Source organism: Streptomyces sp. NPDC048462, assembly GCF_043200175.1.
Taxonomy (GTDB): Bacteria; Actinomycetota; Actinomycetes; order Streptomycetales; family Streptomycetaceae; genus Streptomyces.
In genome coordinates this window covers 55,382-112,802 of the sequence record NZ_JBICXG010000023.1, presented here as the reverse complement: position 1 = coordinate 112,802, position 57,421 = coordinate 55,382, and the positions used below count along the sequence as shown (strand labels likewise).

The 57,421-nt window shown below is 71.0% G+C and carries 48 protein-coding genes and 1 pseudogene (1 of these 49 only partly in view); 21 read left to right on the top strand and 28 right to left on the bottom strand.

Annotated features, from left to right (window positions below):
* The 5 genes from ACGFU6_RS30290 to ACGFU6_RS30270 all read right to left on the bottom strand — a co-directional run.
* Positions 1–1,205 carry the 5' portion of an aldehyde dehydrogenase family protein gene (locus tag ACGFU6_RS30290; RefSeq protein ID WP_393615496.1) on the bottom strand. The gene continues 319 nt to the left of window position 1, outside the view, so only the first 1,205 of its 1,524 coding nucleotides appear in the window; it begins with the start codon at positions 1,203–1,205; its stop codon lies off the left edge, out of view.
* Between the two features lie 106 nt (positions 1,206–1,311).
* A complete protein-coding gene (locus ACGFU6_RS30285; RefSeq protein WP_393615495.1) occupies positions 1,312–2,562 on the bottom strand; it encodes a GAF domain-containing protein in 1,251 nt (416 codons plus the stop codon).
* A 141-nt stretch (positions 2,563–2,703) separates the two neighbouring features.
* Complete coding sequence (locus ACGFU6_RS30280; RefSeq protein WP_393615494.1) at positions 2,704–3,294, bottom strand: N-acetylmuramoyl-L-alanine amidase; 591 nt, start codon at positions 3,292–3,294, stop codon at positions 2,704–2,706.
* 369 nt (positions 3,295–3,663) lie between these two features.
* On the bottom strand, positions 3,664–5,169 hold the full coding sequence (locus ACGFU6_RS30275) for an SWF or SNF family helicase (RefSeq protein WP_393615492.1): 1,506 nt from the start codon (positions 5,167–5,169) through the stop codon (positions 3,664–3,666).
* Positions 5,166–8,078, bottom strand: coding sequence for a DEAD/DEAH box helicase (locus tag ACGFU6_RS30270; RefSeq protein ID WP_393615491.1), 2,913 nt, complete (start codon positions 8,076–8,078; stop codon positions 5,166–5,168). The genes ACGFU6_RS30275 and ACGFU6_RS30270 overlap by 4 nt, the downstream gene beginning before the upstream one ends.
* Positions 8,079–8,334: 256 nt before the next feature.
* Between ACGFU6_RS30270 and ACGFU6_RS30265 the strand changes: the two genes are divergently transcribed.
* Complete coding sequence (locus ACGFU6_RS30265) at positions 8,335–9,396, top strand: fatty acid desaturase family protein (protein WP_393615490.1); 1,062 nt, start codon at positions 8,335–8,337, stop codon at positions 9,394–9,396.
* Between the two features lie 96 nt (positions 9,397–9,492).
* The gene (locus tag ACGFU6_RS30260) at positions 9,493–9,675 is read left to right on the top strand and encodes a hypothetical protein (RefSeq protein WP_073733881.1); all 183 of its coding nucleotides are present in this window, start codon (positions 9,493–9,495) and stop codon (positions 9,673–9,675) included.
* Between the two features lie 75 nt (positions 9,676–9,750).
* On the opposite strand, the gene ACGFU6_RS30255 is transcribed toward ACGFU6_RS30260, so the two are convergent.
* Both ACGFU6_RS30255 and ACGFU6_RS30250 read right to left on the bottom strand, forming a co-directional pair.
* Entirely contained in the window at positions 9,751–10,803 is a 1,053-nt protein-coding gene (locus ACGFU6_RS30255) for a hypothetical protein (protein WP_393615488.1), read from the bottom strand.
* 101 nt (positions 10,804–10,904) lie between these two features.
* Positions 10,905–11,204: a hypothetical protein gene (locus ACGFU6_RS30250; protein WP_393615517.1), complete on the bottom strand. Its 300-nt coding sequence runs from the start codon at positions 11,202–11,204 to the stop codon at positions 10,905–10,907.
* Positions 11,205–11,375: 171 nt separating this feature from the next.
* Between ACGFU6_RS30250 and ACGFU6_RS30245 the strand changes: the two genes are divergently transcribed.
* Positions 11,376–12,278, top strand: coding sequence for an oxygenase MpaB family protein (locus tag ACGFU6_RS30245; protein ID WP_393615486.1), 903 nt, complete (start codon positions 11,376–11,378; stop codon positions 12,276–12,278).
* A 49-nt stretch (positions 12,279–12,327) separates the two neighbouring features.
* On the opposite strand, the gene ACGFU6_RS30240 is transcribed toward ACGFU6_RS30245, so the two are convergent.
* Positions 12,328–12,927, bottom strand: a complete 600-nt coding sequence (locus ACGFU6_RS30240) for a class I SAM-dependent methyltransferase (RefSeq protein WP_393615484.1) — start codon at positions 12,925–12,927, stop codon at positions 12,328–12,330.
* Between the two features lie 130 nt (positions 12,928–13,057).
* A complete protein-coding gene (locus ACGFU6_RS30235; protein WP_393615483.1) occupies positions 13,058–13,567 on the bottom strand; it encodes a MarR family winged helix-turn-helix transcriptional regulator in 510 nt (169 codons plus the stop codon).
* A gap of 81 nt (positions 13,568–13,648) precedes the next feature.
* Between ACGFU6_RS30235 and ACGFU6_RS30230 the strand changes: the two genes are divergently transcribed.
* On the top strand, positions 13,649–15,763 hold the full coding sequence (locus ACGFU6_RS30230; protein ID WP_393615482.1) for an MMPL family transporter: 2,115 nt from the start codon (positions 13,649–13,651) through the stop codon (positions 15,761–15,763).
* Between the two features lie 82 nt (positions 15,764–15,845).
* Here ACGFU6_RS30230 and ACGFU6_RS30225 read toward each other — a convergent pair whose 3' ends face one another.
* Together ACGFU6_RS30225 and tatA are read right to left on the bottom strand one after the other, a co-directional pair.
* The gene (locus ACGFU6_RS30225) at positions 15,846–16,421 is read right to left on the bottom strand and encodes a TerD family protein (protein ID WP_393615481.1); all 576 of its coding nucleotides are present in this window, start codon (positions 16,419–16,421) and stop codon (positions 15,846–15,848) included.
* A gap of 149 nt (positions 16,422–16,570) precedes the next feature.
* Complete coding sequence (gene tatA / locus ACGFU6_RS30220) at positions 16,571–16,735, bottom strand: Sec-independent protein translocase subunit TatA (protein WP_393615515.1); 165 nt, start codon at positions 16,733–16,735, stop codon at positions 16,571–16,573.
* A gap of 259 nt (positions 16,736–16,994) precedes the next feature.
* On the opposite strand from tatA, the gene ACGFU6_RS30215 reads away from it, so the two are divergent.
* The gene (locus ACGFU6_RS30215) at positions 16,995–18,419 is read left to right on the top strand and encodes an LCP family protein (RefSeq protein ID WP_393615514.1); all 1,425 of its coding nucleotides are present in this window, start codon (positions 16,995–16,997) and stop codon (positions 18,417–18,419) included.
* 16 nt (positions 18,420–18,435) lie between these two features.
* Here the strand turns inward: ACGFU6_RS30215 and ACGFU6_RS30210 are convergent, their stop codons facing one another.
* From ACGFU6_RS30210 to ACGFU6_RS30200, 3 genes are all read right to left on the bottom strand, one after another.
* On the bottom strand, positions 18,436–18,900 hold the full coding sequence (locus ACGFU6_RS30210; protein ID WP_393615480.1) for a GNAT family N-acetyltransferase: 465 nt from the start codon (positions 18,898–18,900) through the stop codon (positions 18,436–18,438).
* Between the two features lie 140 nt (positions 18,901–19,040).
* Positions 19,041–21,770 carry a magnesium-translocating P-type ATPase gene (gene mgtA / locus ACGFU6_RS30205; RefSeq protein ID WP_393615478.1) on the bottom strand — a complete coding sequence of 910 codons (2,730 nt, stop codon included), beginning with the start codon at positions 21,768–21,770 and terminating at the stop codon, positions 19,041–19,043.
* Entirely contained in the window at positions 21,754–22,119 is a 366-nt protein-coding gene (locus ACGFU6_RS30200) for an ArsR/SmtB family transcription factor (protein WP_393615477.1), read from the bottom strand. Before ACGFU6_RS30200 ends, mgtA begins: the two co-directional genes overlap by 17 nt.
* Before the next feature lie 228 nt (positions 22,120–22,347).
* Here ACGFU6_RS30200 and ACGFU6_RS30195 point away from each other — a divergent pair, with 228 nt between their 5' ends.
* From ACGFU6_RS30195 to ACGFU6_RS30180, 4 genes and pseudogenes are all read left to right on the top strand, one after another.
* Entirely contained in the window at positions 22,348–22,761 is a 414-nt protein-coding gene (locus ACGFU6_RS30195; RefSeq protein ID WP_393615475.1) for a roadblock/LC7 domain-containing protein, read from the top strand.
* Between the two features lie 163 nt (positions 22,762–22,924).
* Positions 22,925–23,675: pseudogene (locus ACGFU6_RS30190) on the top strand (DUF6397 family protein); the annotation flags it as partial.
* A 564-nt stretch (positions 23,676–24,239) separates the two neighbouring features.
* A complete protein-coding gene (locus ACGFU6_RS30185) occupies positions 24,240–24,728 on the top strand; it encodes a GNAT family N-acetyltransferase (RefSeq protein WP_393615473.1) in 489 nt (162 codons plus the stop codon).
* Between the two features lie 221 nt (positions 24,729–24,949).
* On the top strand, positions 24,950–25,594 hold the full coding sequence (locus ACGFU6_RS30180) for an LAETG motif-containing sortase-dependent surface protein (protein ID WP_393615471.1): 645 nt from the start codon (positions 24,950–24,952) through the stop codon (positions 25,592–25,594).
* An 83-nt stretch (positions 25,595–25,677) separates the two neighbouring features.
* Here ACGFU6_RS30180 and ACGFU6_RS30175 read toward each other — a convergent pair whose 3' ends face one another.
* Positions 25,678–27,906 carry a SpoIIE family protein phosphatase gene (locus tag ACGFU6_RS30175; RefSeq protein ID WP_393615470.1) on the bottom strand — a complete coding sequence of 743 codons (2,229 nt, stop codon included), beginning with the start codon at positions 27,904–27,906 and terminating at the stop codon, positions 25,678–25,680.
* A 229-nt stretch (positions 27,907–28,135) separates the two neighbouring features.
* Here ACGFU6_RS30175 and ACGFU6_RS30170 point away from each other — a divergent pair, with 229 nt between their 5' ends.
* The gene (locus ACGFU6_RS30170) at positions 28,136–29,203 is read left to right on the top strand and encodes an enoyl-CoA hydratase/isomerase family protein (RefSeq protein ID WP_393615468.1); all 1,068 of its coding nucleotides are present in this window, start codon (positions 28,136–28,138) and stop codon (positions 29,201–29,203) included.
* 9 nt (positions 29,204–29,212) lie between these two features.
* Here the strand turns inward: ACGFU6_RS30170 and ACGFU6_RS30165 are convergent, their stop codons facing one another.
* From ACGFU6_RS30165 to ACGFU6_RS30135, 7 genes are all read right to left on the bottom strand, one after another.
* A complete protein-coding gene (locus tag ACGFU6_RS30165; RefSeq protein ID WP_393615466.1) occupies positions 29,213–30,676 on the bottom strand; it encodes an arabinose isomerase in 1,464 nt (487 codons plus the stop codon).
* Positions 30,676–32,190: a rhamnulokinase family protein gene (locus ACGFU6_RS30160; protein WP_393615465.1), complete on the bottom strand. Its 1,515-nt coding sequence runs from the start codon at positions 32,188–32,190 to the stop codon at positions 30,676–30,678. Before ACGFU6_RS30160 ends, ACGFU6_RS30165 begins: the two co-directional genes overlap by 1 nt.
* Before the next feature lie 16 nt (positions 32,191–32,206).
* A complete protein-coding gene (locus tag ACGFU6_RS30155; RefSeq protein ID WP_393615463.1) occupies positions 32,207–34,252 on the bottom strand; it encodes a bifunctional aldolase/short-chain dehydrogenase in 2,046 nt (681 codons plus the stop codon).
* A gap of 72 nt (positions 34,253–34,324) precedes the next feature.
* Positions 34,325–35,491, bottom strand: coding sequence for an L-rhamnose isomerase (gene rhaI / locus ACGFU6_RS30150; protein ID WP_393615461.1), 1,167 nt, complete (start codon positions 35,489–35,491; stop codon positions 34,325–34,327).
* A gap of 1,056 nt (positions 35,492–36,547) precedes the next feature.
* Positions 36,548–36,775, bottom strand: coding sequence for a hypothetical protein (locus tag ACGFU6_RS30145; protein ID WP_123529669.1), 228 nt, complete (start codon positions 36,773–36,775; stop codon positions 36,548–36,550).
* Between the two features lie 85 nt (positions 36,776–36,860).
* Positions 36,861–37,352, bottom strand: coding sequence for a hypothetical protein (locus ACGFU6_RS30140; protein ID WP_393615459.1), 492 nt, complete (start codon positions 37,350–37,352; stop codon positions 36,861–36,863).
* Positions 37,353–37,436: 84 nt separating this feature from the next.
* Entirely contained in the window at positions 37,437–38,810 is a 1,374-nt protein-coding gene (locus ACGFU6_RS30135; protein ID WP_393615458.1) for an FAD-binding oxidoreductase, read from the bottom strand.
* Between the two features lie 174 nt (positions 38,811–38,984).
* On the opposite strand from ACGFU6_RS30135, the gene ACGFU6_RS30130 reads away from it, so the two are divergent.
* Positions 38,985–39,839 (top strand): pentapeptide repeat-containing protein, encoded by an 855-nt coding sequence (locus ACGFU6_RS30130; protein ID WP_393615456.1) that lies wholly within the window; start codon positions 38,985–38,987, stop codon positions 39,837–39,839.
* A gap of 14 nt (positions 39,840–39,853) precedes the next feature.
* On the opposite strand, the gene ACGFU6_RS30125 is transcribed toward ACGFU6_RS30130, so the two are convergent.
* On the bottom strand, positions 39,854–40,378 hold the full coding sequence (locus ACGFU6_RS30125; protein WP_393615455.1) for an SRPBCC family protein: 525 nt from the start codon (positions 40,376–40,378) through the stop codon (positions 39,854–39,856).
* Positions 40,379–40,627: 249 nt separating this feature from the next.
* Here ACGFU6_RS30125 and ACGFU6_RS30120 point away from each other — a divergent pair, with 249 nt between their 5' ends.
* Complete coding sequence (locus tag ACGFU6_RS30120) at positions 40,628–41,995, top strand: radical SAM protein (RefSeq protein ID WP_393615454.1); 1,368 nt, start codon at positions 40,628–40,630, stop codon at positions 41,993–41,995.
* Between the two features lie 7 nt (positions 41,996–42,002).
* Here the strand turns inward: ACGFU6_RS30120 and ACGFU6_RS30115 are convergent, their stop codons facing one another.
* A complete protein-coding gene (locus ACGFU6_RS30115; RefSeq protein ID WP_393615453.1) occupies positions 42,003–42,902 on the bottom strand; it encodes a LysR family transcriptional regulator in 900 nt (299 codons plus the stop codon).
* Positions 42,903–43,017: 115 nt separating this feature from the next.
* Here ACGFU6_RS30115 and ACGFU6_RS30110 point away from each other — a divergent pair, with 115 nt between their 5' ends.
* A complete protein-coding gene (locus ACGFU6_RS30110; protein ID WP_393615451.1) occupies positions 43,018–43,908 on the top strand; it encodes an oxidoreductase in 891 nt (296 codons plus the stop codon).
* 64 nt (positions 43,909–43,972) lie between these two features.
* Here the strand turns inward: ACGFU6_RS30110 and ACGFU6_RS30105 are convergent, their stop codons facing one another.
* Entirely contained in the window at positions 43,973–44,704 is a 732-nt protein-coding gene (locus ACGFU6_RS30105; protein ID WP_393615449.1) for an NADPH-dependent F420 reductase, read from the bottom strand.
* 137 nt (positions 44,705–44,841) lie between these two features.
* Between ACGFU6_RS30105 and ACGFU6_RS30100 the strand changes: the two genes are divergently transcribed.
* The 3 genes from ACGFU6_RS30100 (at position 44,842) to ACGFU6_RS30090 (ending at position 46,921) form a co-directional block, all read left to right on the top strand.
* A complete protein-coding gene (locus ACGFU6_RS30100; RefSeq protein ID WP_393615447.1) occupies positions 44,842–45,393 on the top strand; it encodes a glycoside hydrolase family 25 protein in 552 nt (183 codons plus the stop codon).
* Positions 45,394–45,520: 127 nt separating this feature from the next.
* On the top strand, positions 45,521–46,546 hold the full coding sequence (gene adhP, locus ACGFU6_RS30095; protein WP_393615445.1) for an alcohol dehydrogenase AdhP: 1,026 nt from the start codon (positions 45,521–45,523) through the stop codon (positions 46,544–46,546).
* A 105-nt stretch (positions 46,547–46,651) separates the two neighbouring features.
* Entirely contained in the window at positions 46,652–46,921 is a 270-nt protein-coding gene (locus ACGFU6_RS30090; protein ID WP_393615443.1) for a hypothetical protein, read from the top strand.
* Here the strand turns inward: ACGFU6_RS30090 and ACGFU6_RS30085 are convergent.
* Together ACGFU6_RS30085 and ACGFU6_RS30080 are read right to left on the bottom strand one after the other, a co-directional pair.
* Positions 46,905–47,423: an HD domain-containing protein gene (locus ACGFU6_RS30085; protein ID WP_393615442.1), complete on the bottom strand. Its 519-nt coding sequence runs from the start codon at positions 47,421–47,423 to the stop codon at positions 46,905–46,907. The genes ACGFU6_RS30090 and ACGFU6_RS30085 overlap by 17 nt on opposite strands.
* A gap of 5 nt (positions 47,424–47,428) precedes the next feature.
* Positions 47,429–48,046 (bottom strand): hypothetical protein, encoded by a 618-nt coding sequence (locus tag ACGFU6_RS30080; protein WP_393615440.1) that lies wholly within the window; start codon positions 48,044–48,046, stop codon positions 47,429–47,431.
* 569 nt (positions 48,047–48,615) lie between these two features.
* On the opposite strand from ACGFU6_RS30080, the gene chvE reads away from it, so the two are divergent.
* From chvE to ACGFU6_RS30060, 4 genes are all read left to right on the top strand, one after another.
* Positions 48,616–49,749 (top strand): multiple monosaccharide ABC transporter substrate-binding protein, encoded by a 1,134-nt coding sequence (gene chvE / locus ACGFU6_RS30075; RefSeq protein ID WP_393615438.1) that lies wholly within the window; start codon positions 48,616–48,618, stop codon positions 49,747–49,749.
* A 95-nt stretch (positions 49,750–49,844) separates the two neighbouring features.
* Positions 49,845–51,365 (top strand): multiple monosaccharide ABC transporter ATP-binding protein, encoded by a 1,521-nt coding sequence (gene mmsA / locus ACGFU6_RS30070; RefSeq protein ID WP_393615512.1) that lies wholly within the window; start codon positions 49,845–49,847, stop codon positions 51,363–51,365.
* Between the two features lie 6 nt (positions 51,366–51,371).
* Positions 51,372–52,607 (top strand): multiple monosaccharide ABC transporter permease, encoded by a 1,236-nt coding sequence (gene mmsB / locus ACGFU6_RS30065; protein ID WP_393615436.1) that lies wholly within the window; start codon positions 51,372–51,374, stop codon positions 52,605–52,607.
* 152 nt (positions 52,608–52,759) lie between these two features.
* Positions 52,760–54,295 (top strand): carboxylesterase/lipase family protein, encoded by a 1,536-nt coding sequence (locus ACGFU6_RS30060; protein ID WP_393615435.1) that lies wholly within the window; start codon positions 52,760–52,762, stop codon positions 54,293–54,295.
* A gap of 53 nt (positions 54,296–54,348) precedes the next feature.
* Here the strand turns inward: ACGFU6_RS30060 and ACGFU6_RS30055 are convergent, their stop codons facing one another.
* Positions 54,349–55,380, bottom strand: a complete 1,032-nt coding sequence (locus ACGFU6_RS30055; RefSeq protein ID WP_393615433.1) for an SCO7460 family lipoprotein — start codon at positions 55,378–55,380, stop codon at positions 54,349–54,351.
* A 270-nt stretch (positions 55,381–55,650) separates the two neighbouring features.
* Here ACGFU6_RS30055 and ACGFU6_RS30050 point away from each other — a divergent pair, with 270 nt between their 5' ends.
* Positions 55,651–56,817 (top strand): S1 family peptidase, encoded by a 1,167-nt coding sequence (locus ACGFU6_RS30050; protein ID WP_393615432.1) that lies wholly within the window; start codon positions 55,651–55,653, stop codon positions 56,815–56,817.
* Positions 56,818–57,421: the final 604 nt, after the last annotated feature.

Here is a 57,421-nt window from a genome sequence, read left to right as displayed (position 1 = left end):
TCCTGGAAGACCCGCATCCGGTTGTCGCCCTCGAAGATCGTCGGCTGTACGTAGTAGCCGCCCGCCAGCTCACCGTCGTACTCGATCCGCTCGCCGCCCGTAAGGACCTTGGCGCCCTCCTGCCGGCCGATGTCCAGGTAGGAAAGGATCTTCTGGAGCTGGTCGTTGGAGGCCTGGGCGCCGACCATCGTGTCCGTGTCCAGCGGATGGCCCGGCACGATCTGTTCGGTGCGGGCGATGCCCGCCTCCAGGAACTCGCTGTAGTGGCCGCGCTGGATCAGGGCCCGCGAGGGGCAGGTGCAGACCTCGCCCTGGTTGAGGGCGAACATGGTGAAGCCCTCGAGCGCCTTGTCACGGAAGTCGTCGTCGGCCGACCAGACGTCGTCGAAGAAGATGTTCGGGGACTTGCCGCCCAGCTCCAGGGTCACCGGCTTGATGTTCTCGGAGGCGTACTGCATGATCAGCCGCCCCGTCGTGGTCTCCCCGGTGAACGCGATCTTCGCGACGCGCGGGCTGGACGCCAGCGGCTTCCCGGCCTCCGCGCCGAAGCCGTTGACGATGTTCACGACACCCGGCGGCAGCAGGTCCGCCACCAGGCTCAGCCACACATGGATGGACGCCGGGGTCTGCTCGGCCGGCTTGAGGACCACCGCGTTGCCCGCCGCGAGGGCCGGGGCCAGTTTCCAGGTGGCCATCAGGATGGGGAAGTTCCACGGAATGATCTGCGCGACGACGCCGAGCGGCTCGTGGAAGTGGTACGCGACGGTGTCCTCGTCGAGCTGGCTGAGCGAACCCTCCTGGGCCCGCAGCGCGCCCGCGAAGTAGCGGAAGTGGTCGATGGCCAGCGGGATGTCGGCCGCCAGTGTCTCGCGCACCGGCTTGCCGTTCTCCCAGCTCTCCGCCACCGCGAGCTCCTCCAGATGAGCCTCCATCCGGTCGGCGATCCGGTTCAGGACCGAGGCGCGGTCACCCGCCGAGGTGGCACCCCAGGCCGGAGCCGCGGCGTGTGCCGCGTCCAGGGCGTGCTCGACGTCCTCGGCGGTGCCCCGGGCGATCTCGGTGAACGGAAGGCCGTTGACGGGGCTCGGGTTCTCGAAGTACTGGCCACGGGCGGGCGGTACGTACCCGCCACCGATCCAGTGGTCGTAGCGCGACTCGTACGAGACGATCGCGCCCTCGGTGCCCGGCGCAGCGTAACGGGTCATCTCTGTGGCCTCCCGGATCCGGTGCCGCCCGCCGTTGGGCGGCCCTCGGCGCGAGGCTAGACAGCCCCACGTTGCAACCCCGTTGCGTGCCGCGGCGGGCAGGCGGCTATCGCAGCTCCGCCTCCAGTGTCCGGGCCCGGGCCAGCAGCGCCGGACGCTGAGCAGCCGGCGCGGCCTCGGCCAGCGCCCGCCACGCGGGGAGGTCGTCCTCGCCCCACGGGCTCGAAGCCCAGTCCGCCAGCAGCCCCGGATCACCGCGAGCGATCAAGGCGGCCCGCAGTGAATCGTCGAGCCGGCGCCGCAGCCGCACGACCGACGGTGCCTGCGAACCGGGCAGCAGGGGCCCCGCGTAAGCGCTCAGGGCCGAGGCGACCGCGCCCGAGGCCAGTCGGCGCGCGACCGTGTCGAAGTCCGCGTCGACCGGGGAGGCGAGACGGTAGGGGCGGGAGAGCAGCAGATCGGGGCCGAGCAGTCGGCGCAGCCGGGACAGTTCGGCCCGCAGCGTCACCGGGGTGACCGACTCGTCCTCGTACAGCTCGATCAGGAGCTCGTCACCGCCGATGCCTTCGGGCCGCCTGGCCAGGGCGACCAGGATCTCGCTGTGCCGGCGGCTGAGGCGGAGCGCCCGGCCGGCCACGGTCAGCAGCGCCTCGTTCCTGCCGAGAGCGCTCAGCCGTACGGTCCCGGCGGACGGGGGCGGGGCGAGGAGGGCGAGCTGGGACTCGGCGGCGCGGGCGACGGCCTGCACGAACGCCAGGCTGTGCGGATGGGCGAGCCCGTTCCCGCCGGTGATGTCGACCGCTCCCAGCACCCGTCCGGTGTGCGGGTCGTGCAGTGGCGCGGCCGCGCACGTCCACTGCTGCACCGGACGCAGGAAGTGCTCGGCCGCGAACACCTGGACCGGGCGGTCCACGGCGATGGCCGTCCCCGGCGCGTTGGTACCGGCGACGGACTCCGCCCAGCGGGCCCCCTCCACGAAGTTCATCCGCCCGGCACGCCGTCTGGTCACCGGATGCCCCTCGACCCACAGCAGCCTGCCGTGCGCGTCGCACACCGCCAGGAGGTGCTCCCCGTCCGTGGCGTAGGCGCTCATCAGTTCCCGGATCACCGGCATGGCGCGGGCGAGCGGATGGGACTCCCGGTACGGCCCGACCTCGTCGGCGTCCAGGTCGACCAGTGCGGCGCCGTCCGGGCAGACGCGGGCCCGCGCCGAGCGGCGCCATGATTCACCCACCACCGGGCGGACCGGCCGCTCCAGGCGGCCGGCCGCGGTGAACACCTCGTGCGCGTGGCGCAGTTCGCCGAGCCGTTCACCGGGGTCGGCGTCGGCTGCCAGGGCCAACCAGGGGTCCGTCAACTCACCCTCCCGTCCAGGGGCGCCGTACACCCCCATCGTCGTCGCAGCGGACGCCCGCGACAACCGTGGTGCGGAGAGCAATCGGTAATCGGAAGCGCCGGGCCGGGGGGCCTGCCCCGGGACCGGCCCCCCGGCCCTCGGTCAGGCCGTGCCGAGCAGGTTGACGAGGCGGATGTAGCGGACCCAGTCCCAGTTCGGACCCGGATCGGTGTGGTCGGTGCCCGGGACCTGCACATGGCCCAGAATGTGCGCGCGGTCCTTGGGGATGCCGTAGCGGTCGCACACCGAGGCGGTCAGCAGCGCCGACTTCTCGTACATGGCGTCGGTGAAGTATTCGGGCTGGTCCACATAGCCCTCGTGCTCGATGCCGATGCTACGGGTGTTGTAGTCCCAGTTGCCCGCGTGCCAGGCGATGTTCCGCTCCCGGACGCACTGGTCGATGTAGCCGTCCGCCGAGCGGACCACGTAGTGCGCGGAGACCTGCTTCGCCGGGTTCTGGAAGATCGCGACCGCGTCCGAGAACGTCTCCTGGGTGACATGGATGATCACATACTGCACGGGGTACGCCGAAGGCCGCGTGGAGACCGTGTAGTTGGACGTGGACGCGGGCGCCCAGTGGGCCGACGGATAGTCCGTGTCGCCCGCTGCCGCCGCAGTGGCCCGTGCGGAGGCGGGGAGCAGCGTGGCCGCGGCAGTGGCGGCCGCGCCCTGAAGGATCCTTCTCCGGTGCATGTGTACTCCAGCTGTGTGTGGGGGAGTGCGTGTAGCCGAGGTGGGAGGAGGGCCGGTCGGGGGATTCCGGGGAGGGATCCGGCTGTCCGAGGTGGCAGAACAGCGTGTGTCCGAGGTGGCGGTTCACCGTGGGAGGCCGCCGTCCGCCGATGCCTCAGGCAGCTGGTCACTCCCTCTTGTCCGGTGACCGGAATGCGTTGTCCGATGTACGGCCGAGTATCTCGCGGGCCCCACCGTACGGGGGTCGCGCGGGCGGCGGAAGACGGCAGGAGCCCGGAATCGCTCCCGGCCCGGGGGTGGATCGCGCAGTCCTCTTCGCACCGGCGGCCGGGAGTGAAACGCCCGCCCCCGGCCGCCGGTTATGCTCCGTCAGGCCCCCGCCCGGCCGGTGTCCGTCCGGTCTGCGTCCGTCCGGCCCGCGTCCGTCCGGCCGACTTCCGACTGGTCCGTGTCCGTCTGGCCCGCGTCGGCCAGGGCTGCCGCCGGATCGTCGTCGCAGGGACCGGCCTGCGTCCACCGCCCGCTCTCCTTGCGGTACGGATACCAGCGCCCGTCCCGTCCGTAGCGCAGCTGGAGCGTGCCGTCCGCCGACGTCCAGCGGTTGTGCTCGGCCCGCAGTCGAGGAGCCTCGTCCTCCTCCCAGGCGGTGGACAGCTGTGTTCGGGCGTGGGCCAGTGATGCCGAGTCCGGTGTCCACTGTTCGTCCAGGACCAGGAGCGCCGCGGCGCCGCCGTACCGCCAGGCACCTACCGCGACCCGCAGACCGGCCGGGCCACGCCCCGACCCGGTTGCCAGCCGGGTCGCGATCCACGGCTCGGGGCGTGCGTCGGCGGCCAGCCGTACCGCGTCCTGTTCCGGCGTCAGCGCGACCGGTACGGGCTGCAGTTCATGGCCGGGTGCCAGCGCGTCCGCGAGCATCCGGTGAGCCCGTGCAGCGCTGTCCGTCGCCAGCATCTCCAGCGCCGTCGGGTCCACACCGGGTTCCGGATCGGTCTCCGTGTCCAACGATGGGGAGACACCGGCCTGGGCGGGAAGCGGCGGGGGAGGGGGCAGCGGTGGGAGGGCGCCGGCCGCCGCGTGGGCCTCCGCCGCCGGGACCCCGCGTGCGCCCCGGCCGGTGGGTTCCGCCGCCGGCGCGTCGGCGGGCCCGGACGGTTCGTGTCCCGTGGCGCGGGCGGTGATGCGCACCTGGAGCTCGTCGAGCAGCCGGCGCTCGCCACGTCCGCGCATCAGCAGCAGCACGAACGGGTCCTGGTCCAGCAGCCGCGCGACCTGGTAGCAGAGTGCGGCGGTGTGCGGGCAGTGGTCCCAGGCCTCGCAGGTGCACTCCGGATCGAGGTCGCCGATGGCCGGGAGCAGTTCCACGCCCGCCGCTGCCGCGTCCTCGACCAGGTGCGGCGGCATCTCGCGGTCGAGCAGGGCCGCGATGTGCCCGGCCCGGTCGACCGCCATGTCCAGGAACCGGTCCCACTCCTCCTCGCTCAACTCCTGGAGCAGCACATCGCTGCGGTACGCGCTCGCGTCCCGGTCCTGCACCACGGCGGTGATCCGGCCGGGCCGCACGGACACCACACCGACCCCGCCCTCGCGGGCGAGCCGGCGTCCCTTCTTGAGCTGCTGGCCGTCCAGCGCGGTGTCCTCCAGCGCCTTCAGCCAGGCCAGGCCCCACCAGGACTCCGCGAAACCGCGGCCGTGCGCGGGCGGCAGCGCGGCGAAGGTGCGTTCCTGCGCGGACACGGAGGGAGCCGCTTCGTCCCGCTCGTCGATGTCGGTGTCGGTGTCGGTGTCGTCGTCATAGGTGTCGTAGGTGTCGGAGTATTCGCCGGCGGCGTACCCGTCCGGCTCGTATGCGCCGGGCTCGTATCCCTTGCTCATCGTGCGCCCCCTCGCAGCTCGACCAGGTCGGCCAGTTCCGCATCGCTGAGTTCGGTCAGGGCGCTCTCGCCGGAACCGAGGACCGCGTCGGCGAGCCCCTGCTTCCGGGCCAGCATCCCGGCGATCCGGTCCTCGATGGTGCCCTCGGCGATCAGCCGGTGGACCTGCACCGGCTGGGTCTGGCCGATGCGGTACGCGCGGTCGGTCGCCTGGGCCTCGACCGCCGGGTTCCACCAGCGGTCGAAGTGCACCACATGGCCCGCCCGGGTGAGGTTGAGGCCGGTCCCGGCGGCCTTGAGCGACAGCAGGAAGACGGGGGCCTCGCCCGCCTGGAAACGGTTCACCATCGCCTCGCGGGCGGCGACCGGAGTGCCGCCGTGCAGGAACTGTGTGCGCACCCCGCGCGCCGCCAGGTGCAGTTCGAGGAGCCGGGCCATCTGCACGTACTGGGTGAACACCAGGACGGCCGCGCCCTCCGCGAGAATGGTGTCCAGGAGCTCGTCGAGCAGCTCCAGCTTTCCCGAACGGCCGGCGATCTGCGGCTCCTCCTCCTTGAGGTACTGCGCCGGATGGTTGCAGATCTGTTTGAGCGCGGTCAGCAGCTTCACCACCAGGCCCCGCCGCGCCATGCCGTCGGCGGCGGAGATCGCCGCCAGGGTCTCGCGCACCACCGCCTCGTACAGGCCCGCCTGCTCGGCCGTCAGGGAGACCGCGCGGTCCGTCTCGGTCTTCGGCGGCAGTTCGGGAGCGATGCCCGGGTCGGACTTTCGCCGGCGCAGCAGGAACGGACGCACCAGCGCGCCGAGGCGCTCGGCCGCCGCCGGGTCGCTGCCCTCCTCGGCCGCTCGCGCGTAGCGGCTACGGAAGGCGCCGAGCCGGCCGAGCAGGCCGGGGGTCGTCCAGTCGAGGATCGCCCACAGTTCGGAGAGGTTGTTCTCCACCGGGGTGCCGGTGAGGGCCACCCGCGCCCGCGCGCCGATCGTGCGCAGCTGTTTGGCCGTCGCCGAATAAGGGTTCTTCACGTGCTGCGCCTCGTCGGCGACGACCATGCCCCACCGGGTGGCCGCGAGCTTCGGAGTGTCCAGCCGCATCGTCCCGTACGTGGTGAGGACGAACTCGCCGTCCGCCAGGTCCTCCAGACTCCGTGAGCCGCCGTGGAAGCGGCGGACCGGGGTGCCGGGCGCGAACTTCTCGATCTCGCGCTGCCAGTTGCCCATCAGCGACGTCGGGCAGACCACCAGGGTGGGCCCCGCGGCCGATTCGATGGTCTGCCGGTGCAGATGCAGCGCGATCAGGGTGATGGTCTTGCCGAGCCCCATGTCGTCCGCGAGACAGCCGCCTAGGCCGAGCGAGGTCATCGTGTGCAGCCAGTTCAGGCCACGGAGCTGGTAGTCGCGCAAGGTCGCGGTGAGGGCGGCGGGCTGGGCGAGCGCCGGCTGCCCCTCCTGCGCCTGCCGGGATTCCGGATCGGTGAGCCGCTGACGCAGCGCTTCCAGCCAGCCGGTCGCCCGGACCTCGATCCGTCGGCCGTCGATCTCCGTGGAGCCGGTCAGTACCACCCCGAGAGCGTCGATCGGGGTGACTTTGCGGTCCTGGGTCTCCCGGGCGCGACGCGCTTCGTCGGGATCGATCAGCACCCACTGGTCGCGCAGCCGCACCAGCGGCCGGCCCGCCTCGGCCAGCCGGTCGAGCTCGGCGCGGCTGAGGTCCAGGCCCCCGAGCGCGAACCGCCAGTCGAACGCGAGCAGGGCGTCCGCCGACAGGAGCGGTGCGGTGTCGGAACCGGTACGGGCGGCTGGCTGGAAACCGTCTGTTCCGGCCCCGCCGTGCTCGTCGTCGGACGGACCGATCACCGCACGCGCCGTGAGCTTGCGGGCCAGCTCCCTCGGCCAGTGCACCTGTACGCCCGTCGCGGCGAGCGCGCGTGAGGCGGGGCCGAGCAGTTCCGCGATCTCCTCGTCCGCCGGTTCCACGGCGTCCGGCACGGCAGCCGACAGCAGCGGGGTCAGGGGCGGCCAGGCGCGGGCGGCCCGGCGCAGCATCAGCAGGGCGTCCATCCGGGCCTTCGGCCCGAGGGCCGCGGCGGCCGGTCCGTTGCCGGTCCAGATCCGGGCGGCATCGGTGACCAGCGTGGGGTCGCTGACGCTGTGGATCTGCGGGACCACCCGGAAGGAGGGGCCGGACAACTGCCCCTCGGGCCCGTCGCCGGCCCTCTCGAGCCCGGACACCTCCACGCGCAGCGAGAGCCGGACACCCGCGTCGTGCCCGGCCGCGACATCGGCGGCCCAGGCCCGCTGGTCCGCCAGCCGCTGCGGAGCGTCCGCGGTGAACGCCGGACCACCGTTGGCGAGGGCCGCGGCGGGTGTGCGCGGCAGGCCGTCGGCCACCGCGTCGAGGAACGCCCGCACCAGCCACTCCGGTTCGGGCAGCAACAGCGGCTCCGCCGACGCATCGAGCGGTACCGCATGGGCACTTGGCGGCATGGAGGCGGCCAGGCCGCGGATGCGGTCCTGATCATCGGCCGTGAGCGGTCCGGCCCGCCACGCGTCCTGGTCCGTGGCGCTCATCCCCGGCAACAGCAGCCCGCGCGCGGTGAACTGAAGGGCCAGCAGTCCGGCGGCACCCCAGAAGGAGGCCGACGCCGAGGCGTCGGCCGAGGCCCGTGCGCGGGTCAGTACGGGCAGCGCGTCCCGCACGGGGAGCAGCCGCGCCGCCACTTCGTACAACTCGGCGTCGGCGCCGGTCACGGTCAGGCCCTCGACGGTCCCCGGGGCATCGGGCGGGCTGCTACCGTCTGGGCACCAGAAGGCGACGCGTCCGGTCCGGGAGGGATCCGCGGGCAGGAACACCACAGAACAGCCGATGAGTGCGGAGATCTCGGAGAGCGTTGCTGCGGGGAGGCTGTGCACAGCGATGTCAGATTCCTCAAATTTGACTAGTGGGCCGAGGTCGCCGAGGGTACTCCATCGCATCCGGCGGCGGGGCTAGTCGTCACATGTTTTAGATCACACGCCTGTGTCCGGTATGTCGGCCAGGTGTAGCCGGCCCCCCACCGGAATGAGGGGGTTGGCACCAGGAAACCTCGGGTGGTGGCTCCATGGCTGCCGTATATCTGCGACCCGTACGTTTCATCAGGTCAGCGCACCCCTTAAGACCGGAGACATCATGCCTCAGGCCGCAACCACCGTCGCGGAACGAACCCGTGACGGTGCCGGAAGTGCCGGAAGTGTCGGAAGTGCAGGAAGCGACTTCGCGCCACTGCTGCGGGCCGTCAAGGGGCAAGGACTCCTCGAACGCCGCACCGGTTGGTACGCGGCCGGTATCGCCGCCAACCTGCTCGCCCTGGGAGCCGTGCTCACGGGCATGTTCCTCCTCGGCGACACGTGGTGGACGCTGTTCCTCGCACTGCCCCTCGCCGTCTTCTGGTCCCGCACCGCGTTCGTCGGGCACGACGCCGGACACGCCCAGATATCCGGTGACCGCCGGGCGAGCCGGGCCATCGGCCTGGTGCACGCCAACCTGCTGCTCGGCATGAACGAAGCCTGGTGGAACGACAAGCACGTACGCCACCACGCCAACCCCAACCACGTGGACAAGGACCCGGACGTCGGCGTCGGCGCCCTCGTCTGGACCCAGAAGCAGGCAGCACAGCGTGAGGGCTTCGCCCGCTGGCTCACCCGCAACCAGGCCCGCCTGTTCTTCCCGATGCTGCTCCTGGAGGGCATCGCGCTGAAGATCTCCGGCTTCCAGTACCTGCGACAGCAGCCCGCCCGCGAGCGTGCCCTCTCCGCCCTGCTGCTCGTCGCCCACCTCGGTCTCTACGCCGCGCTGCTGCTCACGGTCATGTCTCCCGGCAAGGCGGTCGTCTTCGCCCTCGTGCACCACGCGCTCTTCGGGCTGCACCTGGGCATGGCCTTCGCCCCGAACCACAAGGGCATGGAGATGCCCGACCCGGACGGGGACCGCTGGGGACACCTGCAGCGTCAGGTCCTGACCTCACGCAACGTGCGGGGTGCCGTCCTCACCGACTGGTTCCTCGGCGGGCTCAACTACCAGATCGAGCACCACCTCTTTCCGAGCATGCCCCGCCCGCATCTGCGGCTGGCGCAGCCCCTGGTCAGGGCGCACTGTGAGGCGCTCGGCATGCCGTACGCGGAGACCGGACTCATCGAGTCCTACCGGCAGGCACTCGACCACATGCACGAGGTCGGCGCACCGCTCAGGTGACCGTTCCCGACGGGTTCGGGGCAGGCTGGAACCGATGGGCACGCACAGGCGTTCTCACAGCAGGAGCGGCTACTGGCCGCGAAGGAGGCGTGGACGATGTCGAACAGAGCAAAGATCGCCATCGGGGGAGTCGTCGTCGCAGTCGTCCTGATGCCGTTCATCGGGTTCTGGCTGTCACTGCTGGTGCTCATCGGAGTCCCCGCGATCGCCTACCTGGCACTGGACCCCAGTCAGCGGCGCAGGCTCCGCAGGATCAGCCGCAAGGAGATCGGCCGCTGAGCGGTGCCGGGTCCCTGATCGCAAGGGCCCGGCACCGGGCAGCGCCCGGTCGGCGGTGCCCATGCTCGAGGCGCCTCAGGAGGGCCGTACGGCCAGCGCGTCCAGGGCCTTGAGCAGGCCGGGAAGGTCCTTCCCCCGCTGGACCGGCATTATCTCGCCCGGTATCTCGTCCAGCAGGAGAAACGCCATGTCGTCGGTCCTGGCCGCCATGGACCAGCCGGGGCCGTCGGCCCGGATCGTCCTGGCGTCCCCAGGGGCGAAGGAAGACCGGATCCGGCCGGGCGGCGGCGGGGCACCCGCATAGGCTTGCGCTTCGGCGAGAGCTCGCCGTACACCGGGATGGGTGCCGGGCTGGGCGCTGCGCTCGCCGGCATCCGCGCCCGCACGGCCGGCGTCCGTACCGCCGGCACCGCCCGTGTCCGCAGGGCTCGCGTCCGCACCGGCCGGGGCGGTGCTGTCCGCCGCGATGTCGGAGTCGGGGTCGGAACCGGAATCCGCGTCCGCGTGAGCATCCGCGTCGGGACCGTCCGTACGGGACGAGTGATCGTCCTCAGACACAGCCTCCTCGCTCCCGTCGCCCGCCGGTCCGGACTCGGCGGAGTCGGAGTCGTCGATCTGCTCGCGCCAGGCCGCCCACTGCGATGCGATCGCGTCCGCACCGAGGCGGCGCTGCGCCGGGCCCCACACATCCGTGTCGGGTGGAGCGAGCGGAGGCGGATCCCCGCCGTCCGCGTCGGGGTCGGGGGCCGGGTCGTGCGGAGCGGCCACGCCCGGCGCGGCGACCGCCACGGCGAGCGGCCAGCCGGGGAGAGCGCAGACCACCGAGCTTTCGTCGGGCGACAGGTCGTACTCCATGCCACAGTCCCAGGACGCTATCGCCACGGCCACCAGGGAGACGTCGTCGACGACGACGGTCCACCTGGCTCCGTCACCGTCCTGACCCATGACCAGTCCGTACCCCGTGGCGTACGGGCCGAGCCCGAGCGCCGCACAGGCCTCCGGGTAGTCGTCGCCCAGCACGCTCGGAAACTGTGCTGGGGTCAGCAGGACCGCAGTCAGTACATACAGTGCGTCGTCGTCGGCGACTGCGTTGTCCGTCCCGGTCACTGCACCCTCCTCATCCGTCATGGTTGTCCGTCGGCGCACCTTAACCAGTGGGTAACCCACTCGTCGAGGCCCTGACAAGGCAGAACGTCGCGTCCGGCTTCGGTGTGCCGTGGACGTGACGCCTACTCGTCGGTCAGGCCGAGCAGAGCGCGGGCCACCGTTTCGGGTGATTCATCGCGCTCACGGGCGAGCGCGATGACCGCCCGGCAGGCGAGTTCTCCGACGCCGAAGGAGAGAGCTTCCGGCGACACCCAGCCGCTCGCCTCGTCCATCCGCTCCTGGTCTTCCTCCACCGACGCGGCGACGAACGTGGCGGCCGCATCGAACAGATTGTGCTGCCGACGCTCCGGCGCCTTGAGGGGGGCGTCGGGCCGGCCGCCCTTGCGGCCGGGATTCACGGCTCTGCGGAGTATGCCGAGCATGTCGGTCATGGAGACCGCCTTTCCTGGATATGTATCTGGCGGACACGGAAACACGTGCACGTGAGGAGACGTGCCGCGCGGGCACGGCGTTGCTGTCTCGCGCGCGTACTCACGGTCCTGCCCGCAGACGTAGGGTCGGACACTCGGCCCGGACTACGAGAGGGACGCGCGGTGAAGCGCTATGACCGACTGAGGGATATTCAACGCCTGGATCCGGAGAAGGACTTCCTGGAGATCTACCGGATCACGGCCACCTACGAATTCCCCTGGGACATCACCCGCGCCCTCGAACTCGCCCTGTACCGAACGTATGCCGTCCCCAGCATCGGCCGACTGCTCGCCGATACGGCGGAACTGACGAGCCGTTCACAGAAGCGGTACGACGACACCGCGCTCCTCCTGGACGCCGTGGTCGAGCACGGCTTCGACAGCGATCCGGGGCGTACGGCCATCCGTCGCATCAACCAGATGCACCGCAGCTACGACATCAGCAACGACGACATGCGCTATGTGCTGTGCACCTTCGTCGTCACGCCGAAGCGGTGGCTCGACAGCTATGGCTGGCGCCGGCTGTCCGGACACGAGAGATCGGCGTGCGCCGCCTACTACCGGACCCTTGGCGCGCACATGGGCATCAAGGACCTGCCGCACACGTACGAGGACTTCGAGCGCACCCTCGACGCCTACGAGAAGGAGCACTTCGGCTGGGACGAGGGAGCGCGCGAGGTGTCGGACGCCACGCTCGCCCTGATGGCGTCCTGGTACCCGCGCCCCCTGGCCCGGATGGCGCGCGGCGCGAGCCTCGCGCTCCTCGACGACTCGCTGCTACGGGCTTTCCGCTACGAGCGTCCGGGACCGGTGGCGCGTGGACTCACCCGGGGCGCGCTGCGATTGAGGGCCCGTGCGGTGCGGCTGCTGCCGCCTCGTACCGCCCCGCACCACGCCCGCCAGAACCCCGAGATCAAGGGCTATCCGGATGGCTACGAGGTGTCCGCACTCGGCACGTACCCCACACCGGGAGTGGGCGGCTGCCCGGTCCGGGACCTCCGTGGTCCGGACGCCCCGGCCGGGTGAGCCGCCCTGCCTCGCCGACCGGGGTGCTGTACGAGGTGCTGTACGGGGATCAGCCCTTGCGTTCGGCCAGGACGAGGAAGCGGTCGGTCTCGTCGGTGTACGAATTCAGCCGCCAGCCCGAACGTGCCAGCAGCGGGACGAGGTTGGGCTCCGCCCGCAGATCGTCCTCGGTGAGTGTGCGGTGGTGCCGTGCGGCCAGTGCCGCCCTGCCGATGGGATGGAACAGTGCCAGCAGCCCGCCCGGCCGCACCACCCGCGCGAGTTCGGCCAGATCCCGTTCCGGTTGCGGCAGATGTGCGATCAGCCCGGCCGCGAACACGGCGTCGAGCGCATGCGTCCGCACCGGCAGCCGGGCGGCGTCGGCCTGGAACAGCCGCCCGTCACTGCCGCGGCCCGCGCGAGCCGCGGCCTCCAGCATGGCCGCGGTGAGATCAGCGCCCAGTACGGTGCCCCCGGGGCCGACCGCGGACCGCAAGGCGGGCAGTGCCCGTCCCGTACCGCAGCCCGCGTCGAGCACGGCATCGCCCGTGCGCAGGCCCATGGCGGAGACCGCCGCGGCGTAGGCCGGCCCGTCGTCGGGAAAGCGGGCGTCCCAGTCCGCGGCGCGAGCGGTGAAGAAGTCCTGGACGTGCGTGCGGTCATCAGCCATACGGACATGATCGTGGAAGAACCGCTCCAACGAAACGACATGAATCGGGTGCATGCCCGACTGCGGTGCGCCCGTGGCGAGAGCCGGCCCGCAGGCGCTGTGGGTGCCGCCCGGCGGGGGCGCCCCTCACTCAGGGCTGCCGCCCGTCCTTGCGCAACTGGGCCAGTTCGTCGTTCATGGCGTCCAGGAAGCGGGCCACGACCGTCAGCTCGGCCTCGTCGAACTGACGCCTGGCCGTGTCCGTGCTGTCCGCCAGCGGCATGAAGAAGTCGCGGGCCACCGCCTTCGCCGCTGCCGCGTAATGCAGATGCACCACCCGGCGGTCGCTGTTGTCGCGGACCCGCTGGATGTGTCCCGCGCGCTCCAGCCGGTCCAGACACGCCGTCACCGCTCCCGAGGTGAGGTCGAGCTGTTCGCGCAGCCTCCCCGGAGTCATGGCCGCCCCCGTCCCGGTGCGCTCGGCGTCGAGGATCGCGATGAGCGCCTGCACATCCGTGGGATGCAGCCCCTGGGACTGGGCGAACTCGTGGGCGATGCGATTGAACTCGCTGTTCATACGGCGCAACAGCACTGCGAACGTCTGGAGCCCGGTGGGCCCGTCGTCCATGCCTCTGTCCGGGACTCTGTCTGCGGTGCGCATACCACCAGAGTAATATCTCTCAATGGTTGAGATAATTAATGATTGAGAGAAAATGACCGTACGCCGAACTCTGGGGAAGTCATGAAGCCCGCACCGCGGCACCACATCGTCCGCTGGCTGGTACCTCTGGCCCTGCTCGTCGTCTGGCTCGGCATCGGCGGGACGCTGGGCCCGTTCGCCGGGAAGCTGGGGGAGGTGTCCACGAACGATCAGGCCGCGTTCCTGCCGCGCAGCGCGGAATCGACGAAGGTGTCCGAGGCGCAGAAGGAGTTCCAGCGGTCCGGGACCGTACCCGCGATCGTGGTCTGGACGAGCAGCAGGGGCCCGCTCCCGGCGGGTGCGCAGGCCGCCTCCACCCGGGCTCTCGCCTCGTTGGCCGGGGTGCCGGGAGTCGTCGGAAAGCCGTCGCCCGCACTGCCCGCCGAGGACGGCCGGGCGCTCTCCGGCGTCGTACAACTCAGCTCCGGCCTCGGTGACGCACTGCCCGGCACGCTCGACCGAGTGCGTGAAGCGGCTGATTCGGTGCCGGGCACCGAGGCCGGGATCGCCGGACCCGCGGCGAGCCAGGCCGATCTGAAGGACGCCTTCGCCGGGATCGACGGGCTGCTGCTGGGCGTCGCACTGGCCGCCGTCCTGGTGATCCTGCTCCTCGTCTACCGAAGCCTGCTGCTGCCGTTCCTGATCATCATCAGTTCGGTCCTCGCCCTCGGGCTCGCCTGCGCGATCGTCTACGCCCTCGCGGACCACGGTGTCGTGCGGGTGGACGGCCAGGTCCAGGGGATCCTGTCGATTCTGGTGATCGGCGCGGCCACCGACTACGCCCTGCTGCTGACCGCACGCTTCCGTGAGGAGCTCACCCGGCACGGCGACCGCACGGCTGCGGCCGTCGCCGCGCTGCGCCGATCCTTCGGGGCCATCACCGCGAGCGCCGCAACCGTGGCTCTCGGCCTGCTCGCCCTGCTGTTGAGCGATCTGACGAACAACCGGGCGCTCGGCCCGGTGGGGGCGATCGGGATCGTCTGCGCGGTGCTGAGCACGCTGACCTTCCTGCCGGCCGTGCTGGTCCTGTGCGGCCGGGCCGCCTACTGGCCGGCGAAACCGCGCCCGGCAGACGAGGCGGCAGGGGGGCATGGCATCTGGCGACGGGTCGCGGCCCGAGTCGACCGCACCCCGCGCAGAGTCTGGATCTCCACCTGCCTGGTCCTCGTCGCCTGTGCGGCGTTCGCGCCCACGCTGAAGTCGCAGGGTGTACCGCTGGACGAGATCTTCGTGAACGACGCCCCGTCCGTGTCCGCGCAAGCCACCTTGGGGAAGCACTTCCCGGGCGGATCGGGCAACCCGGCCGTGGTCGTCGCGAACAGCGCCCGTGCCGCCGAGGTGACCGCGGCGGCACGGGAGACGCGAGGCGTCGCCCGTGCCGTACCCGTGACCGCCTCCGGGCGACCGGACACGGGACCGCCCGTCGTGGTGGACGGACGTGTCCGTGTCGACGTGACGCTGAAGGACGCCGCGGACAGCGATGCGGCCAAGGCGACGATCCAGCGCCTGCGCACGGCCGTGCACGCTGTCCCGGGGGCCGAGGCGCTTGTCGGGGGCTACACAGCGCAGCAGTACGACACCCAGCGGACGGCCGAGCGTGACCGAGGCATCATCGTGCCCGTGGTGCTGGTGATCATTCTGGTGATCCTGATGGGGCTGTTGCGATCCGTGCTGATCCCGGTCCTGCTCGTGGCCACCGTCGGTCTCAACTTCCTTGCGACCCTGGGCGTTTCGGCGCTGGTCTTCAAGCACGCCTTCGGGTTCAGCGGCACGGATGCCTCTGTACCGCTGTACGGATTCGTCTTCCTGGTAGCTCTCGGAGTGGACTACAACATCTTCCTCATGTCACGTGTCCGGGAGGAGGTGCTGGTGCACGGGGCCCGGCAGGGCGTGCTCCGGGGGCTGGTCAGCACCGGCGGGGTGATCACATCGGCGGGAGTGGTGCTGGCCGCCACCTTCGCCGCGCTGATCGTCATTCCGCTGGCCTTCCTGGCGCAGATCGCGTTCATCGTCGCCTTCGGAGTGCTCCTGGACACCCTGGTAGTGCGTTCGCTGCTCGCGCCCGCACTGGTCGTTGACATCGGCCCGAAGGCCTGGTGGCCCAGTGCTGTCAGCCGCCCCGTCGCGAAGGCGCGGGGAGCCGCCCGCGTCCGGTGAGGCGCTACGGGTCCCGGCCCGCACTCCGTGGACGGGAGTGCGGGCCGGGACCCGTACGCGTTCGGTCACCGCGCCGACGAAGTCAGACGTTGACGCCGTAGTCGGACGCGATTCCGGCCAGGCCGGAGGCGTACCCCTGGCCGACCGCGCGGAACTTCCACTCCGCCCCGTGCCGGTACAGCTCGCCGAACACCATCGCTGTCTCCGTCGACGCGTCCTCGCTCAGGTCGTAGCGAGCGAGCTCCACCCCGTTGGCCTGGTTCACCACCCGGATGAACGCGTTGCGCACCTGGCCGAAACTCTGCCCCCGGCTCTGCGCGTCATGGATGGAGACGGGGAAGGCGATCTTCGCGACATCCGCCGGGACGCCCGCCAGATCCACATTGATGGACTCGTCGTCGCCCTCGCCCTCACCCGTCAGGTTGTCACCGGTGTGCTGGACCGAACCGTCCGGGCTGTTGAGGTTGTTGTAGAAGACGAAGTGCAGGTCGGAGAGGACCTTGCCCGCGTCCGAGCACAGCAGCGCGCTGGCGTCGAGGTCGTGATCGGCGCCGGTCGTCGTCCGTACGTCCCAGCCCAGGCCGACCGTCACCGCGGTCAGGCCGGGTGCCTCCTTCGACAAGGAGACGTTGCCGCCCTTGGCCAGGGTCACACCCATGAACTTCCTCCAATGATCCAGTGATCCGCTGATCGTTGATCACTACTTCTTCGGCCGTCACCGAGTTGAACGACGGCCCGTCCCCTGCGGTTCCCCGATTGCGCAAGCAGTGAAGTGGGGCGGCGGCCCGAAGTCTGTGGCCGCAGCTCTCACTGAGGCGATTCCTCCTTCATGGCCTTCGCCTCACTCTTCAGGATCCGCATGGATTTGCCCAGGGCGCGGGCGGTGTCCGGCAGCTTCTTCGCGCCGAACAGCACCACTACGACGATCGCCACGATCAGCAGGTGCCAGGGTTCGAGGCCGTTGCGCAGCATGCGCTCCACGCCCTTTCTTCGGGTGTCTTCCGGTCAATGTTTCCAGCAGGTATTTGTGGAGACGGGATCAGGTCGACCATGGACAGGTCCGGTGATCCATCCGGATGCAAACACTTGCTACATTGCGCAACTGTACAACCATGCGTGCGCGGTGCGAGTCCGACTCCATGGAAGCCGGACGAACTGGGGTGGGCACATGGCAGGCAGTCACAAAGGGGCGAAGGCAGGCGGGCGTGGGAGCCGTCTGCGGCGGACGGGCCTGTTCGGGCTCTCGTTCCTCGTGCTGCTGGTCGCCGGAGTCGGCTGGGGGTACCTCAAACTGAACGGGAGCATCGACACGTTCAGCGCCGACGGCGTCTCCGGCGACCGTCCGCCGGACACGTCCGAGGGACAGAACGTCCTGGTCATCGGATCGGACTCCCGATCGGGTGCCAACAGCGGGCTCGGCGGCGGGACGGGTGACGTCGGGCGCTCCGACACCGCGTTCCTGCTCCATGTGTACGCCGACCACAAGCACGCCGTCGCCGTGTCCATCCCGCGCGACACCCTGGTCGACATCCCGGCCTGCAAGAAGCCCGACGGCAGCTGGACGACCCCGCAGCGCAACACCATGTTCAACAGTGCGTTCTCGGTGGGGGAGACGGCCGAGGGCAACCCCGCCTGCACCCAGAACACGATCGAGCACCTCACCGGTCTGCGCGTCGACCACACCATCGTGGTCGACTTCGCCGGTTTCTCCTCACTGACCTCGGCCGTCGGAGGCGTACCCGTCTGTCTGCCGCAGGACGTCTACCAACGCGACCTGAATCCCAAGCGAGCCACCCGGGGGCCCCTGGTGTTCGCCAAGGGTCCTCAGTCGGTCTCCGGACAGCGGGCTCTCGACTACGTACGGATCAGGCACGGCATCGGTGACGGATCCGACATAGGGCGCATCAAGCGGCAGCAGGCCTTCGTCGGCTCCCTCGTGAAGAAGGTCAAGTCCCGCGGGCTGAGTCCGACCACCCTGCTGCCCCTCGCCAACGCGGCGACCGACGCGATGACCGTGGACCCGGGGCTCGGCTCGGCCGACCGGCTGCTGTCGTTCGCCATGTCGATGAAGAACGTCGACCTGCACAACACGAAGTTCGTCACCGTCCCCTGGCGCTACCAGGGCGCCCGGGTCGCGATCGTGGAACCGGACGCCGACGCGCTGTGGGCCTCGCTCAAGGCCGACCGCACACTCGACGGGCAGAACGCCGCCGGCAAGAAGGGGAGCGGCGGCTCGGCGGCGCCCGGCGGGGCGTCGGCCTCTCCCACCGGACCGGTCTCCGGCGCGGGCATCGACGTGGCCGTTTACAACGGCACCACGGTGACCGGTCTCGCGGCCAAGGCGGCGGAGGTGTTGCGCTCGCACGGCTTCACCGTCACGGGCACGGCCACCGCGAACTCCCAGGACCGGACCCGGACTCTGATCAGCTACGGCCCAGGCCTCAAGGACAGGGCCGAGAACACGGCCCGGCTCTTCGCGGGCGCGCGTACCGCGGAGTCGGCGGACGCCGGGATCCAGGTGATCGTCGGCAGCGACTACGCCCAGAACCCCTCAGCGGCGCCGGTGGCACCGAAGCCCGACGCCGTACCGTCCGCCGTCGCAGGCGAAGCCCGCTCGGCCGACGACGACCTGTGCAGCGACCTCTCGTACGGCTGATGCCATCGGTGACGGCTCAGGCCGGCACCCCGGCCGTCCGCAGTTGCAACGACGGGTGCCGGGGCGGCGCGAACCCGAGCGATTCGTAGAGCCGGGCCCCGTCCCGGGTGGCGTTGAGGCCGACCACCGTCACACGCGTCTCCTGCTCGAACCAGGTGAGCAGGGCGTCGAGGCAATCCCGGGCATGGCCGAGCCTGCGCCGCCGCGGATCGGTGCTCACGTTGGACACGTGGCCGTGCAGCCCGCTCGGGTTGGCCGGACTCGGCGCGTGCACGTCGCACGCGCCGACGGCGCACGCCACCACGCCCAGCTCCGGGTCGTCGACCACGAACGCGGCGAATTCGTCCGACAGCGGCATCCGGTCGGCGAACCACCGGGCCGAGGCGGCGCGCCAGGGAGCATGGTCGTCCCCGGCGTCGATCCCCATGTCGGACAGCATCAGTGCGCGCATCCGGACCAGTGCCGAAATGTCGTCGGGCACGGCGCGGCGTACCCGCACCTGACGGCTGTGAGCGGTAGCGGTTGCCGTAACGCGTTCCGGACCGGAGTCCGCATTCCTTTCCGCATCGTCTTCCACACCGGCTTCGCCACGGGCGCCGGCGCGGCCGGTGTCTGCCGGGGTCATGAGAGTCCGCGCTTGCGCTCGTAGCGGTTGCGCGCTGCGGCGAGGCCGCACGCGTAGAGCGCGAGGACGCTGGCGAGCAAGAGGTAGTAGAGCGGCGGCAGGGCGCTCATGCCCAGTGTCGGGCCGAGCGGGGTGAGCGGCAGCAGCACGCCGACGACCGCCAGGCTTGCCGCGGCGGCCCGCAGCGGCCCGCCCGTGCGGCCTTCCGCGGCCCGGCGGCCGGTGCGCAGCAGCAGCATCACCAGAGCCTGGGTGAGGAGGTTCTCGGTGAACCAGCCGGAGTGGAATGCGGCCTGGTCGTCCGTCCGGGAGTCGTGCAGGGCAAGAGCCAGAACGGCGAAGGTCGCCAGGTCGGCGGCGGCGTTCAGCAGTCCGAACCGGGTGATGAACCGGAGGAAGTCCCGGGGGCGCAGCACCGTCGGCCGCCGCAGCACCGAGGACGCCGGGCGGTCGAAGGCGAAGGCGAGCTGCGCGGCGTCGAAACACAGGTTCTGGACCAGGACCTGCGCGGGCAGCATCGGCAGGAAGGGCAGCAGCAGACCCGCCGCCAGCATCGCGATCACGTTTCCGAGGTTCGAGGAGAGCGTGATGCGCAGATACGTCGCGATGTTGCCGCTGCTGCGCCGGCCCGCCGTGATCGCGTGATCGATGGCACCGAGATCCTTCTCGGCGAGGACCACGTCGGCGGTCTCCCGCGCTACGTCGACCGCGTTGCGCGGGCAGATGCCCACATCGGCGGCGTGCAGGGCGGGCAGATCGTTGACGCCGTCACCGAGGAACCCCGTGGTGTGCCCGGAGGTGCGCAGCGCGGCCACGATCCGGGCCTTGTGCCCGGGGGTGCAGCGGGCGAAGACGGTCGCCCGGTCGGCCGTGTGAGCGAGCTCGTCCCCGGACAGGGCATCGATCTCCTCCGCCGAGACGACCTGCCCCGGGTCCAGTCCAAGGTCCCGGCAGGCGCGGGCGGCGGTGCCCGGGTGGTCCCCGGTGAGCACCTTCACGGCGACACCGCGGCGGACCAGTACGTCCAGCGCGTCGGCAGCGCTCGGCGTGAGCGCGTCCCGCAGGGCGACGAAGCCAAGAAATGCGAGCCCGTGTTCGTCCGCAGGTGTGTACGTTCCGAGCCGTGTGGGCCGCTCGGTACGGGCGACGGCGAGCAGCCGCAGTCCTTCGGCGGCCTCGCGCGCCGCCACACCGGCCAGCCGCTCCCGCTCCGCCGGGTCGAGATCGCACCGCTCCAGGACGGCCTCCACGGCCCCCTTGGTCACCAGCACATGCGTGCCGAGCCCGCCGGGGAGCCGGACGACCGCCGTGGAAAGACGCCGCACCGGATCGAAGGGCAGGGCGGCCACCGCGTCGTACGACCCGACGGCGGTGCGGGGGCCGCCACCCTCCGTACCGGACAGCGAGCCCTCCCGCTGCTCCGAGGCGTCCAGTACGGCCTCGTCGAGCGCGTCGGGCGCCGGCAGGTCGGCGAGCTGCAGCGTCCACAGCGCGTTGACCGCCGCCCAGTGCAGGGCGTCGGGATCGGGACGTCCCGTCGGGTCCAGCGAACGGTCGACGACAGGGCGGTCCTGGGTGAGGGTGCCGGTCTTGTCCAGACAGAGCACATCGATCGCGCCCAGGTCGTGCAGCGCGGGCAGCCGCTTGACGATCACCCCACTGCCCCGGGCGAGCTGCGAGGCACCCCGCGCCAGTGCCGTGGTGACGATGACGGGCAGCATCTCGGGCGTCAGCCCCACCGCCACCGCCACGGCGAACGGCAGCGTCTCCAGCCCCCGGCCGCGCAGCGCGGCATTGGCCATCAGGACCAGCGGTGGAGTGAGCAGCATGAAGCGGATCAGGGTCCAGGAGATCCCCTGCACCGACCGGTCGAACGCGCTGGCGCCGCGCAGATGAGCCGAGCGGTCGTACGCGGCGGCGAACCTGGTGTCCCCACCGGTCGCGACCACCACGGCCGTTCCGCTCCCGGTCGCGACGCTGCTGCCCTGGAAACACAGCTGGCGCTGGGAGAAGACACCCCCCGCTCCCGCGGGCACGCTGTGCAGCGCGGGCGTGGCATCCTGCCGCCGCCGGTCGTCCGCCGGGTGCTTCCCGACGGGCGCGGACTCCCCGGTGAGCGCGGACTGGTGCACGGTGAGGCCGCTCGCGCGCAGCAGCTGCACGTCGGCCGGTACGAGGTCGCCGGGCCCGAGCCTGATCACGTCGCCGGGAACGAGCTCACCGACCGGCACGTCGCGGGCCTGCGGCGTCGCCTCCGGTCCGCTGCGCCGCAGCACCGTCGCCGTGGTCGCGACCAGTTCGCGCAGCGCGGCCGTCGCCCGGTCGGCGCGGTGCTCCTCAGCCGACCGCAGCAGACAGCTGACCACCACCAGCACGAGCGTCACGGACGCCGTGCCCCAGGCGTTCACCGCTGCCGAGACGAGCCCGAGGCACAACAGCACGGAAGTGAAGGGGTCCCGCAAGGTACGCACGAAGCGCAGCGGCCAGGGGACCGGGCGCCAGGCGGGGAGGATGTTCTCGCCGAACCGGGCGAGTCGCTCCTCCGCCTCCGCCTCGACCAGCCCGCGCGGTCCGCTGTCCAGTGAGCGCAGGACCTGGAGCGACGTCGGTGCCGCGGCCTGTCGTGGGAGGGCAGCGGGGCCGGCGGTGGCGCCGGGCATCGGCACGACGACAGCCGGCCGGTCGCCCGTCCCCGCCTCGGCAGCGTTCTCAGGCGCCGAGCTCATGGAGCCGTACCGGTTGCGTGGCCGGGTGCCCGGCACGCTCCGCGAGCTGGCCGACCATGAGCCGTACGACGGTCACCACATCGGGATCGTCGACCAGGTACACCTGCCGGCGCCCCTCGCGCCGGGAGCGGACGAGACCGGCCAGCTTCAGCTTCGTCAGATGCTGGCTCACGGACGGCAGGGTGCCGCCCACCCGCTCCGCGAGGCCCGTGACATCGCTCTCGCCCTGAGCCAGCGCCCACACGATGTGCAGGCGGGCAGGCGTCGCCAGCAGACCGAAGGCGGCAGCCGCCTGGGCCAGCACCTCTGCGGGCGGATCCTGGAAGCCGCCGCCGGCACCTGTCGACACTCTTGATACTCCCGTCCGCGTGGGCCGACTCCTCGCACCCGAGGGCACCAGTGTAGGCGCCGGACGCAAAGGGCCCGGGGGAGCGCTCCTCGGCGCAGCGCGAGCTCCGCAGACTTGGCCCGATTTCGACCCGTCCGATCCGCGGAGGGGAGCTTGCCCGGACGTGACCCGTGCGCAAGGCTTACACGTAAGTGGGGCACGGGGAACGTATGAACGGGGAGGAACGGAATGGCACTGGACAGGGGACTCGACTGGCTTCTTGACGATCTCACCAGTCGGGTGGAACAGATACGGCACGCCCTGGTGCTGTCGAACGACGGCCTGGTGACCGGAGCCAGCACAGGTCTGGCACGTGAGGACGCGGAACATCTGGCGGCTGTCTCGTCCGGCCTGCACAGCCTCGCCCGTGGTTCGGGGCGGCACTTCCGCGCCGGGCGGGCCCGGCAGACCATGGTGGAGTTCGATGAGGCACTGCTCTTCGTGACGGCCGCCGGGGACGGCAGCTGTCTGTGCGTGCTGAGCGAGGCCGAGGCCGACGTGGGGCAGGTGGCGTACGAGATGACGCTGCTGGTCAACAAGGTCGGAGAACACCTCGGTGTGGCGGCGCGGCAGGACGGAATCGCCGGAATCGACCGGATCTGAGGTCGACCGCTCAGCGCTGCCCGCCCGGCCCCGAGGGTCTTCCAAGGTTATCCACAGGCCGGGCGGCCGTCGTTCTCCCCGGGCTACCGTGGTCACAGAGAGTATTCGAGTCTCACGGGGGAGAATCGTCATGGCGATGACGGATGCGGTAGGCACGAACGGCGCCCACATGATCGCCGCGAGCCGGGCTGCTGCGGAACTGGTCCTGAAGCGCGGAGAGTTCGAGCTGGCGGTGCACCTGGGCATTGTCCGGGTACAGGCGCAGCGCGGCGGGGGGCGGCCCAGGGTCCGTCAGGAGGAGATCGACCGGCTCAGGTCGGAGGACGGCTTCCCGGGGACACTACGGGAGCGGGTGCGCACGGTGGGGACGGCGCAGGGCGCGCGGCTGCTCGGAATCAGTCCCGTCCGCTTCACCCGGCTGGCCCGCGCCGGCTGCGTCACACCGGTCGCGTTCTACCTCAACCGCTACCGGGCTGTGGTGTGGCTCTATCTCGCTCAGGAAGTGGGCGCGCTGGCCGCCCGCTCGCCCGAACTGCTGGTGGGCAGGAGTCCAGCCTGGATGCGTGACCGGCTGGATTCCGGCACGGACTGCCGTCCGCGCAACTGGCGCTCGCGACGGATCGAACGGCTGCTGACCCTCACCGAGGATCCCTGGGCACGTGCGGCGGTCGCGGCCCAGGCGCTTGATCCGGCCCAGCTGGCGGAGGTGGTGGACGACCCGTACGAGCGTGCCTACTTCGCCAACGTCCTGCCCGAACCGGTCTTCGGGCAGCGGGGGTCGTCGTTGACGCGGGAGGCGATGGGGCGCCTGATGCTCGCCGATGAGCCGGACGAGATCCTCTGGCGCCGGGTCAACCTCATCATGGAGCTGGACGGCGCCCGCGAGCTCCGTCAGGCGCCACGCCCCGGCGACGAACGGTGGCAGCAGACGGGGGCGTTCGGCCGGCTCCCTGTGACGGCCGGGCTGTTCGAGCGCGCTGAGCCGCTCGGGCCGACCGGACCGGCTGAACCGGCCGGACTGCCCGAACTCTTCGGACCGGCCGAGGCGGCGAACCCGAGCAGAGCAGCTGAGCCCCCAGCGCCGGTCGACCCGTCCGAGTCGCCTGAACTGTTTGAACCGGCAGCATTGTTCGAGTCGGGCGAACCGGGTGAACCGGCCGGCGTCCCGGTCAGGCCCGGAGAACCGGCCGGCGACGGGGTCAGGCCAACCGGACCGGCCTCGTGGGGAAGGACCGTTGGCCTGCTGGTCCGGATCCGGCTGCGCCGCACGCGTGGAGGGCGCAGCCGTCAGGAGCGTGCTGCCCGCCCCGTTGCCCGCCCTGCCGCGCACCGTCCGCACGGTGGGCGCAGGCATCGTCCGTTCGCAGGTCCGCGGGGAGATCTGCAGGTGGATCCGCAGGGAGGTCCGCAGCGGGAGGGGGCTGCGGCCAGGGATTACTAGCTCGCCAACGGGGTCCGGAGCTGGCAGTCTTTGCCCAATGTTGATCAGGGAAGCAACCGACGGGGACTGGCCCGCCGTTTGGCCGTTCTTTCACGAAATCGTCTCCGCCGGTGAGACCTTCACCTACCCCCTCGACCTGGGGGAGGAGGAAGCCAGTGAGTGGTGGCTCCTCAAGCCGCCCGGCCGCACGGTCGTCGCGGTGGCCGACGACGGAACCGTTGTGGGTACGGCGAAGATGAACAGGAACCACATGGGCAACGGCTCGCACATCGCGAGCGCCAGCTACATGGTCGACCCCCGGCACGCCGGACGCGGTGTGGGACGGGCCCTGTGCGAGTACACGATCGACTGGGCCCGCACGGCGGGATACCGCGCCATGCAGTTCAACGCGGTGGTGGAGTCGAACGCCGCCGCGGTCGGGCTCTACCGCTCACTCGGCTTCGAAGTCCTGGGCACGCTGCCCGAGGGTTTCGACCACCCGAAGCACGGATACGTCGGCGTGCACATCATGCATCGGCCGCTCTGACGCCAGCCGGGCGACACGGTCCGGTGTCGGGCGCTCACTTCACGCCACCGCGGACCGGGCGGCGGGCGGTCCGCGGTGTCCGTCATGTCCCAACCAGCGACGATGTGCTGTCAGTTGTGACGTCGAATGGTGTGTGGGGCGGGTGCACATACGAGAGGCAGGGGCAGTACTGTGCGCCCCACCGCCATTCGGGCGATGAAACATTTGCGGAGGAACAATCCATGACCATACCCAGGAGATCGCTGCGCGCTGCGGGAACCCTCGCCGCCGCTGCGGTTGTCGGTCTGACCGGCGTGGTTCTCACCGCCGGCCCGGCCGCAGCTCACACCCCCACCTGGGACGTGACCTGTACCGAGGTGAACCTTCACCTGAGCGCGTACAACGACAAGGTCACCAACCAGGTGACCGTGACCGTTGACGGCAAGGAGCTGCTGGCGACCGAGAACTTCGGCAGCAAGCTCGACAAGACGATCGACCTGCCTGAGCACGACAAGGCTCTGACGGTGCACCTGTCCGTCAAGGCCGGTGACGGCGACCGGTACTCGAAGGAAGACGAGAAGCAGGCGCCGGTGTGCGAGGGTCAGACCCCGACGCCCACGCCGACGCCTTCCGAGTCGAAGCCGTCCGAGCCGTCCACGCCGTCTCAGACGCCCACGACCTCGGCGCCGACCCCGGCCGACACGCCCAGCGAGTCCGCTTCGTCGTCTGCGCCCGCCGCAGCCGCGCCGAGCCCCAGCTCGCCGGACCTGGCCGAGACCGGTTCGTCGTCCGCCACCCCCATCATCGGTGGTGCGGCTGTCGCCGTGCTGCTGGCCGGTGGCGGCATCATGTGGTCCGTGCGCAAGCGTCGCACCGCTCAGCACTGACGTAGTCCGGCGGTCCGGGCGCCTGGCGCCCGGGAGTCCGGTCGAGGGGCGTGCCGCACGCGTTCGGCGTGGCGGCACGCCCCTCAACGCTGTCCGTCCGCGCCGGTGCCTGTGCCGTTGACTGTGCCTGAGGCTGTATCGGCACTCGTGTCCGCACCCGCACCTGTCCGTGCACCTGTACTTGTCCCTGTACCTCTGCGGACCGGTGGGGACGTGGGCGGGGCAGCGGGTCCGATCTCGCACCAGACCGCCTTCCCCTCGCCGCGGGGCTCGATGCCCCACCGCGTGGCGACGGCGTCCAGCAGGAGCAGACCCCGTCCCGAAGTGGCGGTCTCACCCGGTGTCCGGCGCCTGGGCCACGCGCTGGAGCGGTCCTGCACCGACAGCCGTACCCGCCGCACCGGTTCCGGCAGCACCTCCAGGGTCAGCACGGCTCCGCCCTCGGTGTGGAGCAGCACGTTCACCAGCAGTTCCCCGGTCACCATCTCGGCGTCGTCGGCGAGTTCGGGCATGCCCCAGTCGGTCAGGGCCTGGCGCACGATCGTCCGCGCGTCTGAAAGGCCCTCCGGGTCCGCCTGGTGGATGTACTGATGCAGCCTGGGCGCCCGGGGCGAGCCCGGGTCCGGGCTGCGGCGCAACACCAGCAGCGCGACGTCGTCGCCCGAGCCCCAGCGTTCCCACAGCCGGTCCGACAGGTGATCGGCAAGCGCCTCCGCCCCGGCCGGGCCCGCGCTCACCTCGGTGACGAGCGTGCGCACCCCCGCGTCGATATCGGCGCCGGGCTCCTCGACCAGCCCGTCCGTGTACAGGACCAGCGTCTCGCCCGGGACCAGGTCGAGCCGGGTCTCGGGGTACTCCTCGTCCCCGAAATCGGTCGAGATGCCCAGCGGCAGGCCGCCGCGTACCTGCGGGCTGCCCACCCGGCCGTCCGTGTGCCGGATCAGCGGACCGAAGTGGCCGGCGCGCACCACGCGCACCGTGCCGGTGCCGAGATCGACCTGGGCGTACGTGCAGGTGGCGAACCGCTCCGTGTCCAGTTCGGCGAGGAACCGGGAGGCGCGGGCCAGCACCGTCGACGGTGGGTGCCCCTCCCCGGCGTACGCACGCAACGCGATCCGCAGCTGGCCCATGATCGCGGCCGCATGTGTGTCATGGCCCTGCACGTCGCCCACCACGATGCCGAAGCGGTCCTTGGGCAGTGGGATGACGTCGTACCAGTCGCCGCCGACCTGGCGGCCGCTCCACGCCGCGTGGTAGCGGACCGCGATCTCACCGCCCTCGATGTCATGGATCCGCCGGGGCAGCATCGTGGACTGGAGACCGGTGGCGAACTCCCGCTCCTCGTCGAAGAGCTTGGCCCGCTGGAGGGACTGGGCGACGATGGCGGCAAGCCCCAGACACAGATTGCGCTCGTCGGGGTTGAAGGCCGTGCGCTCACGGTAGAAGAGCGCCAGCCCGCCGAGTGAACGCGCCTGCGCCACGAGCGGCAGATAGGCCGCGGCCTGGAACTTCAGCTGCCCCACATACGGCTCCAGCACCGGATAGCGCCGGGTGAGAGCGCCCAGCGAGCTCACGAAGCGTGGCCGCCCGCTGAGAACGGTGTCGGCCAGCGGGAAGCTCCGGTCGAGCCGGCCCTGCCCCAGCTCGTCGATGACCTCCAGGGAGTCGCCGCTCAGCGCGATGACGTTCATCGTGGCGTTGTCCAGCAGTCCGAGCGCGAGCCCGTCGGCGCCCAGGCGGGCCAACCCACCCGGTCCCGTCAGAGCGGCCGTCACATCGTCCACGGTCACCGCCCGTGACAACGCGCTCGTTGTACGTTCAACAATGTCGGTCTGGCGCTGACGGCGTTTTTCCAGTTCCAGCACGAAGGCCGAATGGGTGACTTCCGCCGTGGCGTCCCGCACCACGCCGATCACCCGGTGCGCCCGCCCGTCGGCGCCGCGCAGGATGCGCGCCTGGATATGGGTCCACTGATCGCCGCTCTCGTCCGTCGGGACCCGGAAATGGAGGCTGTACGAGGTGCGCCCGCCCTTGACGGCCTCGTCGATCGCCGTGTCGAGACGGATCCGCTCCTCGGGCTCCAGCCGCTCCACCAGGGACTCCGGCCGTGAGTCGAAAGTGGCCGGGTCCAGGCCGAACACCAGCAGCCCCGCCTCGTCGATGTCCAGCGTCCGGGCATCGAGATCCCACTCGAAACTGCCCGTGCGGTTCATGGCAAGCCGCTCCGCCGTCCCGGTGTCGCCGCTGCGAGCCTTCTCGGCCGAGGGGCGGGGCCGGACGGGGATGATCGGTGGCCGGTCGTGATCGGTCATTCCTGCTCCGAAGATCGTCCGGCGGGGCTGCCGTACTGACTGACCCAATTGTCTGGCCGGTCGGGTGCGGCTGCCACAGCGGAATCCAGCTCCGACGGGCTCCGGAGCCCTTCCACGCGGCCGCCGCCACCCCTCGTACCCGGGCTCCGGGGCCGCCGCGCACAATGGCACCGTAAGGCCGCCCGTGACCGGCGGAGCGGCACGTACTGGGGCTGACCGGAGCGCACGCATGAACCACGAGGATCCCGTCCTGCTGCACACCGAGGGGCGCATCCGCCACATCACGCTCAACCGCCCCCGAGCCCTGAACGCGCTGAACCACACCATGGTGCTGCGCATGGCGGAAGCGCTGGACGCGGCGGAACAGGACGGCTCGGTCGCCGCCGTGCTGCTCACCGGGGCGGGGGAGCGGGGGCTGTGCGCCGGCGGTGACATCCGCGCCATCCGGGACGACGCCCTGGCCGGCGGCGGGACCGCGCTGGAATTCTGGCGTGACGAGTACCGGCTCAACGCCCGTATCGCCCGGTTCCCCAAGCCGTACGTCGCGATCATGGACGGCATCGTCATGGGCGGCGGTGTCGGTGTCTCGGCCCATGGCTCGCTGCGGATCGTCACAGAGCGTTCGCGCATCGCGATGCCCGAGACCGGAATCGGGTTCGTCCCGGACGTGGGCGGCACCTACCTCCTGGGCAGGGCGCCCGGCGAGCTCGGCACCCACCTGGCGCTCACCGGGGCAGCCGTCGGCGCGGCGGACGCGCTGCTGTGCGGCCTCGCCGGCCACTTCGTGCCCTCGCGCGAGCTTCCCGCCCTGATCTCGGCCCTGGAACTCCGCGCCACCCCCGAGGAAGTCGTCGAGACGGTGCGAAGTCGCGCGGGCACGGCCACCGGCGGCGAGCTGGCCGCACAGCGCGACTGGATCGACTCCTGCTACGGCGCCGCCACCGTCGAGGAGATCGTCGAGCGCCTCGGCGACTGCGGTGAGCCCGCCGCCAAGGACGCCGCCGCCACGATCCTGGCGAAGTCGCCCACCGCGCTCAAAGTGACCCTCGAAGCCGTCCGCAGGTCCCGTCGCCTCGACGGCCTGGAAGCAGTGCTGAACCAGGAGTACCGCGTCTCGTCCACCGCCTTCACCCGGCCCGACCTGATCGAGGGCGTACGCGCTCAGATCGTCGACAAGGACCGGAACCCGCGGTGGAGCCCCGCCGGGCTCACCGAGGTCACCGACGCCGACGTGGAGCGGTTCTTCGCCCCCCTCGGCGACGGCGAGCTCGGCCTGGGCACCCCGGCAGCTTCCTGACGGGCCCCGTCAGAGGGGGTTGGGCCCGGTCACCGTACGGAACGGCAGACCCAGCAGGTCCACGGCGGCCCGGAAGTCCCTGGCGCGGTGGCCGGTGCACAGCGCCCAGTGGTGACCGATGCCCGTGGCGGACCAGGCGTCGGTCCACTCACCGGGATCGAAGCCGAAGTCGACCCGGGAGGTCGTGTTGCCGATCTCCAGCAGGGGACCGGGCACGACCTCCCCCTCGGACGCGATCAGCACGAACGAACCGTCGGCTTCCTGACCGATGCCGAACGTGGTGACCGGCCCGTGGGTGACGTCGAACTCGACACTGACCCCCCAGCCGCGCTTGCCGTGGTACACACCCAGACCGCGCAGCAGCGGGTCCTTCGCGCTGATCGCCAGATGGGCGGGGCCGTCGTGCCCCATCTCCACGACCCGGTCCCGGAAGTTGAGGGCCTGCAGTTCGGTGAACGAACCGCCCGCCCCCATGGTGTCGGCGATCAGCATCGCCAGGCTGGTGCGCAGCTCGTACTCACCGGCCATCGGCACCCCGCGGGCGGTCAGGAGCGAGGCGCCGAGGATCATGCCGGCCCCCAGCCGCTCATGGATCTCACCCTCCAGCCCCCGGTGGTAGTAGGCGAGGCTGTCGAGCGCGAAGTCGGCCACCAGCCGGTCGAGGCCGACCGAGACCCGGGCCGCCCAGGCGAGATCGCCCTCGTCGACCGAATCGTCCAGGGTGAAGACCTTCCGGGCCAGCGCGACCCGTTCGGCGGTCTCCTTGTCCGTGACGGCCGAGACCCTGACCCGCAGGTCGTCGAACTCCAGAACCTCCACATGGCCGCCCAGCTGCGAGGAGACCAGCGTCATGTCGGTGGAGACGTCGAGCATGCCCGGGTACAGATGCCCCATCAGTCCGTGTCGGCCGTGGCGCAGCGCACCGCGTACCCCGGCGGCCGAGATCCAGCGACGGATCCTGCCCCAGGCGTTCTCGTCACGCAGATGGCCGGAGACCGAGCGGAACGGGATGCCGCTGCGCCGGAACACGTTGGCGACCTCCGGCAGCGGGCACTGACCGCAGTACGCCAGCCACTCGCCCGTGCCCGTGTTCGCGTGGTCCATCGCCTCGGTCGGCTGGAGGTCGATGACCAGCACCGGTGTCCGCGTGCGCTGGGCGACCGGCAGCACCATCGACGCGGTGAGGTACGTCGTCAGGAACGTCACCACCAGATCGCAGTCTGCCCGGCGCAACTGCTCGGCGGCCCTGGCCGACTCCTGCGGATCGGAGACGAAGCCCGCGTCGACCACCTCGCAGCCCATCTCCTCGATCCGCGCGGTCACGAACCGGGCCGACTCCCGCAGCTGATCGAGCAGGCCGGGGAACTGCGGCCAGTACGCCCCGAGTCCGCCGGAGACCAGGCCCACCCGGGTCCGGCGGCGGAACGTCCGCGCAAGGGCACCGCCGGGCTCGGCGGCGTGGTCATCTGACATCAGGTGTTTCCCTTCCTCGCAGGTGATTTCCCGGTGAGCCGGGCCTCCGCGCGGTCCCAGTCCCGCCCGTCCCCCCGTGGTTCGTAGTGCCGCAGCTCCTGGGTACGGGCGACCAGCCGGCGCACCCCGGCGAGGTCGCCCACCAGGCCGTGGGCGCGGGCCTGCAGCAGGATGTTGCCGAGGGCGGTCGCCTCGGCGGGACCCGCCGTCACCGGCAGTCCGCTCGCGTCCGCCGTCCACTGGCAGAGCAGCTCGCCCCGCGAGCCGCCGCCGACCAGATGGATGCGCGTCGGCTCGCGGCCCGCCAGCTCCGCGGCCCGCCGCAACGTCCTGCGGTGGGCCAGCGCCAGGCTCTCCAGCACGCACCGCACATAACCCCCGCGGCCCACAGGGGGCTGCTGCCCCGTCCGCAGCAGACAGGCGTCGATCCGGGACGGCATGTCACCCGGCGCGAGGAACGCCTCGTCATCGGGATCGATCACCGCGGCGAAGGGCTCCGCCTCGGCCGCCTCGCTCAGCAGCCCGGCCAGACCGGAGGGCGGGCCCTCGCGGTCCCACACCCTGCGGCACTCCTCCAGCAGCCACATGCCCATGATGTTGCGGAGGTAGCGGACGGTGCCGTCGACCCCGCGTTCGTTGGTGAAGTTCGCCGCCCGCGACTCCTCCGACAGCACCGGGGAGTCCAGTTCCAGACCGGCCAGCGACCACGTGCCGCACGACACGTACGCGAAGTCCGGCTCCGTCGCCGGCACCGCCACGACCGCGGAGGCCGTGTCGTGCGAGGCGACCGTGGTCACCGGGGTCCCGGCCGGCAGACCGGTGGCCCCGGCGACGTGGGCCAGCAGGGTCCCCGCCGGATCACCCGGCTCACGCAACGGCGGAAAGAGCGAACGCGCCAGCCCCAGCCGCCCGATCAGCGCATCCGACCAGTCACCGGCGCGCGCGTCGAACAGACCGGTCGTCGACGCGTTCGTGATCTCCGCACCCACCGATCCCGTCAGCCAGTGCACCAGCAGATCGGGCATCAGCAGCAGCGTCCGTGCCGCCTCCCACTGGGCCGTGGCCCGGTGCGCCAGCAACTGGAACACCGTGTTGAACGGCAGGTGCTGCAACCCGCTGACGGCATACAGCTCCGCCGGGCCGCAGCCGTCCGGCAGCCGCCGCGACAGCCCGTTGTTGCGCGAATCCCGGTAGTGGAACGGCACCCCGATGAGCGCCCCGTCGGCATCCAGCAGACCGTAGTCCACCGCCCAGGTGTCGATGCCGATCGAGACGACCGGGCCGCTGCGCCCGGCCGCCCGCAAACCGTCCAGCATCCCCTGGTAAAGAGCCAGTACGTCCCAGTGCAGCCCGTCGGGAAGCCGCACCGGTGTGTTGGCGAACCGGTGCGCCTCGGTCAGTTCCAGGGTGCCGGGACCGACCCGGCCCGTCATCACCCGGCCACTGGTGGCGCCGAGGTCCACGGCGGCGAAGACGGCCTCGCCGGCCGCGCGGTCATATGAGTTCACAGCCATGGGAATCGTGTCCGCGTCATCGCAGGAACGCCGCTGCCACACCGGCGTCGACGGGGATGTGCAGACCGGTGGTGTGCGTGAGGTCGCCACCGGTCAGCGCGAACACGGCATTGGCGACATGCTCGGGCAGCACCTCGCGCTTGAGCAGAGTCCGCTGGGCGTAGAACTCCCCGAGCTTCTCCTCCTCGATGCCGTACGTCGCCGCGCGCTGGGCGCCCCAGCCTGCGGCGAAGATCCCCGAACCGCGCACCACCCCGTCCGGGTTGACGCCGTTCACCCGGATCCCGTGCTCGCCGAGCTCCGCCGCCAGCAACCGCACCTGGTGCGCCTGGTCGGCCTTGGTCGCGGAGTACGCGATGTTGTTCGGACCCGCGAACACGGCGTTCTTGGAGGCGATGTAGATGATGTCGCCGCCGATGCCCTGAGCCCGCATCACCCGGGCGGCCTCCCGTGACACGAGGAACGAACCGCGCGCCATGATGTCGTGCTGCAGGTCCCAGTCGCGCGCCGTCGTCTCCAGCAGCGGCTTGGAGATGGAGATCCCCGCGTTGTTGACGACGAGGTCCACACCGCCGAAGGCGAGCACGGCCGCCTCGAACGCCGCGGCGATCTGCTCCTCACTGGTGACGTCGACCGTCACCGCGACCGCCCGGTCGGCCCCGCCGAGGTCCTCGGCGACCGCAGCGGCGTTCTCCGCGTTCAGATCCGCGACGACCACGCACGCGCCCTCGGCGGCCAGCCGGTGTGCGATGGCCTTCCCGATCCCCGAGCCCGCACCGGTCACCAGCGCCACCCGGGTGGCCAGCGACTTCGGCTTCGGCATGCGGCGCAGCTTGGCCTCCTCCAGCTCCCAGTACTCGATCCGGAACTTCTCCGACTCCTCGATCGGCGCGTACGAGGAGACGGCCTCGGCGCCGCGCATCACATTGACGGCGTTGAGGTAGAACTCCCCGGCCACCCGAGCGGTCTGCTTGTCCTTCCCGAAGGAGAACATGCCCACTCCGGGCACCAGCACGATCGCCGGATCCGCGCCGCGCATGGCGGGCGATCCGGGAACGGCGTGCCGCTCGTAGTAGGCGCGGTACGTCGCGCGGTACTCCTCGTGCAGCTCCCTCAGCCGCGCCTGCGCCTCGGCCAGTGGCGCGTCCGCCGGAAGGTCCAGGACCAGCGGGCTCACCTTCGTACGCAGGAAGTGGTCCGGGCACGAGGTGCCGAGCGCGGCGAGGCGCGGGTGCTCCGCGCGGGAGAGGAAGTCCAGCAGCGGGCCGGCGTCGCTGAAGTGCCCCACCTGGGGGCGGTCCGTGGACGCCAGACCGCGGATCAACGGAGCCAGCGCGGCGGCTCGTTCGCGGCGCTCGGGCCCGGCCAGGGGCGACCGGTCCGGCAGCACGGGGCCGAAGGGCTCGGCCCCGCCGTGTTCCCGCAGGAACGTCTCGGCTGTACGGATCATCCACAGGGCGTTGCGTTCGCACTCCTCGGACGTGTCGCCCCAGGCGGTGATCCCGTGACCGCCCAGAATCACCCCGACCGCCTGTGGGTTGGCCTCCTTGACGGCCGCGATGTCGAGACCGAGCTGAAATCCCGGCCGGCGCCAGCCCACCCAGGCCACCTTGGCACCGAAACACTCGGCGGTCAGCTTCTCGCCGTCGGCAGCGCACGCCAGGGCGATCCCCGAGTCCGGGTGCAGGTGATCGACGTGGGCCGCCTCGACCAGGGCGTGCATGGCGGTGTCGATGGAGGGCGCGGCACCGCCCTTGCCGTGCAGGCAGTAGTCGAAGGCCGCCACCATCTCGTCCTCGCGCTCGACGCCCGGGTACACCTCCTTGAGCGCGCGGACCCGGTCGAGCCGGAGGACGGCGAGCCCCGCCTCCGTCAGCGTGCCGAGGTCACCCCCGGAACCCTTGACCCAGAGCAGCTCGGTCCCGCCCCCGGTGACCGGATCGTCGCCGGCCGCCTTCACCGAGGCGTTGCCACCGGCGTAGTTGGTGTTGCGGGGATCGGAGCCGAGCCGGTGCGCGCGCTCCAGGAGCGCTGCGACCTCGGCGTGCGTCGCGGACGTCATAGGGGTTCCTTCGGGGTTGAGAAGTGCGTTGGCGGCGGGGGCGTACGGATGCCGTGGGGCGTAGGGGAGTGCTCAGGCGCCCCAGCCGGCCTGCGTGCCGCCCGCCCGGGCGGCCGCGATGCGTTCCTGGTTGCCGGAGGCGAGGTAGGCGGCGAACGGGTCACGGGCCAGCCCCTGCTCCTCGCGCACCTCGGCGAGCAGCGGCCGCACATCGGTGTTGTATGCATCCATCAGGACGGCGTTCGACGCGAGCACGTCGCCCGAACGCTGTGCGGCACCGAGTGCGTCACTGTCCACCAGCAGCGCTTTCGCGGTGGCCTCCTGGACGTTGGCGACCGACCGGATCACCGCCGGGATCTTCGCCTCGATGTTGTGGCACTGGTCGAGCATGAAGTTGACGTTGGTCTCGGGCCTGAGGCCGCCGTTCTTGACCACCTCGTGCATGATCCGGAACAGCTGGAAGGGATCGGCCGCGCCCACCATCAGGTCGTCGTCCGCGTAGAAACGGGAGTTGAAGTCGAACGCGCCGAGCCTGCCCTCCCGCAGCAGGATCGCCACGATGAACTCGATGTTCGTGCCCGGGGCGTGGTGGCCGGTGTCCACGACCACCTGGGCCTTCGCTCCCAGCTTCAGGCAGTGCGCGTAGGCCGTACCCCAGTCGGGCACGTCCGTGGTGTAGAACGCGGGCTCGAAGAGCTTGTACTCCAGCAGCATCCGCTGGTCGTCGCCCAGTCGCTCGTACACCTCCGCCAGCGCTTCCGACAGCCTGTCCTGGCGGGCGGCGATGTCGTCCTGCCCGGGGTAGTTGGTGCCGTCGGAGAACCACAGCTTGAGATCGGGCGAGCCGGTCTCGTCCATGACGTCGACGCACTCCAGCAGATGATCGGTCGCCTTGCGCCGCACCGCCGCGTCGGGGTGGGTGACCGAGCCCAGCTTGTAGGCGTCGTCCTGGAAGACGTTCGAGTTGATCGCGCCGATCCGCAGCCCGAGGCCCTCGGCGTGCCGGGTCAGTGCCGCGTAGTCCGCCACCTTGTCCCAGGGGATGTGCAACGACACCTTCGGCGCGACCCCGGTGAACGCGTGTACCTGCGCCGCGTCCTCCATCTTCTCGAACGGGTCACGCGGCACCCCCGGCTGCGCGAACACCTTGAAACGTGTCCCGGAATTGCCGTAACCCCACGAAGGAGTCTCGATCACCTGAGACTTCAGGGCTGCCTTGACGGCCGACACATCAGACATGAGCACCTCGTAAGCAGAGTCATCCGGCGACCGCGGCCGTCAGGACGATGTGAATCGTTTCATCTGGAACGTACGCTAGGTTTGGCGCCAACGACTAGTCAAGCTGCTAGCCAGTCTTCTTCTTCGTTTGAATCAATTCACCACGGATCGGGGCGACCTGGCCGAAGACGGACCCGGCCTGGTTACGGCATGGAAAGCCGTATCCAGGCCGGGGCCAGGCAAACGGAACCAGAAGACGGTGCGGTCATCGCTGCGGGCGTCCTGGACCAGGTGTTTGTCGTATCGGCCTGCGCGCGCTCTGCGCCGCCAGGGCCTGGCCAGGGCGCCTGCCGGATCCTGCGGGCCCGGGTCGGCAACGGCCGGCGAGGGTGTCCCGTCACCCGGGCAGCGGGCGGCCCACTCGCCGTCCGGGCTGATGATCCCCGCCGGGGCGTCACCGTAGAGCCGCGCGGGGGCGGCGAATGCGCCCCCATACCGGTTCGTCGCCGCGTGTGCCCGCATCTCCGTGGCGAGGCCTTCCCGCCTCCCGTTCCCTCTTCTGTCGTCGAGAACAGCACGCAGTCGACGTCGAGCCTCTCGTACTCGCCGAAGAGTTCCGGGAAGTGCGCCTCCATACCGAGCGCGCAGCCGAACCGGACGCCGTCGACCTCGAAGGTGACCGGTGCCGAACCCGGTGCGTACATGCAGGAGATCTTCGTGTGCGACAGCATCCGTTCGTCGTAGCGGGTTGCCACCTCGCCGCGGTCGGAGATCACATACAGGCTGTTGTGCGGCCGGTTGGGTGTGGTGCCGGTGCACGGAACCGAGCACGGTCCGCGGCCCGAGTTCCCTCGCGAGCCGTGCGGTCAGGGTCAGTTCGCCCTGGAGCACATCCCACCGAAACCGGCTCCAGTCCGACGGCCCCACCTCGTCGGGGCCGAGGTCGGACAGCAGCCGCTTGTGCGGGAAGCAGACCGCACCCTCGGGGAATGCGCGACCCTCGCACCGGACGGGCGAGCCGCGCAGGGGATCCGGGCGCCTCGGTCCCAGCCCCCCTCCGCGATCGGCCGGCGAGGGTCAGTGCCCGCTGCCCGACATGCTCGGCTGGAGCGACCGGACGAGATCGAAGAACCGTGACTCGTTGCCCGAGAGCCCGGCCCGCCGCAGCGCGCCGTCGGCCTCCTCGATCGGTGCGGCGAGCAGGGGCATGTAGAGCGGGGCGTCATCCGGGTCGGAGAGGGCCGCCCGGGTGGCTTCCAGTAAACGGACGTACGCCTGCGCCGCGGCGAGTTCGTCAGTGCGCATCTCAGCATCTCCCGGTCAGAGGTGTCGGACCCACAAGCATCCCCCATGGGTCTGACAACGCCCCGGGCCCGGACCCGGTGTGGTCCTACGGGCTGTCAGGACTACGTGCGACGGCCGGTGGTTCGACCTCCAGGAACCTTCGGCGGCGCGGCCCGCGGTACAGCAGCGCGATCCAGCCCGAGGCCCGCAGCGCCGCCGCGCACCGGTTCAGTTCGGCTTCCTCCTCGTGCGCCGCCCCGCTTCCGGGCGGGCCCGTCCACTCGACCCGTACGGTGCCCGGCGCCGTCCCCGGCTCCACCCGGTAGCCGGTCGCCGTACGCCGCCCCGAAGCCTCGACCGCCGACGCGGTCAGCCCCGACGCCTCGAGGGCGAGGGCGACGGCGCGTACCGGCCTGTGCAGTTCCCACGGGGCCGGGACGGACTCCGGATCCGGGTGCCCGGTGTTGGTCAGCCGGCGTATCTGCGCCAACCCGGCGAACGCGGTCCGCACCGCGGCGGCACGCTTCTCCGCCGGGCCCAGGGGTGACGGGCCGTCACCGGCGGCCGGCTCGAAACCGGCCTCCTCCTCGGCGCCCATCCGCCACCCCTTTCGCCCGTACGTACTTGCTGCCAGTGTGCGCCGCCCCACTGACAACGGCGTCCAGGCCGCGAGGACCACTGGTCAGGCAGCGCCTCCAAGGACCTTGCCCGGGTTGAGGATGCCGTGCGGATCGAGCGCGGCCTTCACCGCATGGTGCATGCCGAGCACCGCCGGCCCCAGCTCCTTGTCCATGCCGCGCATCTTGAGCAGCCCCACCCCGTGCTCGCCCGTGACCGTGCCGCCGAGCGCGATCGCGTCGTCCAGGATGTCCTCGAAGGCGGACTGCGCACGGGAGCGTGCCGCCTCGTCACCCGGCGGCGTGATGATCAGGGGGTGCAGGTTGCCGTCCCCGGCGTGGGCGATGTTGGCGATCAGGACATCGTGCCGGGCGGCCGTCCGCTCGATCCGGGCCAGCATCTCCGGAACGGCGGTGCGCGGTACGCAGACGTCCTCGGTCAGGACCGGGCCGAGCCGCTCCAGCGCCGGATAGGCCAGCCGCCGGGCCTGGAAGAGGGCATCCGCCTCGTGCTGGTCGGTGGAGACCGCGGCCCAGCTCGCGCCGGCCCGCTCGAAGCAGTCCCGGATCAGTTCGGCCTCGGCGTCACCCTCCGCCCCCGGGGTGTCCACCCGGCCGAGCAGCACCACGTCCGCGTCCGCGGACAGCCCCATCTTCTTCCAGGCGTCCACGGCTGCGAGGCAGTGGCGGTCGACCAGTTCGAGCGCGGACGGGATGACACCGGACGCGGTCACGGCGCTCACCGCCTCACCGGCGGACACCACCGACGAGAAGTAGCCCGCGACCGTCCGCTCCTGGAGCCGAGCCGGGCGCAGCCGCACCGTGATCTCCGTGATCACCCCGAGTGTGCCCTCGGAGCCCACCATCAGCCCGGCCAGGTCGTATCCCGCCACGCCTTTCGCGGTTCGGCGTCCCAGGGAGACGACCTCACCGAGCCCGTTGACCACCTCCAGGCCCAGCACGTAGTCACGCGTCACGCCGTACTTGACGCAGCACATGCCGCCGGCGTTGGTCGCGACGTTCCCGCCGATGGTGGACCACGGGGAGCTTGCCGGGTCCGGCGGGTACCAGAGCCCGTGCTCCGCACAGGCGGCCCGGAGGTCGTCGTTGACCACGCCTGGCTGGACCACCGCCAGCCACTCGGCCGTGTCGATCTCGATGATCCGGTTCATGTCCTCGAACGACAGGATGATCGCCCCGTCGACGGCGTTCGCGCCGCCCGACAGACCGGTGCCCGCGCCGCGCGGCACCAGCGGGATGCGGTGGGCGAGACAGTGGCGCACCACGTCCCGCACCTCGTCGGTGCTCGCCGGGCGCACCACGGCCAGGGGCATCCCGTACGGAGCCCACTCGGCCTCGTCGTGCTGGTACCGGGCCAGGCCCGCCGGATCGGTCAGTACCCGCGCGGCCGGAATGCTGTCCACTGGTGTGTTCGCCACGATGATGACCACCTCCAATAAAGATGTATTACGCACCATTGTTGCGCGCGGAGCTGTCCGCATCCGGAGGAGGCCCCCCGTTCCACGGATCGGACACCGCGTGGAGAGGGCCCGCCAGGAAGCTCGGTAGGCTCGGCCGTTCATGAACCACGCACACCGGAGGACGCAGGCACCGTGCCCGACATCGACCGAGCTCCCGGCACCGACGACCCGGAAAGCGACGGCCGGGCCGGCCTGCGCGCCGACTGCGGGAACTGCTTCGGGCTGTGCTGTGTCGCACTGACCCTCACCCGGTCCGCGGACTTCGCCATCAACAAGGACGCCGGCAAGCCCTGCCGCAACCTCCAGGACGACTTCCGCTGCGGCATCCACACCAGGCTGCGCTCCGAGGGCTTTCCGGGCTGCACCGTGTACGACTGCTTCGGCGCCGGACAGAAGGTGTCGGGGGAGACGTTCGGCGGACGGGACTGGCGCAGCGCCCCGGAGAGCGCCCAGCGAATGTTCGAGGTCTTCCCGGTCGTGCGACAGCTGCACGAGCTGCTCTGGTATCTGACGGAGGCCGCCGGGCTGGCACCGGCCCGCTCCCTCCACGCCGAGATCGGCCGCACCCTCGACGAGACCGAGCGCCTCACCCACCGCGACGCCGACGCCCTCGCGGACCTGGACGTCGCGGCGCACCGGGACGGGGTCGCCGTCCTGCTCTCGCGCACCAGCGAACTCGTACGCGCCACCGCTCCCCGCAAGAAGAAGCGCAATCACCGCGGCGCCGACCTCGTCGGCGCGCGCCTCAGTGGGGCGGATCTGCGTGGCGGCGATCTGCGTGGCGCCCTTCTCATCGCGGCGGACCTCACCGGCGCCGATCTCAGGCTCGCCGACCTCATCGGAGCGGACTTCCGGGACGCGGAACTGTCCGGTGCCGACCTGACCGGAGCGCTCTTCCTGACGCAGTCACAGGTGAACGCCGCCCGGGGAAACGGCGCCACCCGGCTCCCCGAATCGCTCAGCCGCCCCTCGCACTGGGAGCGCTGACGCGGCGGGAGAGGTCACGTCCCGGGCGCGTCCCCGCCCGGCGCAGCCTCCAGCGCGGCCCTCAGCCGCTGGAGCGTGGTGCGGATGTTGCCGCGCTGGAAGTCCGCGAAGGTGTGCCCGCGAGTGGCCGCCCGGTCGAAGGCGTTGGCCAGGAAGTCCGGCCACCGGCGGCGGTCGTCGGTCCAGGTCTCGGTGACCAGGGTGCCGCCGTCCACGGCCTCGAACCGGTACTCCCAGGTGGCGATCGCGCCGGGGAGCCGAGGCCGCCGGGCGCCGATCGCGTGGACCCGGAAGGCGAACCGCTCGCCCGGATCGGCAGCGGTCACTGTGCACCGAGTCGTCCAGTTCATCCGGCCGCGCCTGTTGCGGCCCTCGAAGACCATGCCGACGTACGTGTCCCGGCGCTCCCCGAGCACCCTCGCGCCCCGGTTCTCCGGACTCCAGCGCCCCATCACGGTCGGGTCGCTGACCTGCGCGTACACGGCCGAAGGCGCGGCGGAGACCACCGTGCTGTCCGACACGGACATGGTGCGGGGCATGAGCACTCCGATCCGCGGCCGGCTCCGGCAGGCACCGGGCGTCGGACCGACCGCACGGCCGACGGGCTCCCGGGCACCACACCCTACTCACCGGTCACATAGGACGCGGCGGCGGGCGGCGCCTTCCGGACAGCGCGGCCCTGCCTCCGCATCCGGTGCGCGAGATCGAGAACGCTTCCGCTGCGCTGTTCGTTGCACAGGGTGGCGTATCCGGAACAACACCGACAACCGGACCGAGGAGCCCCGCACATGCGCAGCCGCACAGACCCCAGCCGTACCGAGCCCGGCAGCACCGACGCAGGCCGCACCCGCCTGGTCGAACGGCTCATGGAGCAGTTCCCGCACGTGCCGCGGGAAGCCGTGATCAAGGAGGACCTGCTGCGCGGCGGCCTGGCCTTCGACGAGTCCGCCCTCAGCGACAACGAGGACGGCGACGTCAAGCCGAAGTCGTACTTCATCTTCTCCTTCGACCACGGCACCCTGCCCGAGCTGGGGGCCGCCGCCCTGCGCCGGCCGCCGGAGGAGATCGTCCTCACCGGCGGACCGTACGAGCTGCGGCGCACCGTGGTCTCCGTGCGGGTCAATCCCGCATCGCCCTACCGGGTCGCGGCCGACGCCGACGGAGTGCTCGGGCTCTACCTCGACGGCAGGCGGATCTCCGACGTCGGGCTTCCCCCCATGCCGGACTATTACCGGCACACCTTGGAGAACGGCAAGTCCGTGATGGAGGTCGCGCCCACCATCCAGTGGGGCTACCTCGTCTACCTGACGGTCTTCCGGGTCTGCCAGTACTTCGGCGCCAAGGAGGAGTGCCAGTACTGCGACATCAACCACAACTGGCGCCAGCACAAGGCCGCAGGCCGTCCGTACACCGGAGTGAAGCCGGTCGAGGAGGTCCTTGAGGCACTCGCCATCATCGACCGCTACGACACCGCGAAGACGTCCACGGCCTACACACTCACCGGCGGTGCCATCACCTCCCACATCGGGGGCCGGGACGAGGCCGACTTCTACGGGCAGTACGCGAAGGCCATCGAGGAGCGGTTCCCCGGCCGCTGGATCGGCAAGGTCGTCGCCCAGGCCCTGCCCAAGGCAGACGTACAGCGGTTCCACGACTACGGCGTGCAGATCTACCACCCCAACTACGAGGTGTGGGACCCCCGGCTGTTCGAGCTGTACTGCCCCGGCAAGGAGCGCTACGTCGGCCGCGACGAATGGCACCGCCGCATCCTGGACTCCGCCGAGGTCTTCGGGGCCCGCAACGTCATTCCCAACTTCGTCGCAGGCGTGGAGATGGCCGAGCCGTTCGGGTTCACCACGGTGAAGGAGGCCATCGAATCCACCACCGAGGGCCTGCGCTTCTTCATGTCGCACGGCATCACGCCCCGCTTCACCACCTGGTGCCCCGAGCCCACGACGCCGCTGGGGAAGACGAACCCGGACGGTGCACCGCTGGAGTACCACATCCGGCTGCTGGACGCCTACCGCTCGACGATGGAGGAGTTCGGACTCACCTCGCCCCCCGGCTACGGTCCGCCGGGTGCCGGACGCGCGGTGTTCTCCGTCAGCTCCTTCATGGACAGCCTGCCGGCCCGCCCCGAGGACGAGCAGCCCTGACCGGCGGTCAGCCGTCCGGTGCATCCGGGGAGGCGGCGAGCTTCCGTACGACCTGGGCGAACCCCCGCACCAGCGCCGTGTCCCGGCCGTCCACCCAGGCGAGCACCACCCGCAGCGGTTCCACGTCGGTCAGCGGGACCCAGGCGAGGTCCGGCCGTGCGTAGTACCGGGCCATGCTCAGGGGAGCGAAGCAGACCGAGGAACCCTCCGCCACCTGCTCCAGCATCTCCTCGACGTTGTCGTTGGTCGGCCCCCACTTCGGACTCGAACCGTCCGGCCGGGGGTTGACCGCCCACCAGTCCACCCACTCCCGCGGCGCGCGCCGGGTCCACATCAGTGGCTCGTCGCCCACTTCGAGCACCGAGATGCCCGAACGGCCGGCCAGCGCGTGCCCGCACGGCAGTCCCACGACACGCGGTTCCGTGTGCACCAGCTCGCTGCGCAGGCCGCTCAGGTCGTTGGGCAGCCAGACGAAGGCGACATCGGCCTGGCCGTCGCGCAGCGCGTCGGCCTCCTGCCCCCAGTCGTAGCGCTTGGGCGCCACCCGCACTCCCGGGTGGCGCCGGGCGAACTCCGCGCGGGCGCGTGTGGTGAGTTCGCCGGCGCCGCTCGCCTCGAAACCCACCCGCAGCACACCGGTCTCGCCGCGCGAGTGCCGTTCGGCCGCCGCCGTCACCCGTTCCGCCTGGCGAACGGTCAGCAGCGCCTCGGCGATCACGTCCTGTCCCGCAGCGGTCGCCGCGACGCCTCCGGCGTGCCGGTCGAAGAGCCGCACTCCGAGCTCCGACTCCAGACTCTTGAGGGCGTACGAGAGGGCGGGCTGGCTGACGAACAGCCTGCGGGCGGCCCGCCCCAGGTTCTCCTCCTCGGCGATCACGGTGAGGTAGTGCAGTTGACGCAGCTCCATCCAGGCATCATAAGCCGTCTTTATCGCTCCGACGGGTTTCTGTCTTGGACCACGGGGAGGGGCGGATGACATAACTGAGTCAACGCAACAAACCTGATAACACATGGAGTTGACCATGAACGCCGAGCACCGTACGAACGCCGGACACAGCGTGGCCACCGGCGACGGGACACCGAACCGGGTCTGGCTGATCACCGGCGCCTCGTCCGGATTCGGCCGCGCCATAGCCTCGGCCGCACTGGCCGCCGGGGACACGGTCGTCGCCACGGCCCGCAGGCCCGAGGCGCTCGACGACCTCGTCGCCGCACACCCCGACCGGGCCGTCGCGGTCCAGCTGGACGTCACCGACACGGCACGCATCGCGGACGTCGTCGCGGACACCGTGCTCTGGCACGGGCGCATCGACGTGGTGGTCAACAATGCCGGGATGGGGCTGATCGGCGCCGTCGAGGAGACCAGCGACCGCGAGCTGCGTGACCTGATGGACCTGCACTTCTTCGGGCCGGCCGCGCTGGTGCGCGCGGTGCTGCCGCACATGCGCCGCAACGGCTCGGGCGCCGTCGTCCAGATGAGCAGCATGGGCGGCCGCTTCACCTTCCCCGGTGTCGGCGCCTATTCGGCGACGAAGTTCGCCCTGGAGGGACTGTCCGAGGCGCTTGCCGCCGAGGTGGCCCCGCACGGGATCAAGGTGCTGATCGTCGAGCCCGGATCGTTCCGGACCGGCTTCGCCGGGGGCGGCGCCCTGCACCAGTCCGCCGCGCTCCCCGCGTACGAGGAGACGGTGGGCCCGGTCCGTGCCGGTCTCCCCGGCTCCGACGGCAAGCAGGAGGGGGACCCGGACAAGGCGGCCGAGGCGATCCTCACCGCTCTGGACGCGCAGGACGCCCCGCTCCGGCTGCCGCTCGGGAACGACGCCACGGACGCGGTGCTCGCCGCCCTCGACGCCTCCCGCGCGGAGACCGTGCGCTGGGAGAAGCTCAGCCGCAGCACCGCCTTCGAGGGCTGACGGGCCGGGCCCCGGGGCAGGCCCCTGGGCCCCGCCCGTCAGCCGGCTCCCGTCGCGCCCGGTGTCAGGCGCGCCACTCGGCGGTCCGCTCGGGGGACGCCGAGGCCAGCGCCTTCTCGATAGCAGCCGCGTCACCCCGGTTGCCGTACACCGGAGTCCCCGGCTGCTGGCGCCACGAGGTGCCGAGCCCTCCGGCGTCGACGGTGTCGAACCCCAGCTCGTCGATCAGTTCACGGACCGTCGCCTTGGCGGCCTCGTCGTCACCGGCCACCGGCAGGGCCTGCCGGTCGGCGGTGCCGGCGGGCCGGCCCTGGGTGAGGATGTCCTGCGCGTACGTTCCGTTGAAGGCCTTGACGACGGGGTGGGCGATCTGGGCCTCCGTCCAGCGGCTCTCCGCCAGACCCTCCTCGATGGCGGCGATGCGGCCGTCCCGCTGAGGGTAGTAGTTGCCGGTGTCGATGACCACGACGCCCTCCGCAGCGCCGTCCAGGAATCCGGCGGGCAGCGCCGGAACGGCCTTGAGCGGAACGGTGACGACCACGACCCGGGCGCCCCGGGCGGCCTCGGCCGCGGTGACCGCGGTGGCACCGGTCTCCTCGGCCAGTGCCGCGAGCGTCTCGGGACCGCGTGAGTTGGCGACGGACACCTCATGGCCCAGTGCGGCGAGACGCCTGGTGAGGTTGCCGCCGATGTTCCCTGCTCCGATGATGCCGATCTTCATGGACCCGACCTCCGATGGTGCCTGCGCTGCCTGGAAAGGTTCCTGCGTGAGGTGAAACGTCCTCTGCGGCTTCACCAACCCGGTCCCGCCCGGAGCTATTCCGGGTGACGGCGAAACGATTCCTCTACCCCTCGTGCGGATGGGACCCGCAAGTCCAGGGCACTTAACGGATGAGAAAGCGGAATCACCCGGACCACTTGAAGGCGGTGCCCATGCTCCACGGTGTCGACGTCAGTTCGCATCAGTCGGCCCTCGACACGGACGGTCTGGACTTTGTCTTCATCAAGGCCACCGAGGGACGCTCGTACGTCAACCCGCATCTGGCCGAGCAGACCAAGCGCGCAAGGGACGCGGACTGCGTCGTCGGCTTCTACCACTTCCTGTGGCCCGGGAACATCGCGGCACAGGCGGCGTACTTCCTGAGCAAGGCGCCGGAGAAGGCCGGGGAACTGCTGGCCGTCGACTGGGAGGAGAACGGCGAGGGTACCCGCGCCAGCAACGCCGAGAAGGACCAGTTCATCCGCGAGGTGAAACGGCTGCGGCCGCACCACCGGGTCCTACTGTACTGCAACCGCTACTTCTGGCTGAACCACGACACCACGTCGTACGCCGGGGACGGCCTGTGGATCGCCGACTACGTCACCGCCGGCAAACCGCGGATCAAGGCCTCCTGGCGCATCCACCAGTACACCGACCACCCCCTCGACAAGGATGTCGCGGACTTCTCCTCGCGGGCCGCGATGCACACCTGGGCCAAGGGGTAGCAGCCGGACAGTGCCATGAGGGGCGAGATCCGGCCATCCGAAATACTCTGTTCCGAGGCTTGTGTGTCCGGCCCGGCGCGCTCCGCGCGGCGGGCCGGACACACCGCATCGAAGCGGAGGAGTACTCATGAGGGCCGCCGTCGTCCGCAGCTTCACCGAGCCCCTCGTCGTCGAGGACAGGCCGGTGCCCGACCCGGCCGGGCACCAGGTCCTGGTGCGCATGGAGGCCTCGGGGCTCTGCCACACAGACATCCACGCGGCCCGGGGGGACTGGCCGGTCAGGCCGAGTCCGCCGTTCGTCCCCGGCCACGAGGGAATCGGGATCGTCGAGGCGGCCGGCGGCCAGGTCACCCATCTCGCGGTGGGCGACCGGGTGGCCATCCCCTGGCTCGGCGAGGCGTGCGGGCACTGCGACCACTGCGTCTCCGGGTGGGAGACGCTCTGCCTGGCGCAGGAGAACAGCGGCTACTCGGTCGACGGCAGCCACGCCGAGTACGCCCTCGCCCACGGCGACTACGTGGTGCCCGTTCCCGCGGGCATCGACCCCCTGGACGCGGCGCCCCTGACCTGCGCCGGCGTCACCACGTACAAGGCGGTGAAGCTCTCCGGGGCCCGCCCCGGCACCCGCGCCCTCGTCTCCGGCATCGGCGGGCTGGGGCACCTCGCCCTGCAGTACGCGCGGATCTTCGGCGCCGAGACCATCGCCGTCGACGTCACGGACGAGAAGCTGGCCCTGGCCCGGGAGCTGGGCGCCGATCACGTCATCGACGCCCGCGTCCAGGACGTCGTGGAGGAGACCCGCCGACTCGGCGGCGCCGACGCGGCGATCTCGCTGGCCGTGAGCAACGAGTCGTTCGGCGCGGCCTACGGTGCGCTGCGCCGGGGCGGCACCCTGGTTCTTGTGGCCCTTCCCGCGGAGGGCAGGCTCGAACTCCCGGTCTTCGACACGGTACTGAACGGCACGAAGGTCATCGGCTCGATCGTCGGGACCCGCCAGGACCTCGCCGAGGTCTTCCAACTGCACCGGCTCGGCCGCACCCGGGTGGTGCGCGAGAGCCGGGACCTGGCCGACATCAACTCCGCGATCGGCGAAGTCCTGGAGGGCAAGGTGTCGGGACGCCTCGTCTTCGATCTCGGCGCCGCGCATGCCTGATCGACGCAGCGGCACGAGGGAGGACGGCCGCGTGCGGGGCGGTAGCGGAGTGCGGCGGCCAGGTCGCTGACGCATTCCGACCGCCCGGTGCGGCAGACTTCTGCGGTGACCACAGCCGCGGCTCAGCCGCCTCGTGACCGTGCGCTCGGGCGCGGTATCTCCACCCTCATCCCGCAGGCCGCGACCGCCACACCGGCCGAACAGGCAGCGGCGGTCCTGACGGCGATGCAGAGCGTCCCGGTACGCGTCGGGGTGCTCCAGGCGGCGGTGGTGCTGCTGGAGGAGCGGGTCCGCGCGACGAACGACGACGCCGAACGCGCGGCCGCCGTGACCACCGTGGCGATGCTCCGCGCCGCGATCAGCCAGGCCCGCTGACCCGGCCGGCCCCCTTCGGCGGGACCGCTAGGCGGCGGTCCGGCTCATTCCGGCCAGGGGGAGTCGAGGATCGTACGGACGAAGTCGCCGCGTTCGAAATCCGGTACGTCACGAGCGCCACCTCGGGCTCCATGTGCTCGGGTATGCCCGGCGTGGTGTGCAGCGCGACGGCCGTCCAGACCCTGCGCCCGCTGTCCTCGGGGACGTGGTGCTCCTGGAGGAACCGCCGCGCCTCGTCCGCGCTGTCCACCTCGAACCGGCGCCCGCTCGTACGGAAGCGCTCACCGAGCCCCAGGTCGTGGAACATCGCGCCGATGTAGAGGAGCTCGGGGTCGTAGCCGAGATCGCGGTTGCGTCCCTGGAGGGCGCCGAACCAGAAGACGCGGCGCGAGTGATGGAAGACGAGCTCGCTCGTGGTGTCCCGGACCAGTTCGGTGGCCTCGCGCGCGAGTGCCGTGTCCGGCACCCGTATGCCGGCGACGGAAGAGGGGGCATGGGTCACCGCGATCACCTGGGCTTTCCGGGACGTGGGCCGGGCGGACGGGTACGAAGGCTCCGTCGCCCGGCGAACGGCGTGACGAACCGCCCGCACCTCCACCATCCGGGCCCGCCTCGGGAGCCACAACCGGGGGCCGAGCCCGGCGGGCCGCGGGTCAGCGCAGCATCCAGTGCCACGGCGCGCGCATCCGGATACCGCCCCCGGTAGTGCCAGGCGTCCGCCCGGACCAGCACAGTGGCGAGCGCGTCCTCCAGGCTCGTTCGCTCCCGCCCGGCGAGCTCCCGTACGACGACGACCACCGCCGCCGCGAGTCCGGCGTGTCCGCCTCCGGCGAGGTGCCCGAGCGCGGTCGGGGGATCGCACGCGGGGTCTGCCGCGGTCTTCTCGCGCGTCGCCGCTACCAGCGGCTCCAGCCGGCGTGTCCAGCGGCTGCAGCAGTCCTCGCCGGGCGGCTCCGCAGCCGCCAGCAGCGGCTCCAGGGCCCGGTCCAGCCGCTCGGTGAGGCCCGCCGGTCCGGCTTCCGCCCAGGGGTACTCGGCCGTGAAGTGGCGCCGGCCCGTGTACGGCTCCAAGGTGTCGGTCCACACCGTTTCGTAGTCCGGGGCCGTGTGCTCGGACAGCAGCACCGCGTCGTAGAGGTCCTTGCCCTGGGGGTAGGCGTCGCTGATCAGCCAGAGCAGTCAACAGGCCGGCGACAGCGCGGGGGCGGTCCCAACCGGCGTCGTCGGAGGCGGACGTCATGGTGAGGGTCCTGTGCGGAGAGCGGGCGGAGTGTCCGTGCCGGTGTCGAGCGGTGGTTCCGGACGGCCGTGGACGGGGGCCGAGCATACGTTCCGCTCGCGCGACGGGCACGAACGGGTCCTCCGTACAGGCTGGTTGGGCCTCTCGGACCGGGCGGCCGAAAGTCGTCCCCGAGCCGGAGCGGTGACGACTGGGCCTGCGCGAACCATTGACACCCGTCCCGGCCCCTCATTACCGTCACGCCAGCATTTCGAACGAACGACGAAATATCGAACACCCAATGATGCGGTCGTCCGGCCGGTCCGTACGGATGCCGGAGACGGCCGTAAGCGGCTGCCTGCTGAGCCGGGTGCTCTCCGACCGCCCAGTAACCGAACCATGTCCGATATACCGAACAGCGATGAGGGGCATCCTCGGCCCGCCCAGCCGTCTGCCTCGCACCCGGAGGATCGATATGCGCACCTCACCCACCGCGTCCGTCCCGCGCGCCGCACGGACCGCCACGGTCCTCACCGCCCTCGCTCTCTCCGTCACCCTCGCCGCCTGCGGACAGAGCGGCGAGGGCGGCAGCAAGGAGAAGAAAGCGGGCGGCAAGGGGTCCACCATCGGGATCGCCATGCCGACCAAGTCGTCCGAACGCTGGATAGCCGACGGCAAGAACATGGCCGCCGAGTTCAAGAAGCTCGGCTACAAGACGAATCTGCAGTACGGCGAGGACGACGTCGACCAGCAGGTCTCGCAGATCGAGAACATGATCACCAAGGGGGTGGACGTCCTCGTCGTCGCCGCCATCGACGGCCGCGCACTCAGCGACGTACTGCACCAGGCGGGGGAGCAGGGCATCAAGGTCATCTCCTACGACCGGCTCATCCTGGGCACTCCGGACGTCGACTACTACGCCTCCTTCGACAACGAGAAGGTCGGGGAGCTCCAGGCCGGCTACATCCTCGACAAGCTCGGACTGAAGTCCGGCAGCGAGAAGGGCCCGTTCAACATCGAGCTGTTCGCCGGATCGCCTGACGACAACAACACGCGCTACTTCTTCCAGGGCGCCTTCAAGGTCCTCAAGCCCTACATCGACAAGAAGCAGCTGGTCGTCCGCAGCAAGCAGACGAAGCTGGACCAGATCACCACGCTGCGCTGGGACGGCGGCACCGCCCAGAAGCGCATGGACGACCTGCTGACCAGCGCCTATTCCTCCGCCCAGGTCGACGCCGTGCTGTCCCCCTACGACGGCATCTCGATCGGCGTCATCTCCTCCTTGAAGTCGGACGGGTACGGCACCGGCTCCAAGCCGTACCCCGTCGTCACCGGTCAGGACGCCGAGGTCGCCTCAGTGAAGTCGATCATCGCGGGGCAGCAGACACAGACCGTCTACAAGGACACCCGCGCACTGGCCAAGCAGGCGGTGCAGATGGCCGACGCCGTACTCAACGACAAGAAGCCCGAGGTCAACGACACCAAGACGTACGACAACGAGAAGAAGGTCGTGCCGGCCTTCCTGCTCGACCCGGTGAGCGTCGACAAGAGCAACTACCGTGCCCAGCTGGTCGATTCCGGCTACATCAAGGCGAGCGACCTCCGATGACGGATCCGGCGGCAGATGCGGTGGAGGGCCCGGCGGCGGGTTCGGCGGCGGGCCCGGCGAAGACTCCGGCCGCCGGGCCCGCACCGGTTCTGGAGATGCGGTCCATCGTCAAGACGTTCCCCGGTGTCAAGGCCCTCTCCGACGTGTCGCTGACCGTGGCCGAGGGCGAGGTGCACGCCATCTGCGGGGAGAACGGCGCCGGGAAGTCGACCCTGATGAAGGTCCTCAGCGGCGTGCATCCGCACGGCAGTTACGAGGGCGAGATCCGGTTCCGGGGCCAGGACTGCGCGTTCAGGGACATCCGGGCGAGCGAGGCCCGAGGCATCGTGATCATCCACCAGGAACTCGCCCTGGTGCCGTACCTCTCCATCGCCGAGAACATCTTCCTCGGCAACGAACACGCCCCACGCGGATTCATCAGCTGGAACGAGACGCTCCGCCACGCGGCGGCCCTCCTGGACCGGGTCGGGCTGCGCGAGAACCCGCAGACCAGGGTCGCGGACATCGGCGTCGGCAAGCAGCAGCTCGTCGAGATCGCCAAGGCCCTGTCCAAGAAGGTCGAGCTGCTGATCCTGGACGAGCCGACCGCCGCGCTGAACGACGAGGACAGTGCCCAGCTCATCGGCCTCATCAAGGAGCTGAAGGGCCAGGACATCTCGTCGATCATCATCTCGCACAAGCTCGGCGAGATCGCCGCGGTCGCCGACTCCGTCACCGTCCTGCGTGACGGCCGGACCGTCGAAACCCTCGACGTGCACGCCGAATCGACGACCGAGGCCCGCATCATCCGCGGCATGGTCGGCCGGGAGCTGGACAGCCGCTTCCCCGAACGCACCGCGTACGAAGGGGAACCGGGGGCCCACCCCGCCCTGGAGATCCGCGACTGGACCGTCCACCACCCGATCGACCAGCACCGCAAGGTCGTCGACCGGGTCTCGCTGCGGGCCCGGCGCGGTGAGATCGTCGGGCTCGCCGGACTGATGGGCGCCGGCCGCACCGAACTGGCCATGAGCGTCTTCGGCCGCAGCTACGGCACCGACATCAGCGGCACGGTCCTCAAGGACGGCCGGGAGATCCGGACCCGCACCGTCTCCGAAGCGGTCCGTCACAAGATCGCCTACGTCACCGAGGACCGCAAGCAGTACGGCCTCAACCTCATCGACACCATCGGCCGCAACATCAGCCTCGCCGCCCTGGGCCAGGTGTCGCGGCGCGGGATCGTCGACGAGCACGAGGAGACCCGGGTCGCCGAGTCGTACCGGGCCTCCATGAACATCAAGGCACCCACCGTCTTCGAGCAGGCGGGCCGGCTCTCCGGCGGCAACCAGCAGAAGGTCGTCCTCAGTAAATGGATCTTCGCCGGTCCGGACGTCCTCATCCTCGACGAACCCACCCGCGGGATCGACGTCGGCGCGAAGTACGAGATCTACACCGTCATCGACCGGCTCGCCGCCGAGGGCAAGGCCGTCGTGCTCATCTCCTCCGAACTCCCCGAACTCCTCGGCATGTGCGACCGCATCTACACCATGTCGGCCGGCCGGCTCACCGCCGAAGTCCCGCGCGCGCAGGCCACCCAGGAGGTCCTCATGCGCCATATGACCAGCGACAAGAGGTAGCAGGAAATGGCCCAGACCCCCACCGTCACCCCGCAGCGCACCGGCAAGGCGGCCACGACCCCACCCGTGACGACCGGCACGGTCCTCCTGGACGCGGTCCGCCGCAACATGCGCCAGTACGGGATGCTCATCGCCCTCGGGCTGATCGTCGTGCTCTTCGGGATATGGACCGACGGCGTCCTGCTCAAGCCGAACAACGTCACCAACCTCGTCCTCCAGAACAGCTACATCCTGGTCCTCGCCATCGGCATGATGATCGTCATCATCGCCGGGCACATCGACCTCTCGGTCGGCTCGCTGGCCGCCTTCGTCTCCGCCGCCTGCGCCGTGATGATGGTCGAGCACGACGTGCCCTGGGTGCTCGCCCTCGTTCTGGGCCTGCTCCTCGGGGCGGTCGCGGGCGCCTGGCAGGGCTTCTGGATCGCTTACGTCGGCATCCCCTCGTTCATCGTGACGCTGGCCGGGATGCTGCTGTTCCGCGGCGGCACACAGATCCTGCTGGGCAGCCGGTCGCTCGGCCCGATCCCCGACGGCTTCCAGAAGATCTCCACCGGATACCTCCCGGAGGTCGGCCCCCACACCAACTACCACAACCTCACCCTGCTCCTGGGGCTCGTGCTGCTGGGCTTCGCCCTGCTCCAGGAGGTCCGCGACCGGCGCCGGCAGATGCGCTACGACCTCGATGTCCTGCCCCGGAGCCTCTTCCTCGCCAAGTGCGCCGCCATGGCCGCGGCCGTACTCGCGTTCACCATGACCCTGGCCAGCTACCGGGGCGTTCCGGTCGTGCTCCTCCTGCTCGCCGTGCTGCTGATCGGGTTCGGGTACGTGATGCGCAACGCGGTGATCGGCCGTCATGTGTACGCACTGGGCGGCAACCGCGCCGCCGCGAAGCTGTCCGGCGTCAAGGACCAGCGCGTCACGTTCCTCGTGTTCGTGAACATGGGCGTGCTCGCCGCGCTGGCCGGAGCCGTCTACGCCGCGCGGCTCGGCGCCGGCGTGCCTCAGGCCGGAACCAACTTCGAACTGGAGGCCATCGCCGCCGCGTTCATCGGAGGGGCGTCCATGAGCGGAGGCGTCGGCACGGTCTTCGGAGCCGTCATCGGCGGCCTCGTGCTCGGCGTGCTGAACAACGGCATGTCGCTCGTGGGTATCGGCACCGACTACCAGCAGGTCATCAAGGGCTTCGTGCTGCTGGCCGCCGTCGGTTTCGACGTCTACAACAAGCGCAAGGTCGGCTCATGACGGAGCCCGCGGGCCGAGTCCGCGACGGCGATCGTGTCCGTCTCGCGGTGACGGTGACGGTCAACTCGATCGCGCCGCGACCGGCGGTGCTGTCATCCTGATCCCCGCGCCCGGGAGCGGGCGGGGGAGTGAAGGGCGGCAGAGCAGTCTTGATGAGTGTCTTCGAAACCACCTGTGGCCAGGTACGGGGAAGCGACCCGGACCGGGGTGTCGTCGCCGTCCTCGGCATTCCTTACGCCGAGCCGCCGTTCGGGGCCGACCGGTTCCGGGCACCCCGCCCGCGCAAACCGTGGGAGGGCATCCGCGACTGCGCGGCCTTCGGACCCGTACCGCCGCAGTCCGCACAGCTGCCGGGCGCACCGAGCTGGTCGCCCGGTGACGAAGACGTCCTCAGCCTCAACGTCTGGACCCCGGCCGCCGACGGCGCCGCCCCCGGCGGCGCCGGCCGGCCGGTGCTCGTCTGGATCCACGGAGGTGCCTACACCTTCGGATCCGGCGCCCAGCCGGACTTCGACGGCGCCGCGCTCGCCCGCGCCGGCCTGGTCGTGGTCACCCTCAACTACCGCCTCGGGTTCGAGGGCTTCGGCCACGTCCCGGCGAATGGCGCGGACTCCTGCCCGCCCAACCGAGGACTGCTCGACCAGATCGCCGCCCTGACCTGGGTGCGTGAGAACATCGCGGCCTTCGGCGGGGACCCGGGAAACGTCACGGCGGCCGGGCAGTCCTCCGGAGCGACAGCGGTGGCCTGCCTCATGGTCATGGACAGCGCCCGGGGGCTGTTCCGGCGCGCGATAGCGCACAGCGCGGTCGGCCCCTGCTACTCACCCGAACTCGCCGGACACCTCATGGAGAAGGTGGCCGCCGAGGCGGGGGTGCCCGCGACAGCCGCCGCACTGGCGGCCGCCTCGCCCGAGACGCTGGTCAAGGCGTCCGACGCCGTCGTGGACGGATACCGGCAGGACCCGTACTCCGGGCGGCACCACTGGGACCCGGTCATCTACGGGCCGGTCGCCGACGGCGTACAGCTCCCCGCCGACCCGGTCTCCCTCATCACCGCCGGTGCGGCCCCCGGCATCGACCTGCTCGTCTGCCACGCCACCCAGGAGTACTGGCTGCTGGACGCCGTCGGCAGCTGTGCGAAGGTCACCACGGAGGAACAGCTGAACCGCTTCGCCGCGGACTTCGGGATCCCGGACTCCGTGACGCGCGGCTACCGCGGACTCATGCCCGAAGCCCCCGTCGGTGACGTCCATCTCGCCCTGTACGGGGACCTGATGTTCGGCGAGTACAGCAGCCGGCTCGCCGACGCCCACGCACGAGCGGGCGGACGCACCTTCCTGTCACGCTTCGCGCGGCAGCGGGGCGGACCGCAGCCGGTGGCGTACGCCTGGCACTGCGCGGACATCCCGTTCGCCTTCGGGAACCTCGACGAGGAGAGCATCCGGTTCCTGATCGGCGGCGCGCCCACGGCCGCCGACCACCACCTCTCGGACCGGATGGCCGCCGCCTGGGCGGGATTCGCCGCCACCGGCGGACCGGGCTGGGAGCCGCTCGCCGCCACCGGCGGTCCGGTCCGGGCCTGGGAGACAACGGACACCACCAGGGCGCCGGCCCCCGGCCACTGGTCGGACAGCGGGACGGTCCGGGCGTTGTGGCGGAGCTTCGGCTACCGGCCCCTGCGGCCCTGACGCGATGCGCCCGGCTCCGCCCGCACACCGTGCGTCGGGGCCGGGGCCCGCTCTCACAGGGGTGGCAGCCGCAAAGCTCCCCGGCCCTCACGCACCTTGCCGATCTCCCGTAGCGCGGCCACCGGCTCACCGCGCACGTCGGTCGTCACCACCACGGCCCGGTCACCCAGGCACCGCTTCTGGCCGTCCGGCCGCTCGCAGTAGAGGACGTACCCGGTGAGCCGGTCGACCGTTCCCGGCTCCAGCCGCCACACCCCCTGGAACTCACTCACCACCACATCCGGGTGCGACGCGCGTAGCCGCTTCCGCACAGCGGCCTGGACCGTCGCCGCGAACCTCTCCCGTGCTTCGAAGGGCTGGACGATCCGGGCGCTGCCCGTCGTGTCGATCCGCCCCCGCGAGGCGGAGTAGCTCGCGACGAAGTACGGCCGCGACTGCAGGGCGGCCAGCAGGGGCGTTTCGCCCAGCCGCATCGCGGTCGGCTCCGGCTTCCGGCCGGCCGGTCGGTGGCGGGCGACCGAGGGGGAAGCGATGTTCACCGAGGCACCCCGGGCGTGCGCGGTCCCACCGCTTTGCGCGTCGGCCTCCGTCCAGCGCCGGACACAGGTGCCGATGTCACGGAGTACCTGTGTCACCGTGGCGTTGGACGGCGAGGCCACGATCCACGGGGCTCCGGACGAGGGCTCCACCCCGATCACCTCGTGGCCGCAGTCGCCGAACGTGCTGATGAGGACCCGCAGCCGGGCCGCCTCGGACCGCCCGCCCGCCACGGCGTCGTCGAGGACCTTCTGGCAGGGGTGGGTGTTGCACGTCCCCGCCTCGGCGTCGACCCGGATCCGGACCACGGCGTCGGGATCATCGGCCACCGAGAAGGAGACCTCCGAACCGGCCGCCTGCGGGAACAGCTTGCGCGCCGCGACCACTTGGAGTAGCCCGGGGTAATGCGCGTCCGCCAGTTCCTCGGCGAACCGGCGGTCCTCCTTCGTGCTCAGCACCCCGCAGCCGCCGAGCACGAGCGCCACCGCGCACATCAGCGCACCGGTCAGCCCGGCCCCGAGTCTCCGCGTTCCCGACGATCCGTTCATGCCTGATCTCCTCGCCCCGCCCGCCCCCGGCACTCTCCCAGCGCGGCCCAGTTGTTCATCCGGTACGACCGTAGGGCGAGTTCGGGCCCGCGGGATGAGTACGCCTACTCACCGGGCAGGCCCGTCCAGCTCACGCATTGGCATGGACCTGTAAACGACTCTGGGCTACAGTCCGGAACGGCACAATCTGAGAGCGCTCTCAGACGAGACGCCTCCCGGACGCCTGCTGTTCCTCCCCCACTTCACCGGAACAACAGAAGGGCCAATGCCTTGAGACGCACCACAGCTCTGAGAACCGCACTGTCCGCCGTACTCCTCGCCGGAGCCTGGGCGGGCGCCGGATTCCCCTCCGCCTCCGCCTCCGACACCCCCGCCACCGCCGCCCGCACCGGCTCCGGCGCAGCCCCGGCGTCCGACGGGCTGCTGACCGCCATGCAGAAGGACTTCGGCCTGACGGAAAGCCAGGCGAAGGCGAGGCTCTCCGCGGAGAAGACAGCGGCCGCCATCCAGGGAAAGGCGAAGCGCGCCGCCGGAGACGCCTACGGTGGCTCCTGGTTCGACCCGTCGACGGGCGGTCTCACGGTCGCCGTCACCAGCGAGAAGCAGAAGGCGGCCGTACGGGCGACCGGCGCCGCCGTGCGCACCGTCACCCACACCGCGCGCAGCCTCGACGCAGTGAAGGCGCGGATCGACAAGTTCGACGCACCCACCGGCGTCAGCAGCTGGCACGTCGACCCCAGGGCAAACAAGGTCGTCGTCAACGTCGTCGCCTCCGCGCGTGATGACAACGATGTCCGCACGTTCGTCCAGAAGGCCCGCGAAACCGGACCGGTCGTGGTCGAACAGACCGCCGGGGCCCCGCGGACCTTCGCCGCCGGGACGGTGGGCGGCGACCCGTACTACACGGGCAACGTACGGTGCTCGATCGGTTTCTCCGTGTCCGGCGGATTCGTCACCGCAGGACACTGCGGACAGGCGGGTGCTGCCGTCAGCGGATGGGACGGATCGGCCATCGGCAACTTCCAGGGGTCCTCGTTCCCCGGCGACGACTACGCCTGGGTGAGCGTGGGCAACGGCTGGTGGACCGTTCCCGTGGTCATCGGCTGGGGCACCGTCTCGGACCAGCTCGTACGCGGCTCCGCCGCGGCTCCCATCGGCGCCTCGATATGCCGCTCCGGGTCCACCTCGCACTGGCACTGCGGCAACGTTCTGGCCACCAACGAGACGGTGAACTACAGCCAGGGCGCGGTCTACCAGATGACCAAGACCAGCGTGTGCGCCGAGCCGGGCGACTCGGGCGGCTCGTTCATCAGCGGCGACCAGGCGCAGGGGGTCACCTCGGGCGGCTGGGGCAACTGCAGTTCGGGTGGCGAGACCTGGCACCAGCCGATCAACGAGATCCTGAACCGGTACGGGCTGACGCTCCACACGGCCTGACGCACCACGCACCACGCACCACGCGCCCTGAGTTCCACAAGGCCCGAGCAGCGCTCCGGGTCCCGACGGGTCCAGATGGGTCCCGAGGGGCTGTGGGGCGGAGCACCCCGCTCCGCCCCACAGCCCCTTCGCGCGTGCCGCAGACCCTCCGGCGGGACCGGCGGGCCGCGAACGTTCCCGCACGGACCGGTCCACGCCCCACTCGCGTCCACCGGGGCACCCCTGCTCCCGGCTGCGACGACGACGGGGATCCGGCACCGCCCCCGGGACGTACACTCCACTCATGGGTCACATGGATGCGGTGAGGGAGTGCCTGCGACAGGCACCTCACCTGCTGTGCCCCGCCGCCACCCAGGCGCGTTGCCGCGCCCTGCACGGTCACGGCTGACCAGGACCCACCGCAGCCGGCCCGGCCGCGACGTCATACCGCCCCGGCCCCGCTCACCCGCTCCGCCACCGGAGTTCTCCAACCGCATTCGCTGCACACACAGCAGCACCCCACACCATGCGCGGCCCCCGCCGGGGGGCGCCCGCCCGCCCCCCCCCCGCGGGCCCCGGGGGGGGCCCGGCCCCGGGGGGGGTGGGGCCCCCCCGCTGTGGGTGG

Coding starts and splice junctions, on each gene's coding strand:
- ACGFU6_RS30250 (WP_393615517.1), bottom strand. CDS start 11,204: ATGCTCGGCATACTCCGCAGAGCCGTGAATCCCGGCCGCAAGGGCGGC.
- ACGFU6_RS30110 (WP_393615451.1), top strand. CDS start 43,018: ATGAACGCCGAGCACCGTACGAACGCCGGACACAGCGTGGCCACCGGC.
- ACGFU6_RS30280 (WP_393615494.1), bottom strand. CDS start 3,294: ATGCACCGGAGAAGGATCCTTCAGGGCGCGGCCGCCACTGCCGCGGCC.
- rhaI (WP_393615461.1), bottom strand. CDS start 35,491: ATGTCTGATGTGTCGGCCGTCAAGGCAGCCCTGAAGTCTCAGGTGATC.
- ACGFU6_RS30225 (WP_393615481.1), bottom strand. CDS start 16,421: ATGGGTGTGACCCTGGCCAAGGGCGGCAACGTCTCCTTGTCGAAGGAG.
- ACGFU6_RS30265 (WP_393615490.1), top strand. CDS start 8,335: ATGCCTCAGGCCGCAACCACCGTCGCGGAACGAACCCGTGACGGTGCC.
- ACGFU6_RS30170 (WP_393615468.1), top strand. CDS start 28,136: ATGAACCACGAGGATCCCGTCCTGCTGCACACCGAGGGGCGCATCCGC.
- mgtA (WP_393615478.1), bottom strand. CDS start 21,770: ATGAGCTCGGCGCCTGAGAACGCTGCCGAGGCGGGGACGGGCGACCGG.
- adhP (WP_393615445.1), top strand. CDS start 45,521: ATGAGGGCCGCCGTCGTCCGCAGCTTCACCGAGCCCCTCGTCGTCGAG.
- tatA (WP_393615515.1), bottom strand. CDS start 16,735: ATGCTGCGCAACGGCCTCGAACCCTGGCACCTGCTGATCGTGGCGATC.
- ACGFU6_RS30255 (WP_393615488.1), bottom strand. CDS start 10,803: ATGACGGATGAGGAGGGTGCAGTGACCGGGACGGACAACGCAGTCGCC.
- ACGFU6_RS30140 (WP_393615459.1), bottom strand. CDS start 37,352: ATGGGCGCCGAGGAGGAGGCCGGTTTCGAGCCGGCCGCCGGTGACGGC.
- ACGFU6_RS30235 (WP_393615483.1), bottom strand. CDS start 13,567: ATGCGCACCGCAGACAGAGTCCCGGACAGAGGCATGGACGACGGGCCC.
- ACGFU6_RS30165 (WP_393615466.1), bottom strand. CDS start 30,676: ATGTCAGATGACCACGCCGCCGAGCCCGGCGGTGCCCTTGCGCGGACG.
- ACGFU6_RS30160 (WP_393615465.1), bottom strand. CDS start 32,190: ATGGCTGTGAACTCATATGACCGCGCGGCCGGCGAGGCCGTCTTCGCC.
- ACGFU6_RS30230 (WP_393615482.1), top strand. CDS start 13,649: ATGAAGCCCGCACCGCGGCACCACATCGTCCGCTGGCTGGTACCTCTG.
- mmsB (WP_393615436.1), top strand. CDS start 51,372: ATGGCCCAGACCCCCACCGTCACCCCGCAGCGCACCGGCAAGGCGGCC.
- ACGFU6_RS30185 (WP_393615473.1), top strand. CDS start 24,240: ATGTTGATCAGGGAAGCAACCGACGGGGACTGGCCCGCCGTTTGGCCG.
- ACGFU6_RS30155 (WP_393615463.1), bottom strand. CDS start 34,252: ATGACGTCCGCGACGCACGCCGAGGTCGCAGCGCTCCTGGAGCGCGCG.
- chvE (WP_393615438.1), top strand. CDS start 48,616: ATGCGCACCTCACCCACCGCGTCCGTCCCGCGCGCCGCACGGACCGCC.
- ACGFU6_RS30060 (WP_393615435.1), top strand. CDS start 52,760: ATGAGTGTCTTCGAAACCACCTGTGGCCAGGTACGGGGAAGCGACCCG.
- ACGFU6_RS30275 (WP_393615492.1), bottom strand. CDS start 5,169: ATGAGCAAGGGATACGAGCCCGGCGCATACGAGCCGGACGGGTACGCC.
- ACGFU6_RS30120 (WP_393615454.1), top strand. CDS start 40,628: ATGCGCAGCCGCACAGACCCCAGCCGTACCGAGCCCGGCAGCACCGAC.
- ACGFU6_RS30125 (WP_393615455.1), bottom strand. CDS start 40,378: ATGCCCCGCACCATGTCCGTGTCGGACAGCACGGTGGTCTCCGCCGCG.
- ACGFU6_RS30180 (WP_393615471.1), top strand. CDS start 24,950: ATGACCATACCCAGGAGATCGCTGCGCGCTGCGGGAACCCTCGCCGCC.
- ACGFU6_RS30115 (WP_393615453.1), bottom strand. CDS start 42,902: ATGGAGCTGCGTCAACTGCACTACCTCACCGTGATCGCCGAGGAGGAG.
- ACGFU6_RS30195 (WP_393615475.1), top strand. CDS start 22,348: ATGGCACTGGACAGGGGACTCGACTGGCTTCTTGACGATCTCACCAGT.
- ACGFU6_RS30145 (WP_123529669.1), bottom strand. CDS start 36,775: ATGCGCACTGACGAACTCGCCGCGGCGCAGGCGTACGTCCGTTTACTG.
- mmsA (WP_393615512.1), top strand. CDS start 49,845: ATGCGGTCCATCGTCAAGACGTTCCCCGGTGTCAAGGCCCTCTCCGAC.
- ACGFU6_RS30175 (WP_393615470.1), bottom strand. CDS start 27,906: ATGACCGATCACGACCGGCCACCGATCATCCCCGTCCGGCCCCGCCCC.
- ACGFU6_RS30100 (WP_393615447.1), top strand. CDS start 44,842: ATGCTCCACGGTGTCGACGTCAGTTCGCATCAGTCGGCCCTCGACACG.
- ACGFU6_RS30260 (WP_073733881.1), top strand. CDS start 9,493: ATGTCGAACAGAGCAAAGATCGCCATCGGGGGAGTCGTCGTCGCAGTC.
- ACGFU6_RS30055 (WP_393615433.1), bottom strand. CDS start 55,380: ATGAACGGATCGTCGGGAACGCGGAGACTCGGGGCCGGGCTGACCGGT.
- ACGFU6_RS30240 (WP_393615484.1), bottom strand. CDS start 12,927: ATGGCTGATGACCGCACGCACGTCCAGGACTTCTTCACCGCTCGCGCC.